This window comes from Curtobacterium caseinilyticum (assembly GCF_030363035.1).
In the GTDB taxonomy this organism is placed as follows: domain Bacteria; phylum Actinomycetota; class Actinomycetes; order Actinomycetales; family Microbacteriaceae; genus Curtobacterium; species Curtobacterium caseinilyticum.
Genome location: NZ_JAUCMN010000012.1, coordinates 1 through 55,350 on the forward strand (window position 1 = coordinate 1; position 55,350 = coordinate 55,350).

General features: G+C 72.9%; 58 protein-coding genes (1 of these 58 only partly in view). 31 read left to right on the forward strand and 27 right to left on the reverse strand.

The genetic code is table 11. The features are described from left to right. Positions 1 to 156: 156 nt before the first annotated feature. The 5 genes from QUG93_RS14470 to QUG93_RS14490 all read left to right on the forward strand — a co-directional run bounded on the left by QUG93_RS14470 (position 157) and on the right by QUG93_RS14490 (position 3,607). Positions 157 to 327, forward strand: a complete 171-nt coding sequence (locus tag QUG93_RS14470) for a CsbD family protein (RefSeq protein ID WP_289474981.1) — start codon at positions 157 to 159, stop codon at positions 325 to 327. Positions 328 to 391: 64 nt separating this feature from the next. Continuing rightward, positions 392 to 1,591, forward strand: coding sequence for an Asp23/Gls24 family envelope stress response protein (locus QUG93_RS14475; protein ID WP_289474984.1), 1,200 nt, complete (start codon positions 392 to 394; stop codon positions 1,589 to 1,591). Further along, complete coding sequence (locus QUG93_RS14480) at positions 1,588 to 2,004, forward strand: MFS transporter permease (protein ID WP_289474987.1); 417 nt, start codon at positions 1,588 to 1,590, stop codon at positions 2,002 to 2,004. Before QUG93_RS14475 ends, QUG93_RS14480 begins: the two co-directional genes overlap by 4 nt. Before the next feature lie 288 nt (positions 2,005 to 2,292). Beyond that, the gene (locus QUG93_RS14485; protein ID WP_289474990.1) at positions 2,293 to 2,778 is read left to right on the forward strand and encodes an RNA polymerase sigma factor; all 486 of its coding nucleotides are present in this window, start codon (positions 2,293 to 2,295) and stop codon (positions 2,776 to 2,778) included. Beyond that, positions 2,768 to 3,607 carry a hypothetical protein gene (locus QUG93_RS14490; protein ID WP_289474991.1) on the forward strand — a complete coding sequence of 280 codons (840 nt, stop codon included), beginning with the start codon at positions 2,768 to 2,770 and terminating at the stop codon, positions 3,605 to 3,607. The genes QUG93_RS14485 and QUG93_RS14490 overlap by 11 nt, the downstream gene beginning before the upstream one ends. A gap of 9 nt (positions 3,608 to 3,616) precedes the next feature. On the opposite strand, the gene QUG93_RS14495 is transcribed toward QUG93_RS14490, so the two are convergent. From QUG93_RS14495 to rimK, 4 genes are all read right to left on the reverse strand, one after another. Continuing rightward, positions 3,617 to 4,591 carry an NAD-dependent epimerase/dehydratase family protein gene (locus tag QUG93_RS14495; RefSeq protein ID WP_289474993.1) on the reverse strand — a complete coding sequence of 325 codons (975 nt, stop codon included), beginning with the start codon at positions 4,589 to 4,591 and terminating at the stop codon, positions 3,617 to 3,619. Beyond that, positions 4,588 to 7,419, reverse strand: coding sequence for an alpha/beta fold hydrolase (locus QUG93_RS14500; RefSeq protein ID WP_289474997.1), 2,832 nt, complete (start codon positions 7,417 to 7,419; stop codon positions 4,588 to 4,590). The genes QUG93_RS14495 and QUG93_RS14500 overlap by 4 nt, the downstream gene beginning before the upstream one ends. Beyond that, entirely contained in the window at positions 7,416 to 8,489 is a 1,074-nt protein-coding gene (locus tag QUG93_RS14505) for a 3-oxoacyl-ACP synthase III (RefSeq protein WP_289475215.1), read from the reverse strand. Before QUG93_RS14505 ends, QUG93_RS14500 begins: the two co-directional genes overlap by 4 nt. Before the next feature lie 67 nt (positions 8,490 to 8,556). Then, positions 8,557 to 9,735 (reverse strand): 30S ribosomal protein S6--L-glutamate ligase, encoded by a 1,179-nt coding sequence (gene rimK, locus QUG93_RS14510; protein ID WP_289475000.1) that lies wholly within the window; start codon positions 9,733 to 9,735, stop codon positions 8,557 to 8,559. A 70-nt stretch (positions 9,736 to 9,805) separates the two neighbouring features. Here rimK and QUG93_RS14515 point away from each other — a divergent pair, with 70 nt between their 5' ends. From QUG93_RS14515 to QUG93_RS14530, 4 genes are all read left to right on the forward strand, one after another. Further along, positions 9,806 to 10,267, forward strand: a complete 462-nt coding sequence (locus QUG93_RS14515) for an ATP-dependent zinc protease family protein (RefSeq protein WP_289475003.1) — start codon at positions 9,806 to 9,808, stop codon at positions 10,265 to 10,267. Between the two features lie 259 nt (positions 10,268 to 10,526). Further along, positions 10,527 to 12,350: an alpha/beta hydrolase gene (locus QUG93_RS14520; protein WP_289475006.1), complete on the forward strand. Its 1,824-nt coding sequence runs from the start codon at positions 10,527 to 10,529 to the stop codon at positions 12,348 to 12,350. Between the two features lie 5 nt (positions 12,351 to 12,355). Further along, on the forward strand, positions 12,356 to 13,021 hold the full coding sequence (locus QUG93_RS14525; RefSeq protein ID WP_289475009.1) for a hypothetical protein: 666 nt from the start codon (positions 12,356 to 12,358) through the stop codon (positions 13,019 to 13,021). Positions 13,022 to 13,145: 124 nt separating this feature from the next. After that, positions 13,146 to 13,826: a peroxiredoxin-like family protein gene (locus QUG93_RS14530; protein ID WP_289475011.1), complete on the forward strand. Its 681-nt coding sequence runs from the start codon at positions 13,146 to 13,148 to the stop codon at positions 13,824 to 13,826. A gap of 184 nt (positions 13,827 to 14,010) precedes the next feature. Here the strand turns inward: QUG93_RS14530 and QUG93_RS14535 are convergent, their stop codons facing one another. Next, positions 14,011 to 14,565, reverse strand: a complete 555-nt coding sequence (locus QUG93_RS14535; RefSeq protein ID WP_289475013.1) for a TetR/AcrR family transcriptional regulator — start codon at positions 14,563 to 14,565, stop codon at positions 14,011 to 14,013. A gap of 38 nt (positions 14,566 to 14,603) precedes the next feature. Between QUG93_RS14535 and QUG93_RS14540 the strand changes: the two genes are divergently transcribed. The 5 genes from QUG93_RS14540 (at position 14,604) to QUG93_RS14560 (ending at position 19,979) form a co-directional block, all read left to right on the forward strand. Next, entirely contained in the window at positions 14,604 to 15,746 is a 1,143-nt protein-coding gene (locus tag QUG93_RS14540; protein ID WP_289475016.1) for an MFS transporter, read from the forward strand. Between the two features lie 10 nt (positions 15,747 to 15,756). Then, positions 15,757 to 17,064, forward strand: coding sequence for a sensor histidine kinase (locus tag QUG93_RS14545; protein WP_289475019.1), 1,308 nt, complete (start codon positions 15,757 to 15,759; stop codon positions 17,062 to 17,064). Next, complete coding sequence (locus QUG93_RS14550) at positions 17,046 to 17,774, forward strand: response regulator (RefSeq protein ID WP_289475022.1); 729 nt, start codon at positions 17,046 to 17,048, stop codon at positions 17,772 to 17,774. The genes QUG93_RS14545 and QUG93_RS14550 overlap by 19 nt, the downstream gene beginning before the upstream one ends. A 250-nt stretch (positions 17,775 to 18,024) precedes the next feature. After that, a complete protein-coding gene (locus QUG93_RS14555; protein ID WP_289475023.1) occupies positions 18,025 to 18,906 on the forward strand; it encodes an ABC transporter ATP-binding protein in 882 nt (293 codons plus the stop codon). After that, a complete protein-coding gene (locus QUG93_RS14560) occupies positions 18,903 to 19,979 on the forward strand; it encodes an ABC transporter permease (RefSeq protein WP_289475026.1) in 1,077 nt (358 codons plus the stop codon). The genes QUG93_RS14555 and QUG93_RS14560 overlap by 4 nt, the downstream gene beginning before the upstream one ends. Positions 19,980 to 20,294: 315 nt before the next feature. Here QUG93_RS14560 and QUG93_RS14565 read toward each other — a convergent pair whose 3' ends face one another. Then, positions 20,295 to 21,359, reverse strand: a complete 1,065-nt coding sequence (locus tag QUG93_RS14565; protein ID WP_289475029.1) for a YeiH family protein — start codon at positions 21,357 to 21,359, stop codon at positions 20,295 to 20,297. A gap of 192 nt (positions 21,360 to 21,551) precedes the next feature. Here QUG93_RS14565 and QUG93_RS14570 point away from each other — a divergent pair, with 192 nt between their 5' ends. Continuing rightward, on the forward strand, positions 21,552 to 21,893 hold the full coding sequence (locus QUG93_RS14570; protein ID WP_289475031.1) for a hypothetical protein: 342 nt from the start codon (positions 21,552 to 21,554) through the stop codon (positions 21,891 to 21,893). A gap of 106 nt (positions 21,894 to 21,999) precedes the next feature. Here the strand turns inward: QUG93_RS14570 and QUG93_RS14575 are convergent, their stop codons facing one another. Both QUG93_RS14575 and QUG93_RS14580 read right to left on the reverse strand, forming a co-directional pair. Continuing rightward, the gene (locus QUG93_RS14575) at positions 22,000 to 22,857 is read right to left on the reverse strand and encodes an ABC transporter permease subunit (RefSeq protein ID WP_289475033.1); all 858 of its coding nucleotides are present in this window, start codon (positions 22,855 to 22,857) and stop codon (positions 22,000 to 22,002) included. Next, complete coding sequence (locus QUG93_RS14580) at positions 22,854 to 23,774, reverse strand: ABC transporter ATP-binding protein (RefSeq protein ID WP_289475035.1); 921 nt, start codon at positions 23,772 to 23,774, stop codon at positions 22,854 to 22,856. The genes QUG93_RS14575 and QUG93_RS14580 overlap by 4 nt, the downstream gene beginning before the upstream one ends. A 226-nt stretch (positions 23,775 to 24,000) precedes the next feature. Between QUG93_RS14580 and QUG93_RS14585 the strand changes: the two genes are divergently transcribed. Continuing rightward, positions 24,001 to 24,459 (forward strand): DUF4383 domain-containing protein, encoded by a 459-nt coding sequence (locus QUG93_RS14585; RefSeq protein ID WP_289475037.1) that lies wholly within the window; start codon positions 24,001 to 24,003, stop codon positions 24,457 to 24,459. 315 nt (positions 24,460 to 24,774) lie between these two features. After that, the gene (locus QUG93_RS14590; protein ID WP_289475039.1) at positions 24,775 to 25,080 is read left to right on the forward strand and encodes a putative quinol monooxygenase; all 306 of its coding nucleotides are present in this window, start codon (positions 24,775 to 24,777) and stop codon (positions 25,078 to 25,080) included. A gap of 128 nt (positions 25,081 to 25,208) precedes the next feature. Here the strand turns inward: QUG93_RS14590 and QUG93_RS14595 are convergent, their stop codons facing one another. The 11 genes from QUG93_RS14595 to QUG93_RS14645 form a co-directional block, all read right to left on the reverse strand. Beyond that, the gene (locus QUG93_RS14595; protein WP_289475042.1) at positions 25,209 to 26,453 is read right to left on the reverse strand and encodes an endo-1,4-beta-xylanase; all 1,245 of its coding nucleotides are present in this window, start codon (positions 26,451 to 26,453) and stop codon (positions 25,209 to 25,211) included. 326 nt (positions 26,454 to 26,779) lie between these two features. After that, positions 26,780 to 27,652, reverse strand: a complete 873-nt coding sequence (locus tag QUG93_RS14600) for a hypothetical protein (protein ID WP_289475044.1) — start codon at positions 27,650 to 27,652, stop codon at positions 26,780 to 26,782. Continuing rightward, positions 27,649 to 28,221 (reverse strand): RNA polymerase sigma factor, encoded by a 573-nt coding sequence (locus QUG93_RS14605; RefSeq protein WP_289475046.1) that lies wholly within the window; start codon positions 28,219 to 28,221, stop codon positions 27,649 to 27,651. Before QUG93_RS14605 ends, QUG93_RS14600 begins: the two co-directional genes overlap by 4 nt. 78 nt (positions 28,222 to 28,299) lie before the next feature. Continuing rightward, positions 28,300 to 28,797, reverse strand: a complete 498-nt coding sequence (locus QUG93_RS14610; protein WP_289475047.1) for a hypothetical protein — start codon at positions 28,795 to 28,797, stop codon at positions 28,300 to 28,302. A 29-nt stretch (positions 28,798 to 28,826) separates the two neighbouring features. Beyond that, positions 28,827 to 31,583, reverse strand: a complete 2,757-nt coding sequence (locus QUG93_RS14615) for an alpha/beta hydrolase (protein ID WP_289475049.1) — start codon at positions 31,581 to 31,583, stop codon at positions 28,827 to 28,829. A gap of 381 nt (positions 31,584 to 31,964) precedes the next feature. Then, positions 31,965 to 32,240, reverse strand: a complete 276-nt coding sequence (locus tag QUG93_RS14620; protein ID WP_289475052.1) for a hypothetical protein — start codon at positions 32,238 to 32,240, stop codon at positions 31,965 to 31,967. Positions 32,241 to 32,281: 41 nt separating this feature from the next. After that, entirely contained in the window at positions 32,282 to 34,063 is a 1,782-nt protein-coding gene (locus QUG93_RS14625; protein ID WP_289475054.1) for a choice-of-anchor G family protein, read from the reverse strand. 65 nt (positions 34,064 to 34,128) lie between these two features. Beyond that, positions 34,129 to 34,983: a hypothetical protein gene (locus QUG93_RS14630; protein WP_289475056.1), complete on the reverse strand. Its 855-nt coding sequence runs from the start codon at positions 34,981 to 34,983 to the stop codon at positions 34,129 to 34,131. Next, positions 34,980 to 35,525 (reverse strand): signal peptidase I, encoded by a 546-nt coding sequence (locus tag QUG93_RS14635; RefSeq protein ID WP_289475058.1) that lies wholly within the window; start codon positions 35,523 to 35,525, stop codon positions 34,980 to 34,982. Before QUG93_RS14635 ends, QUG93_RS14630 begins: the two co-directional genes overlap by 4 nt. A gap of 38 nt (positions 35,526 to 35,563) precedes the next feature. Beyond that, positions 35,564 to 36,241 (reverse strand): acyl-CoA dehydrogenase, encoded by a 678-nt coding sequence (locus tag QUG93_RS14640; RefSeq protein ID WP_289475061.1) that lies wholly within the window; start codon positions 36,239 to 36,241, stop codon positions 35,564 to 35,566. A 273-nt stretch (positions 36,242 to 36,514) separates the two neighbouring features. After that, positions 36,515 to 38,083, reverse strand: coding sequence for an MFS transporter (locus QUG93_RS14645; protein WP_289475064.1), 1,569 nt, complete (start codon positions 38,081 to 38,083; stop codon positions 36,515 to 36,517). 81 nt (positions 38,084 to 38,164) lie between these two features. Between QUG93_RS14645 and QUG93_RS14650 the strand changes: the two genes are divergently transcribed. From QUG93_RS14650 to QUG93_RS14660, 3 genes are all read left to right on the forward strand, one after another. Then, positions 38,165 to 38,581: an HIT family protein gene (locus QUG93_RS14650; protein ID WP_289475068.1), complete on the forward strand. Its 417-nt coding sequence runs from the start codon at positions 38,165 to 38,167 to the stop codon at positions 38,579 to 38,581. A gap of 108 nt (positions 38,582 to 38,689) precedes the next feature. Further along, positions 38,690 to 39,118 (forward strand): hypothetical protein, encoded by a 429-nt coding sequence (locus QUG93_RS14655; protein WP_289475070.1) that lies wholly within the window; start codon positions 38,690 to 38,692, stop codon positions 39,116 to 39,118. 2 nt (positions 39,119 to 39,120) lie between these two features. Continuing rightward, the gene (locus QUG93_RS14660) at positions 39,121 to 40,554 is read left to right on the forward strand and encodes an ABC transporter permease (RefSeq protein WP_289475071.1); all 1,434 of its coding nucleotides are present in this window, start codon (positions 39,121 to 39,123) and stop codon (positions 40,552 to 40,554) included. Between the two features lie 100 nt (positions 40,555 to 40,654). On the opposite strand, the gene QUG93_RS14665 is transcribed toward QUG93_RS14660, so the two are convergent. Both QUG93_RS14665 and QUG93_RS14670 read right to left on the reverse strand, forming a co-directional pair. Continuing rightward, complete coding sequence (locus tag QUG93_RS14665; RefSeq protein WP_289475073.1) at positions 40,655 to 41,053, reverse strand: hypothetical protein; 399 nt, start codon at positions 41,051 to 41,053, stop codon at positions 40,655 to 40,657. Continuing rightward, the gene (locus tag QUG93_RS14670; protein ID WP_289475217.1) at positions 41,050 to 41,499 is read right to left on the reverse strand and encodes a hypothetical protein; all 450 of its coding nucleotides are present in this window, start codon (positions 41,497 to 41,499) and stop codon (positions 41,050 to 41,052) included. Before QUG93_RS14670 ends, QUG93_RS14665 begins: the two co-directional genes overlap by 4 nt. A gap of 209 nt (positions 41,500 to 41,708) precedes the next feature. On the opposite strand from QUG93_RS14670, the gene QUG93_RS14675 reads away from it, so the two are divergent. Continuing rightward, positions 41,709 to 43,049, forward strand: a complete 1,341-nt coding sequence (locus QUG93_RS14675) for a lytic polysaccharide monooxygenase (protein ID WP_353067777.1) — start codon at positions 41,709 to 41,711, stop codon at positions 43,047 to 43,049. 71 nt (positions 43,050 to 43,120) lie between these two features. Here QUG93_RS14675 and QUG93_RS14680 read toward each other — a convergent pair whose 3' ends face one another. Together QUG93_RS14680 and QUG93_RS14685 are read right to left on the reverse strand one after the other, a co-directional pair. Further along, the gene (locus tag QUG93_RS14680) at positions 43,121 to 43,990 is read right to left on the reverse strand and encodes an SMP-30/gluconolactonase/LRE family protein (protein WP_289475082.1); all 870 of its coding nucleotides are present in this window, start codon (positions 43,988 to 43,990) and stop codon (positions 43,121 to 43,123) included. 145 nt (positions 43,991 to 44,135) lie between these two features. After that, positions 44,136 to 45,470, reverse strand: a complete 1,335-nt coding sequence (locus QUG93_RS14685) for an MFS transporter (RefSeq protein WP_289475087.1) — start codon at positions 45,468 to 45,470, stop codon at positions 44,136 to 44,138. 287 nt (positions 45,471 to 45,757) lie between these two features. Here QUG93_RS14685 and QUG93_RS14690 point away from each other — a divergent pair, with 287 nt between their 5' ends. Next, positions 45,758 to 46,498 (forward strand): SGNH/GDSL hydrolase family protein, encoded by a 741-nt coding sequence (locus QUG93_RS14690; protein ID WP_289475090.1) that lies wholly within the window; start codon positions 45,758 to 45,760, stop codon positions 46,496 to 46,498. A gap of 202 nt (positions 46,499 to 46,700) precedes the next feature. On the opposite strand, the gene QUG93_RS14695 is transcribed toward QUG93_RS14690, so the two are convergent. Then, positions 46,701 to 47,642, reverse strand: coding sequence for a LysR family transcriptional regulator (locus QUG93_RS14695; protein ID WP_289475093.1), 942 nt, complete (start codon positions 47,640 to 47,642; stop codon positions 46,701 to 46,703). Positions 47,643 to 47,761: 119 nt separating this feature from the next. Between QUG93_RS14695 and QUG93_RS14700 the strand changes: the two genes are divergently transcribed. Together QUG93_RS14700 and QUG93_RS14705 are read left to right on the forward strand one after the other, a co-directional pair. Further along, positions 47,762 to 48,775 carry a putative oxygenase MesX gene (locus tag QUG93_RS14700; RefSeq protein WP_289475095.1) on the forward strand — a complete coding sequence of 338 codons (1,014 nt, stop codon included), beginning with the start codon at positions 47,762 to 47,764 and terminating at the stop codon, positions 48,773 to 48,775. 20 nt (positions 48,776 to 48,795) lie between these two features. Next, the gene (locus QUG93_RS14705; RefSeq protein ID WP_289475098.1) at positions 48,796 to 49,845 is read left to right on the forward strand and encodes a methionine synthase; all 1,050 of its coding nucleotides are present in this window, start codon (positions 48,796 to 48,798) and stop codon (positions 49,843 to 49,845) included. A gap of 60 nt (positions 49,846 to 49,905) precedes the next feature. Here QUG93_RS14705 and QUG93_RS14710 read toward each other — a convergent pair whose 3' ends face one another. After that, a complete protein-coding gene (locus tag QUG93_RS14710; RefSeq protein WP_289475101.1) occupies positions 49,906 to 50,460 on the reverse strand; it encodes a hypothetical protein in 555 nt (184 codons plus the stop codon). Between the two features lie 63 nt (positions 50,461 to 50,523). Here QUG93_RS14710 and QUG93_RS14715 point away from each other — a divergent pair, with 63 nt between their 5' ends. From QUG93_RS14715 to QUG93_RS14740, 6 genes are all read left to right on the forward strand, one after another. Beyond that, on the forward strand, positions 50,524 to 50,949 hold the full coding sequence (locus QUG93_RS14715) for a hypothetical protein (protein ID WP_289475104.1): 426 nt from the start codon (positions 50,524 to 50,526) through the stop codon (positions 50,947 to 50,949). Between the two features lie 11 nt (positions 50,950 to 50,960). Further along, a complete protein-coding gene (locus QUG93_RS14720; protein WP_289475106.1) occupies positions 50,961 to 51,458 on the forward strand; it encodes an RES family NAD+ phosphorylase in 498 nt (165 codons plus the stop codon). A 79-nt stretch (positions 51,459 to 51,537) separates the two neighbouring features. Continuing rightward, positions 51,538 to 52,053, forward strand: coding sequence for an SdpI family protein (locus QUG93_RS14725; protein WP_289475109.1), 516 nt, complete (start codon positions 51,538 to 51,540; stop codon positions 52,051 to 52,053). A 21-nt stretch (positions 52,054 to 52,074) separates the two neighbouring features. After that, positions 52,075 to 52,632, forward strand: coding sequence for a histidine phosphatase family protein (locus QUG93_RS14730; RefSeq protein ID WP_289475112.1), 558 nt, complete (start codon positions 52,075 to 52,077; stop codon positions 52,630 to 52,632). Between the two features lie 157 nt (positions 52,633 to 52,789). Beyond that, positions 52,790 to 52,963: a hypothetical protein gene (locus QUG93_RS14735; RefSeq protein ID WP_289475114.1), complete on the forward strand. Its 174-nt coding sequence runs from the start codon at positions 52,790 to 52,792 to the stop codon at positions 52,961 to 52,963. A 96-nt stretch (positions 52,964 to 53,059) separates the two neighbouring features. After that, positions 53,060 to 53,230, forward strand: a complete 171-nt coding sequence (locus QUG93_RS14740; RefSeq protein WP_289475120.1) for a hypothetical protein — start codon at positions 53,060 to 53,062, stop codon at positions 53,228 to 53,230. A gap of 357 nt (positions 53,231 to 53,587) precedes the next feature. Here the strand turns inward: QUG93_RS14740 and QUG93_RS14745 are convergent, their stop codons facing one another. After that, positions 53,588 to 54,217, reverse strand: a complete 630-nt coding sequence (locus tag QUG93_RS14745) for a TetR/AcrR family transcriptional regulator (protein WP_289475123.1) — start codon at positions 54,215 to 54,217, stop codon at positions 53,588 to 53,590. A 92-nt stretch (positions 54,218 to 54,309) separates the two neighbouring features. Between QUG93_RS14745 and QUG93_RS14750 the strand changes: the two genes are divergently transcribed. Next, positions 54,310 to 55,056, forward strand: coding sequence for an SDR family NAD(P)-dependent oxidoreductase (locus tag QUG93_RS14750; RefSeq protein WP_289475126.1), 747 nt, complete (start codon positions 54,310 to 54,312; stop codon positions 55,054 to 55,056). A 37-nt stretch (positions 55,057 to 55,093) separates the two neighbouring features. Here QUG93_RS14750 and QUG93_RS14755 read toward each other — a convergent pair whose 3' ends face one another. Beyond that, a protein-coding gene (locus QUG93_RS14755) for a VOC family protein (protein ID WP_289475127.1) crosses the window boundary here: on the reverse strand, positions 55,094 to 55,350 show its 3' portion. 142 nt of this gene lie beyond the right edge of the window; only the last 257 of its 399 coding nucleotides appear in the window; the start codon falls outside the window, past its right edge — the gene reads right to left on this strand; it ends in the stop codon at positions 55,094 to 55,096.

Here is a 55,350-nt window from a genome sequence, read left to right on the forward strand (position 1 = left end):
GCCGGCAGGTCCCGGTCCTGGTCCACCTCACCGGCGGCACCCGCACCGCACTGGCACGCACCACCCGCGTCCAGTAGTGCCCGAGCCGGAGCACCGGCCACACCGCAGTCCACACCACCCGGGCGACCAGCCCGACCGACAAGGAAGGAACCCCTCATGGGACTCGACGACAAGATCAAGAACGCCGCACAGGACCTCTCCGGCAAGGCCAAGGAGGCCTTCGGCAAGGCGACCGACAACGACGAGAAGGTCGCTGACGGCAAGAAGGACCAGGCCGCTGCGAGCGCGAAGCAGACCGGCGAGGACGTCAAGGACGTCTTCAAGTAGTAGCGGACCACGGCCGTCGCTCCCGGACGGGAGCGACGGCCGTCCTGTTCTGGAGGAGGAAGCCATGCAGCACGATCCGAACGCACGGACCCAGGTCACCGAGGTGGACCTGCCGTCCGAACTGACCACCCCGCTCCCCGACGACGCCGGGCCCCTGGTGGTCGCCGCCCGCACCGCGGCGGAGACGGCGCTCGGCGTGCCGGGCGTCCACCACCTCGGCGGGCTCGTCGCCCGCGCCGCCGACCGCGTCCGAGCGCAGCTCGGCCGGACCGCCGGCGCCCCCGGTGTCCAGGTCGACGACAACGACGGCACGTTCGACGTGACCGTGTCGGTCGTCGTCGAGTACCCGGAGCCGGTCCCTGCGGTCGCCGAGGAGGTCCGCCGACAGGTGACGAACGCGGTCTCGCAACTCGCAACCGGCCGTCCGACGACCGTCGATGTCCGCGTGCTCGACGTGCACGGCCCCTTCGACGACGAACCGACCCCGATCGACAGGGCCGGGGACGCGATCGGCGACGCCGTCGACGGCACGGGGTCCGCCGTGGCCGGTGCCGCCGAGAACGTCCGCGCGGGCGCTGCCGAGGTCGCCGAGCGGGCCCGCGACGCGGCACAGGACGCCGCCGACGCCACGCGTGACGCCGCCGGCCGCGCACGTGACGCCGCCGGTGAAGCGGTCGATCAGGCTCGCGAGACCGCATCCGACCTGGGCGACCGGGCCTCGGACGCGATCGACACCGCGCGTGAGAAGACCGCCGACGCCGTCGACACCGCGCGTGAGCGCACCGCCGACGCCGTGGACGACGCCCGCGAGGCAGCATCCGACGCCGCCGAACGGGCCGCGCAGAAGTCCTCCGAGGCGGGCGATGCCGCGAAGGACGCGGTCAGCGCTGCGAAGGACGCCACCGCAGACGCCGCCGACGAGGTGCGTGAGCACGCCTCCGGTGCCGCCGCTGCCGCGACCGATGCCGCCGCCGACGCCGGTGCCGCCGCGTCCGACGCCGCGGATGCCGCCGCCTCGACCGCGCACGACGCCGCCGACAGTGTCGAGCACACCGAGCAGACCGAGGGTGCCGACCCGCACCACCGCGGCGCGCACGCGGCCGACACGGACGTCGACGACCGCGTCGCCGACGCCCTCGACGACGCCGCTGACCGCATCGAGCACGCCGCCGACGTCGTCCGCGACGAGGCAGCCGCGCACCACGACGAGGCCACCCACCACGAGGGCGAGCACGCCGAGGACCGGGGCGAGGCGCAGCGATGAGCACCGCGTGGACGGGACGCCGGGGCACCAGAGCCCGGCGACCCCGTCCGCGCGGCGTCTGGACCGCGTCCGGCATCGGCATGGTGCTGGTGCTCGCCGTGGCCCTCGGCGCGTACCTGCCCCTGGTCGGCTTCCTCGGCGGGGTCACCGCGACGACCGCGGGCCTGGTGCCGTTCCCGTTCGTCCGCATCACCCTCGTCACGCTGCTCGGCCTGGTGGTCGTCCTCGCGCTGCTCCTGCTCGCACTGACCCGCCGCCACACCGTGAGCTCGGTGTTCGCCGTCGTCATCGCGGTCCTGGTCAGCCTCGCCGTCACGGCTTACCCGGTCGTGACCATCGCGGTCGCCTCGGCTGACCGTGCCGGTGACGTCTGGCCCATCGTCACCGAGCTCTGGCAGCGCTTCACCGGTTGACCCGGTCGGCGCCGCACTCCGACTCGTCGGCGCTGCGACGACGCACCGCCGACGCCCGACCCGCGACGGACCCGTGACCCGGACACGGGTCCGTCGCGGCTCCCACGCACCACCCCACGGACGGGAGGCGCGGTGCCCGCCCGCACCATGCCTCCCGTCCGTCACGACGTCGCCCCTGCCCGGCGCGACACGCGCGGGCGCACGTTCCGCGCACCCGATCCGTCAGGATCGCTCCCCACACGACATCATCAGGGTGAGGGACCGACACGACCGGGGTGAGGGGGAACCGTGGACGAGGACGCCGTTGACGACGTCACGCTGCTCCGGCGCACGACCGCCGGCGACCGTGACGCCCTCGCGCACCTGTTCGACCGGTACGCTCCCGTGCTCACGCGAGTGGCCTGGGTGTTCGCGGCCACGCCCGACGAGGCCCGAGGCATCGTGCAGGACACCTTCGGTGCGCTGTGGGACCGGGCCGACTCCCTGCAGCTCGCGACCGCGTCCCTGCTGCCCTGGCTCCTCGCTACATGTCGCGACGTCGCCCAGCGCACGGTCGGCCGCGTCCCGGCGGGCGGCGACCCCCTGCGGTGGGTCAGGGGCACCGTCGACGCGATGTCGGCGGACGACCGGTCCCTGTGCGAGCGGTGCGTCGTCGACGGACGCCCGTACGCCGACGCGGCTCGCGACCTCGGGCTCACGGTCGCCGCGGTCGGCTCCCGCGGCGCCCGACCCGTGCAGCGTCCCCGGAAGGCGGTGATGCGTGATGGACACTGAGCCCCCGCAGGGAGACGATCTGCAGCGCATGCTCGTGCCGATGAAGCGGCACGTGCTCGAACACGCGACACCCCGTCGGTCCCGTCGCGGACGGACGACCGGCATCGCCCTCGGCATCGTGGGCGTCCTGCTGCTCGGTGCAACCGGGGGCGGTGTCGCACTCGGGCTCATCCCGACGTCGTTCACCGGGCAGGCCCAGGCGCCCGCACCGAGCGACACCCCCGAGCAGTTGCCGAGCGAGGCACCGTCCGGAGCACCCGTCTCCGACGAGCCGACACCGGTCCTGACGCCCACGTCCACGCCGACGCCCACACCCACGTCGACCCGGCCGCCCTACTCGCTCTCCGACCCGTCCACCTGGACGATCTCGGGTACCGAGGTCGGTCCGGTCGCCCTCGGCGGGCAACTCGACGCCGAGACCGACGACCTCCGGGGCGTGCTGTCGGACGAGTTCTCGTCCTGCTCGAACCCGCGGGCGTCCTTCTGGGCCGGCAAGGGCACGCTGCTCACGATCATCACCGGTGCCGACGGCCGCATCGAGTCGCTCTCGGTCCGCGGACTCGCCGAGACGACGGATCGCCCCCCGACCACCGCGGCCGGCATCGGACCCGGCAGCACGGTCGCCGAACTCCGTGCCGCGTACCCGGACCTCCGCCGGTCGTCCACGTCGGACCCGGACCCCGCGGTCACGGACGACCCGTACGGCGGTCTCACCACGACCGTGGACGGATCGTTCGTCACCTTCTCGACACGCGGACCGGACTTCCCGGTCGACGAGGTGTGGGTGAGCACCGTCGACGACGCGCCGCCGACGGAGTACTGCAACTGACGAACCCGGTCAGCGCCGAGCGGACTCGCGCAACCGGTCGAGCCCCTCGTCGATCGTGACGGTCGGCGCCCACCCCAGGTCGCGCCGGGTCCGACGCTGGTCGAACCAGTGCGCCGTCGACAGCTGCTCCGCCAGGAACCGGGTCATCGGGGGCTCGTCCGCACCCGGACGGACACGCCACACCGCCTCGACCACCGATCCCGCCGCACGGGCGAGGGCGGCCGGCACGTGCAGGCGCGGCGCCGGGACGCCCGATGCGACGCAGATGCCGGCGAGGAGCTCCCCCACCGGCCGGGGCTCGCCGTTCGTCACCACGTAGGCGGCGCCGTGCACCCCGTCGTCCGCAGCGTGGTCCAGCGCCGCGACCATCGCCGAAGCGGCGTTGTCGACGTAGAGCGTGTCGATGAGCGCCGCTCCCGAGTCGAGCAGCGGCAACCGCCCGGCGCGCGCGCGCTCGACGATCCGTCCGACGAGCTGCGTGTCCCCGGGGCCCCACACCAGGTGCGGGCGCACGGCGACCACCGCGAAGCCCGGTCCGTCAGCGGCCAGGGCCAGGAGTTCGGCGGCGGCCTTCGTCCGGGCGTAGTGCCCCCGGGCGGCCGTCGGCTCGGCGGGACCGGCGCCGCTGCCGGCCAGGGACGAGCCGGTGTGCGCCACCGAGGGCGACGACACGAAGACGAACCGCTGCACCCCCGCCGCGCGTGCCGCGTCGAGCAGAGTCCGCGTGCCGTCGACGTTGACGCGCACGAAGTCGGCCGGGTCGCCGGCGAGGGAGACCTTCGCCGCGAGGTGCACGACCGCGTCGGCGCCCTCGACAGCACGAGCCACCGCTGCGCCGTCGGTCATCGATCCGAGCACGTCCGTCACCCCGTCGACGCCGGAGGGGCGCCGCTGGAACGTCCGGACCTGGTGCCCGGCGGCACGCACGGCGGCCGCGGTCGCCCGACCGAGGAACCCGCTGGCCCCCGTGACGAGCACGATCACGGGCGGACCATCCGCCCACCGCCCAGCACGGCCGACGCCCACCGCGACAGCCGTGCACGATCGACCTTCGAGTTGTGCCGGATGTCGGTCGGCAGCACGGGCACGACGAGCACCGCGGCGAGCGGTACCCCCGCTGCCGCACGGACGGCGGTCGCCAGCTCGGTCGACGCCAGACCCGGACGACGAGCTGCGGGAACGGTCTCCACGACGGCCACGACCTGCTGTGTCCCCTCCGGTCCGACGCCGGCGATGCCAACGCGGCCGACACCGTCGACGCGCTCGATCCGTTGCTCGGGACCGACCGGGGTGACGACGCCCTCGGGGGTGGTCAGCACGTGCTGCAGCCGCCCCTCGATCCAGAGGCGACCGTCGGCGTCGAGGTGTCCGACGTCACCGGTGCGGTGGCCGCGCGGGTCGTCGACGCCGAGCCGCGAGACCCGGTCGGTCCGCCAGAGCCGGTCGTAGTGGTCGCGGACGTGGGGAGCGGACACGACGACCTCGCCGGTGACGCCCGGCTCCGTGGTGAGGGCACCGACCGGTCGTCCGGCACCGTCGAGCGGGGCGATCCGGACGCGGACACCAGCCGCGGGCGTCCCGACGCAGATGCCCTGTTCGGTGGCGTCACCCGAGACCGCGCGGACCCCGTCGAGGTCGATGTCCGTCATGAGCAGCCCCTCGGTCATGCCGTACGGGGTGTGCGCCGACGCGTTCGGCATGAGCTCGGTGGCCGCGGTCAGGAGCGACGCGGACACCGGTGCCCCGGCCGACAGGAACAGGCGGACCCGGCCGAGCGCGGCACGGTCGGCCGCGGTCAGCGCGGACGCCGTCCGCACGACGTTCGCCAGCGCCGCCGGAGACAGGAACACGACCGTCGCGTCGGCCGCGGTGACCGCATCCGCGACCGCACGGGCCGTCAGGGTCCGGGGCGCGGTGACGTCCATGTCCGGCGCCACCGAGCGGGCGCCGAGCGCGGGCCCGAGCAGGGCGAACGGGGCGAACCCGGCGACCAGACCGGTGCCGACGCCGACGCCGTACTGCGCCGCGAGGACGTCCCGCACCGCGGCGAGCTGCCCGTGCGTGTAGACGACGCCCTTGGCCGGGCCGGTCGACCCGGAGGTGAACAGCACGGCCGCCGGCTCGCCCGCGGCGGGGGCCGCCGGGAGCTCGGCGCCGGCTGCGAGTCGACGGGCTCCGAGTCGGGCGACCTCGGCGAGGCTGTGCTCGACACGGAGCGCCAGGCGCGCCGGTGCCGGGAGCGCGACGGTCGCGATGCGGCGTCCGGGCCACCCGAGCGCGCGTGCGGCAGCCAGACCGGGACGCGCTCCGACGATCCAGTCCGGTCGGGCTCCGCGGACCGCCCGGGTCAGACCGCGCAGACCGAGACCGGCATCGGCCACCACCACGACGGCGCCGATGCGGACGCACGCGTAGAGCGCGGCAGTGAGGTCGGCGCCGGGGGTGACGAGGAGCGAGACACGGTCGCCGGGACGGACACCGACGTCCTGCAGTCCGGCCGCGACCTCGTGGATCCGTCGGGCGAGCAGCCGCCAGGAGATCGTCCGGGGCCCGCCGGCGGCCGCCATCTCGACGAGCGCGGGGTCGTCGGAGTCGCGCAGCTCGTCGAGCGCGGCCCAGAGCGGCCGGTGGTCGGACCCGGGACTCGGGCTGGGCGACGCGTCTCGCACCGCAGGACCCGAGATCGGTCGCTCAGCGTGAGACGCGGCTCCGGCAGGCGCGGCAGCGGCAGGCCCGGCTCCGGCAGGCGCGCCACCTGCAGGCGCGGCGGCGGCAGCGGACGGGAGGCGCGGGGCGGCTCCCGGGTGCGGCCGGCCGTCCGGCAGGTGGTCGCCGAGCCAGTCGAGCACCGTCCCCGCCACGTCGGCGTCGTCCGGGAGCAGGTGACCGGCACCCTCGAAGCGGTGGACGTCGGCGTGCGGCATCCGCTCCACCAGGTCGTCGAGGTACCGCTCGAGGAACACCGGGTCACGCGGGCCCCACATCACGAGCGCCGGGACCTCGAGCGCCGCGACACCGGCGGCGATCCGGTCGAGCTCGGTCGCGCTGGGGTGTGCCGCGTCGACGGGGATGTCCGCGACGAAGCCACCGACGCCGCCCCGACGGGCCGCACCGCGGTACGGCGCCCGGTAGGCATCGGCGGTCGCTCGCTCGAGCCTCGGATGGGCGATGGCGAGCGTCGTCTCGAGGAACGCCGGGGTCAGGACCGTCCCACGCCCGAGCACGCCGGGGCGCAGCGCCAGCCGGAGCGGAGCGGGGATCGGGGCGTCGACGGGCTGGTGCACGGCGGTGTTGCACGTCGCCACGCCCACCACGAGCTCGGGGTGGTCGACCGCCCAGCCGAGCGAGACGACACCGCCCCAGTCGTGCCCGAGGGTGACGACGGGCCCGGTGAGCGCGAGCTCGTCGGTCAGGGCGCCGAGGTCGCGGACGCGGTCGGCCAGGCGGTGCTGGTCCGCGGTGCGCTCCGAGAAGCCCATGTCGAGCTGGTCGACCGCGACGACGCGCCAGGCCGGGCCGCCGGCCCGGGCGACGTCGAGCGTGCGGGTGGCGACCGACCGCCACAGGTAGGACCACGTCGGGTTCCCGTGCACGCAGAGCAGGGTGCCGACCGGTGTCACGCCGAGCGCCTCGAGGGAGCCGGCCGTGTCGAGGAGGTGCCAGGTGCGCGCGGGGCGGGACGTGCCTCCCGGCCGGTCCGCGCCACCGGCGACGGTGACCAGCCGTGACCAGGCCGGGTCGAGCCCGGGCAGGGGCGGCGGGAGCGTCGCCGGAGCCGTGCTGGCGGCGACGCGCGGGAGGCCGGACCTCACCAGCGCAGTTCCATCATCGCCGTGTTGATGCCCGAGCCCACGCCACCCAGGAACACGCGGTCGCCGCGGGTGATGCCGCCGCGGGCGACCTCGTCCGCGAGGGTGATCGGGATCGATGCCGGGCCGACGTTGCCGAAGCGCTGGTAGGTCGTCGGGACCTTGGTGCGCGGGACGCCGATGGCCTCGACGAAGGCGTTCGTGTGCACGTCGGAGACCTGGTGCAGCACGTAGCGGTCCATGTCCGCCCAGTCGAAGTGCGCGCGGGCCTCGTTCCAGGCGGCGACGACGAGCTCCATGCCGCCCTTCAGCAGCATCTTGGCGTCGGTGAACATGCCGTCGACGCTGCCGACGCACAGGTCGTACCACTGGGTCGCCGCGCGGGTGACACCGCCGACGATGCGGTGCCCCTCGGGGTGGACGTCGGACGGGCCGAGCACGGCGGCTGCGGCGCCGGACCCGAGGGTCAGGCTCGCGAACTCGCTCATGAAGTCCTTGCGGTTCCGGCCGCCCTGGTTCAGGCGGTCGATCGTGTTGAGCTGGACCTGGTCGGCGTCCTCGCCGTCCACGACGAGCGCGTACTTGATCTGCCCGGAGTCGATCATGCCCGCGGCCACGCTCATCGCGTTCACGAAGCCGAGGCACGCGTTCGCGATGTCGAAGTTGATCGCGGACGTCGGCAGCCCGAGCCCGTGGTGCAGGCGGACTGCCACCGACGGCTCGAGGTGCGGACGGGTCACCGAGGTGTTGATGAGGAGACCGATCTCGTCCGGACGGACCCCGGCCTCGGCCATCGCGCGGCGGCCGGCGTCGATCGCGGCGTCCTGGAAGGTCTGGCCCTCGCCCCAGTTGCGGCGCTCCGTGACACCGGCGACACGCTCGAGCAGACCCATCGGCAGCCGGAGTCGCCGGAGGGCCCCACGGAGGCGCTCCTCGATGTCCGCGGAGGTCGTGACGCGCTCCGCGGTGGTCGTCGCCACCGAGAGCAGCGACACGTTCTGGTGCTTCGCCGTGGCGTTGCCGGGGCGCTCCGGTTCACTGCTCGTCGCCTGGTCGACCGGCCGTTCCGTCATGATCGTCACCGACACATACTTCCGCATCTCGCCTGGACGTGGGGTCCGGGTGCGCCGTGCGGAGGCGTCACGCGTCCTTCGGGAGCTTGCGGACCTTGCTGCGCCGACGCCGACGGTCCGGGATCATCGAGCGCATCTCCTCGAGCTTGCCGAAGCACAGCAGTCGGTCGCTCGCCTGCAGTTCGACGCCGCTGCGGGGGTTCGGGATCACCGACGCACCGCGGTGCAGCGTCAGCACGGTGATGTCCCGGTCCCAGAGCCCGGACTCCTTGATCGTCTTGCCGACGAGGTCGGCGTTGGTGTGCACGAGCAGCTCGGCGACGCCGTAGCCCGTCGAGACGCTGAGGCGCTGGCGGACGTCGATCTCCGGGAACGCCACCTGGTTGCCGATGAAGTCGATGATCGCGCCGGCGACGTCGAGGCCCGTGGCGCGCTCGATGCCCTCGAGCCCGGGCGACGAGTTCACCTCCATCACCAGGGGTCCGTCGTTGCCCTCGAGCATGTCCACGCCGGCGACCCGCAGACCCATGATCTGCGCCGAGCGGACCGCGGCCTCCTCGTACTCCGGGGTCAACGTGACCTTCTCGACCGTGCCACCGCGGTGCACGTTCGAGCGGAACTCGTCGCCGCTGGCGCTCCGGCGCATCGCGGCCACCACACGGTCGCCGACGACGAGGGCGCGGATGTCCTTGCCGCGGCTCTCCGAGACGAACGACTGGATGAGCACGTTCTGCTTCGTGGAGTGCAGCGTCTCGACGATCGACTCGGCGACCTTCGCCTCGGGCGCCAGGATCACCCCGATGCCCTGCGTGCCCTCGAGCAGCTTGATGACGACGGGAGCGCCACCGACGCGGTCGATCGCTCCCCGGACGTCGGCGCGGCTGTTCACGAACGTGGTCGCCGGCATGCCGATGTGGTGCCGGGACAGGATCTGGTTCGCGCGGAGCTTGTCACGCGAGTTCGTGATGCCCGTTGCGGTGTTCGGCGTGTAGACGTCCATCTGCTCGAACTGCCGGACGACGGCGGTGCCGTAGTACGTGATCGAGTTGCCGATGCGCGGGAGCACCGCGTCGTAGTCGCTGAGCAGCTTCCCGCGGTAGAGCAGGTCCGGCTCGTCGGCGGTCAGGTCGATCGCGAACCGCAGGGTGTTCAGCACCTTGACGTCGTGCCCGCGATCGATCGCCGCCGCACGGAGGCGCTGCGTCGAGTACGCGCGCGGGGCGCGCGACAGGATGGCGAGTTTCATCGGGGTGCTCCACGGGGGTTCGAGGACGTCGACGGCGACGCTCCATCAAAGCATGGGACAGGATGGGCACATGGCCCGGAACCCGACGATCGCAGGATGGCGCGAGTGGGCTGCCCTGCCCGGGTTGGACCTGCCCTGGATCAAGGTGAAGCTCGACACCGGGGCGCGGAGTTCCGCGCTGCACGCGTTCGACCTCGAGGAGCTCCCCGGCGACCGGGTGCGCTTCTCGGTGCACCCGTGGCAGGACACCGACGCCGACGCCGTCACGCACGAGTGCGACGTGCACGACCGCCGGATCGTCCGGAGCTCGACGGGGCACACGCAGGAGCGCATCGTCGTGCTCACCCCCATCACGCTGGCGGGCCGCACGATCGACGCCGAGGTCACGCTGAGCAACCGCGACCAGATGGGGTTCCGGATGCTCGTCGGCCGCCAGGCGCTGCGGCAGGGGTTCCTCGTCGACCCGGCCAGGTCGTTCACGGCGGGGCGTGCGCCGAAGGAGATCCGGCGGCGCAACCGCGGTCGCGCCTGAGGCGCGCCGCGCTGGCGGCAGCGCTTGCGCGCGGCGCGCGATGCTCCCGCACAACGGAAGGCAGATCGCACCACCTGAACACGTGGTGCGTGCTGCTCCTGGTCGTGCGCGCCTCCCTGGCGCACCACTGCGGACGGGAGGCGCGGGGCGGGCCGGGCACGCGCCTCCTGTCCCCGAAGGGCGGTGCTCCGAACTCTGCCGCCCCCGTTCCTGAAATGCTACGTTCTACACATTGCCGATCTGGTGATGGGGGTGGAACGTGGGGTTCGAGTTCGACGACGCCGCAGCTGCGCAGCTCGCAGCGTGCGCTGCGCAGGCCGCGCTGGCACTGCGCGGGAGCGCGGGGCCGCGCCGGAGCGCTGCAGGAGCAGCGCTCCGGGACTTCGACGGCGGGTACGCGCGCTTGTTCGAGTCCGCGAGGACCGTCGAGTCGGAGGACCGGGTGCGTCTCGCACGCGCCCTCGACGACCTCGCCGACCAGGTGCGTGTCGCCCAGCACCAGGCCTTGCAGGAGCGGCACCGCCGCTCGGAGCTCGCGGCCTGGCGGAGGCGGGCGGCCGACCGCCAGCACGCACTGGTCGGCGTCGGCGCCGTGTGGGAGCCCGTGCTCGACGCGAGCGCGGCGGTCCTCGATCCGGAGCCGTCCGACGTCCCGGTCCGACCGACGCCCGTCACCGCGACGTTCCGTGCTCGACGCCGGCAGCGCACCGGCGGCCACGCCGGCGCACGCAGCAGTGCCGACCCGGACCGGTTGCGGCGGTTCGCTGCTGCTTCCTGGGCACAGGACGGCGCGACGGAACAGGACCTCGTCCGGGTCCGGAACGCGTGGGCCGGGTTCCGCGACCGCTGCCCGTGGGTCCCCGTCGAGGCGCCCCCGCTGCCGGGCGGGTTCGGTGCGTACCTCGACGAGAACGCCGAGGACGCCCGGTGGGCGGCCCGGATCGCCGACGCGTTCGAGGCTGCCGGCGGAGGGCCGCTCGCCGATGTCGCGCTCGACGTCACCGGGGCGTCGACCCTGCCGCCCTCGATGCAGCGACTGCTCGATCCGTCCCTGACCCCGGCACAGGTCGCAGCGGCATGGAGGGAGCTCGGGTTCACGGCGGAGGACATCGCGGCGCTTCCGCTGCGCACTCAGATGCAGGTGGCGAACCTCGACGGGGTGCCCGCCGTCGCTCGTGACGTGGCATCGCGGCGGGTGCTCGCCACAGCGGTCCGGGACCCGGGGCGGATGTACCGACTCTTCGGGCTGGCGTACACGTACGGCTCGGTGAGCCTCGAGGTGTTCACTGCACAGGTCCGCGCGCTCGCTCAGGGCCTCCAGCGGGCCGACCAACTCGCGGCCGATCTGCCCACACCCACCGCGAGGGTGGCACAGCTCGTCGGCTTCGGCGTCGCGAACGGCGCTCCCGTCGCAGCCGTCGTGCTGGGCAACCTCGACACCGCTGAGAACGTCGCGGTGAACGTCCCCGGGGCGACGACGACGCTCGACAGCACGCTGCAGAAGGTCCGCGCTGCGTCGGGGCTCCTCGACTCCGCGGCAAGGCTCCGGGGCTCGATGTCCTACGCGGTCGTGTCCTGGTTCGGCTACCGCGCGCCAGCCATCGCCGAAGTCCCGTCGCAGGGACGAGCAACCGCGGGCGGGGCAGAACTGGCATCCTTCCTCGACGGCATCCACGACAGTCGAGGCGGCGCACCGCGTCGCCTCACGGTGCTCGGCCACTCGTACGGGTCCACGACCGCAGCCGAAGCACTGGCCCAGACCCGGCACCGCGTCGACACCTTCGTCACGTACGGGTCGGTCGGCTTCACCGACGCCGCCAGGCCGGAACACCTGCACGTCGACCGGGTGTACGCGACGGAAGGACAGGCGGACCACACCGCCGTCTACGGCAGGATCCGCCGGACCGACCCGCGCGACCTGCCGGACGTCGAGGTCTTCAGCTCCGAAGCGGCGGACGGCCTCACAGCCGTGACGGGCCACGACATGTACCCCGAGGCCGCTGGCCAGGTCGGCTACCTGACCCCCGGCTCAACGGCGCAGGACACCATCTCCCAGATCATCGCAACGGAAGGGCGAGGATGAAGACCATGCGATCGATCCGTGCCCTCATCGCAACCGTCGTCTGTACCTGGCTCCTGTCCGGGTGCACGGCAGGAGGAGACCGCATGCCCGTCGACGCCGCAGGGCTGACGCAGGAAGATGTGGCGCGGATGTCGCTCCACGAGGAGTTCGATCGGTACCACGAGCACTACGAGCGGATGCAGCAGGTGCTCGCTGCCGCACAACGTCGAGTGCACGACGGCAAGTGGCGGTGGGTCGGCGGCGACCGCGTCCCGGGAATCGGCGGTGACGGCGTCACCCCGTTGGTCGGTTCGACCACCGAGAACAGCTACGATCTGCGCACATCACGCGTCTGGTCCTCCTCGGACGCTGGCAACGATCGTCGTGAATTGCGACCGATGATCGACTACTTCGAGGACCAGGGCTGGCCGTGGCGAGAGCGCACGCTCGGGAAGAACCACGACGTGTGGGCGATCACCGATGACGGGTGGCACATCCAGTACCTCGTCGTCGACAACGGCAACCATGCCCTCACGGCCTACAGCGAACTCTTCTGGACCAACGACGGACTCGAGTTGACCGAAGCGGTCGGCGGCCGCAACGACGAGGAGTACCCCGAAGAGTCCCTCCCCGGCGAGTACCCGCCGTTCCCGAAGTGGAGCGACCCCATCATCCGACCGCCCAAGATCTGAGCGCGGATCACGCTCGGCCGCCCGGATGACGCTCCGTGACGACGACCGTTCCCCCGCCGAGGAGACGTGCCTACGCTCCACGCACCGGCCCACCCGCCGGCGTCCCGGACCCGAGGAGACCGACGTGACCGACGTGACCGACCAGACCATCGCCCGCCAGGTGGACGACTTCAACCAGGGCTTCACCGCCCAGATCGGCCCGGAGCTGTCCGCGGTCTTCGACGGCGAGCAGGCCGACCTGCGCGCGGCCGGCGTGCCCGACGGCGTCGTCCGCGCGGGCGAGGCCGCCCCGGACGCCCGGCTGGTGACCCCGACCGGCGAGGAGACGTCGCTCAGCGCGGTCCGCGGCGACGCCCCGACCGTCGTCGTCTTCTACCGCGGCGCCTGGTGCCCCTACTGCAACATCACCCTGCGCACGTACCAGCAGGAGCTCCTTCCCGCGCTGCAGGAGCGCGGCGTGCAGCTCGTCGCCGTGTCGCCGCAGACGCCGGAGGGTGCCGAGCAGTCGATCGCGAACGGCGAGCTCGCCTTCCCCGTGCTGACCGACCCCGAGAACGTGCTCGCGGCCCGCTTCGGCATCGTCACGGAGCCGAGCGCTGCCGCTCGTGGAGCGCACACGCAGCTCGGCTTCGACGTCGCCGACAGCAACGCGGACGACACCGCGGCGATCCCGTTCCCGTCGGTGTTCGTGATCGACGAGGCGGGCACGGTCCGGTTCGCGGACGTGCACGTCGACTACACGACCCGGACCGAGGTCGACGAGGTGCTCGCAGCGGTCGACCAGCTGCTCGTCACCGCCGGCTGACCGACCGGGGACGACGCGACGCTCGGCACGGCTCGAAGCCGTCGCCCGTCCCGCAGTCGATCCGCACCGAGGAGTGCCCGGCGGGTGATCGCGGTCGCGCCGGGTCGGGTCGGCACGTGCTCATCGTGGCGTCCTCGACGGCCGTCGCGGCTGCGGACCTGCCGGGTCCGGGCAGCGGGAACGCTTAGGGAAGGAGCGCCTCGGCGATCCCCCGGGCGACGGCGGAGTCGGCAGCGGGATCGCGGAGTCGCATCGCGAGGGACCCGGACACGACGAGCAGCAGCTGCGCGGCGAGCGCCGGCGCACCGTCGCCGACGAGCGGGCGGGCGGTCTCGGTGAGCCGGTGCCGGAGCGTGGCCGTCTCACGGTCGAGCACCGAACGGAGGTCCTCGGGAGCGTCGACGTACTCGGCCGCCGTGCCGAGGAACGCGCACCAGCGGGAGCCCGTCGGGGTGGAGCGGTAGGCGTCGAGTGCGTCGAAGACGGCGAGCAACCGGCCGCGGTCGTCCGACGCCCGGGCGACTGCACGGTCCCACGTCGCGACCCAGTCGTCGTGGCGGCGGTCGAGGGCCGCGGCGACCAGGGCTTCCTTGCTCGGGTACCCGCGGTAGAGCGTCGCCGACGACACCCCGGCCCGCTCGAGCACCGCGTCGATCGGCGTGGCCGCGATGCCCCGGGTGAAGAAGAGCTCCTCGGCGGCGTCGAGCACGCGCTGCTCGGTTGCTGGACGCATGGCCATGCCGCCAGCCTAGGGTCGCAGAAGTGAAACGATCGTTTTTGTTTCCGGACCGCCTCCTGGTCGTGGCCGGCCTCGGCCTGATCGCTGCGACCTACGGCCTGGTCCGGCTGGCCTACGGCCTGTTCCTGCCCGACGTGCAGCACGACCTCGGCTTCGGCGCCGACGCCGGTGGGGCCGTGTCGGCGGGGGCGTCGGTCCTGTACTGCGTCGGCGCCGTCGTCGGGTTCCTGCTCGCGGCACGGGCGGCCAGGTGGCTGGTCCTCGCTGCCGCCGTCAGCGGCGGTGTCGGCGCGCTCGTGATGGCCGCGGCGCCCACGACCGCGGTCTTCGGCGCCGCCGCCGTCGCCGCCTCGGCAGGAGCCGGCCTGGCGTCACCGGCGATGGTGCAGCTCGTGGCCGTGCGCGTCGCCCCGGACCGACGGGAGCGCGCACAGGCGGTCGTGAACTCGGGAACCGGACCGGGCCTGGTCGCCGCCGGGGTCCTCGCCCTCCTGCTGCTGCCGGACTGGCGCACGGCGTGGACGGTGGCAGGAGCGGTCACGCTGGCGATCGACGTCCTGCTGGTCGTCGCCGCGGGCCGTCCCGAGCGCACGTCGGCCCCGGCCCTGCCCGGACGGTCGTGGTTCACCGCGCAGACCACACCGGTCGTGGTCGCCCTGCTCTTCGGTGCGGGGTCGGCCGTCGTCTGGACGTACGGCCGCTCGGTCCTCGTCGACGCCGGGGTACCGACGACCCTGACGATCGTGGCCTGGACGGCGCTCGGCGCCGGGGGCGCGGCGGTCGCCGTGACCGCGCGGTGGACGAGCACGATGTCGCCCGCCCGCCAGTGGGTGCTGACGACCGCCGTGGCCGCGGTGGCGGTGCTCGTGCTCGGGCTGCTACCGGGCCTGGTCGCGGTGTCGCTCGCGGCGTGCGCCCTGTTCGGCTGGGGGTACACCGCGGCGACCGGCGCGCTGATCGCGTGGACCGGAGCGGTCGACCCCGGACACGCGGCCGCGGGCACCTCGGTGCTGTTCGTCGTCCTCGTCGCCGGGCAGGCCCTGGGTGCGGCGGTCGCCGGCGTGCTCGTCGGCTCGCTCGGGTCGGCCGGGACGTTCGTCGCCGCGGCCGTGCTCGTCGCGGTGGCGTCGGGCGTGCCGCTCCGGGCGAAGGACCTGCGGACGGCGTCGACCACCCGCTAGCGTGGACCGCATGGGGCGGACGACGGAGGAGTGGTCGAGGCTGCCCGTCGGGCCGCGCGAGCACCGGCAGGACCTGCTGCTCGCACTCGTCCTCGGGCTCGGTCTCGCGGTCACCACGACGCTCTACGGCGCTGCCGGTGTGTACGGCGACGACCAGGCCGCGTGGTGGGTCTCCGCGCTCATGGTGGTGGCGAACGCGGGACCGCTCGCCTTCCGCCGACGCTGGCCGATGACCGTCGCCGTCGTGGCGGCGCTCGCGTTCGCCGCGACGCAGCTGCTCCACGTGCCCGAGATCATCCTGGTCAACTTCACGCTGTTCATCGCGCTCTACACGGTCGGCGCCTGGTGCTCCGACCGGGTGCGCGCCGAGGCCGTGCGGTGGGTGGTGATCGGCGGGATGTTCGCGTGGCTCTTCCTCGCGATCTCGTTCGGGTGGTCGGTGCCGAGCGCCCTGCCGAACGACGACGACGCGATCATCCCGCCGTACATCGCGTACTCGCTCGTCAACATCCTCATCAACGTCCTGTACTTCGGCGGCGCCTGGTACGCCGGCAACCGCGCGTGGGCGGCCGCGCTGGCCAAGCACGAGCTGGCCGAGCGCACCGCGGAGCTCGCCGCCGAGCGGGAGCGCACCGCGGCGCAGGCCGTCACGCTGGAGCGCGTCCGCATCGCCCGCGAACTGCACGACGTCGTCGCGCACCACGTCTCGCTGATGGGGGTGCAGGCCGGCGCCGCCCGCCGCGTCGTCGACCGCGATCCGGCACAGGCCACCGCGTCGCTCGGGGTCGTCGAGGACAGTGCCCGCACGGCGGTCGAGGAACTCCGGCGGATGCTCGGCACCCTGCGCGAGGACGACCACGGGACGGACGGCACCGGCACGAGCCAGCGGGTCGGCGCGAGCGCCGGCAGGGCGGGCACCGCGCCGAGCACCGCCGGACTCGGCCGGATGCCCGAGCTCGTCGACGCCGTCCGCACCGCCGGTCACGACGCCGACTACACCGTGGTCGGTGACGAGCGGGCCGTCCCACCGACCGTGGGCGCCGTGGCGTTCCGGATCGCGCAGGAGGCCGTCACGAACGTCGTCAAGCACGCCGGGCCCACCGCGCGGGCGGACCTGCGGCTGCGGTACCTCGACGACGGCATCGAGGTCGAGGTCGCCGACGACGGGCACGGCGCGCGGGCGGCCCGCGACACCAGCGGCAGCGGCCTCGGCCACGTCGGCATGCGGGAGCGGGTCGACGCCGTGGGCGGCCGCATCGAGATCGGGCCGCGGGCCCGAGGAGGGTACCTGGTGCGGGCATGGCTGCCGACGACCTGACGATCGTGCTCGCGGACGACCAGGACCTGGTCCGCGCGGGCTTCCGCGTCATCCTCGAGTCCGAGCCCGGCTTCCGCGTGGTCGGCGAGGCCCCTGACGGCGCAGCAGCGGTCGACGCGGTGGTCGCGACGAGACCGGACGTCGTCTGCCTCGACGTCCAGATGCCCGGTGTCGACGGACTCGAAGCAGCACGGCGGATCGCGGCACTGCCGGACCCGCCGGCCGTCCTGGTCCTCACCACCTTCGACGACGACGACGCGCTGTTCCAGGCACTCGAGGCCGGTGCGAGCGGGTTCCTGCTCAAGAACGCCTCCCCCGAACGGCTGATCGACGCGGTCCGGACCGTCGCCGCCGGGGACGCCCTGCTCGCCCCGGACGTGACCCGTCGGGTGATCAGCCGCGCGACCGCCCCGCACGGCCCCACCTGCCCGGGCCACGGCGCCGACGAGGTCGGCTCGGACGGAACGAGCCCCGACGACGCCGGCGCCGGCGCCGCAGCGATCGCCGACGTCGGCCTGACCGAGCGCGAGACCGAGGTGCTCCGCCTGCTCGCGCGGGGCCGCAGCAACGCCGAGATCGCCCGCGACCTCTTCGTCGGCGAGGCGACGGTGAAGACGCACGTGTCGAACGTCCTGCAGAAGACCGGCGTGCGCGACCGGATCCAGGCGGTCGTCTGGGCCTTCGAGCACGGCGTCGCCGCCGGGGGCTGACCAGCCCGGGCACCGCCGAGACCCCTGTGCCGCGGCACGAGCACGCGCGCCGCCGGGACACGCGCGCCGCCGAGCAGGTGCGCCGCGGCGCACGCACGCCGCCGCCCCACGCACGCCGGTGCACGCGGGCTCCCCCGCGCGGTGGAGACGACCACCTGCCAGGTCCCGCCTTCCGCCGGAGGTGGGCCGTGCCTCCCGGCCCGTAGCGTCGAGACGTCGGCGAGGACCGCCGACGGAAGGGGAACGGACGATGCTCACCATCGAAGGCGTGACGAAGCACTTCGGCGACCGCCGGGTGCTCGACGACGTGGGGTTCACGGTCGGCAGCGGGCGACTCACGGGGTTCGTCGGCGGCAACGGCGCCGGCAAGACGACCACCATGCGGATCCTCCCCGGCGTGCTGCAGGCCGATGCCGGGCGCGTGTCGATCGACGACACCGAGGTCGGGCCGGCCGACCGGCGCCGCTTCGGGTACATGCCCGAGGAGCGCGGACTCTACCCGAAGATGCCCGTCGCCGAGCAGGTCACCTACCTCGCCCGCCTGCACGGCGTCGACAAGCGGACCGCAGGGCAGCGCACCGCCGCCCTGCTCGAACGACTCGACCTGGCGCAGCACGCCGACGACGCCGTCGAGAAGCTGTCGCTCGGCAACCAGCAGCGCGTGCAGGTCGCCGCAGCGCTCGTCCACGACCCCGAGGTCCTGGTGCTCGACGAGCCGTTCTCGGGCCTCGACCCGATGGCCGTCGACGTCGTGCTCGGGGTCCTCCGCGAACACGCCGCGAAGGGTGTCCCGGTCCTGTTCTCGAGCCACCAGCTCGACGTCGTCGAACGCCTCTGCGACGACGTGGTCGTGATCGCCGACGGCACCATCCGGGCCGCCGGGCCGCAGGAGGAACTGCGACGGAGCGCCGGTCGGGCCGCGTGGGAGCTGCTGGTCGACGGTGACGTGGCCTGGCTCCGTGACGAGCCCGGCGTGGCCGTCCGCGAGTTCGACGGGGGCTACGCCGTGTTCGAGGCCGACGACGTCACCGCGCAGCGCGTCCTGCAGCGCGCCGTCCAGCACGGCACCGTGGGGTCCTTCGCGCCCCGCGTGCCCCGGCTCAGCGAGGTCTTCCGGGAGGTCGTCCGATGACCAGCCACTTCGTCGACGCCGTCCGGCTCGTCACCGTCCGCGAGATCCAGGCACGCGTCCGCAGCAAGGCCTTCATCATCTCGGCCGCGATCCTGGTGCTGGCCGTCGTGGCCTCCGTCGTCATCGCGGGCATCGTCGGCAAGGCCACCGCGGACGACACCACGCCCGTCGCGGTCGTCGACGGCGTCTCGTTGCAGTCCGCCCAGGGGTTGGACGTGACACCGACGGAGACCGTCGCGCAGGCCGAGCGCCTGGTGCGCAACGGCGACGTCGACGCCGCGATCGTGCCGTCCGACGACACCCTCGGCTTCGCGGTCGTCGGGCTCGAGGACGCCCCGACCGACGTCGTCGACGCCCTCAGCGTCTCCCCGGAGGTGGAGCTCCTGCGGCCCGGCACCCTGTCGGCCGGCCTGGTGTCCGCGATCGGCATCCTGTTCGGTGTCGTGTTCTTCACCTCGGCGGTCACGTTCGGCTCGTCGATCGCGCAGAGCGTGGTCGAGGAGAAGTCCACCCGCGTGGTCGAGATCCTGATGGCGGCGATCCCGGCCCGGGCGCTGCTCGCGGGCAAGGTGCTCGGCAGCAGCATCATGGCGTTCGCACAGATCATCGCGATCGCGATCGCCGGCGCCGTGGCACTGGCCGTGACCGGGCAGACGAACTTCTTCTCGATGCTCGGGCCGAGCGTGCTCTGGTTCGTCGGTTTCTTCGCCGTGGGGTTCGTGCTCATCGCCGCGCTGTTCGCCGCGTCGGCCGTGCTCGTCTCCCGCCAGGAGGACGTCGGCAGCGTCACGATGCCCGTGATGCTCCTCGTGATGATCCCGTACGTCCTGATCGTCTCGGCGGCGGACAACGAGACGATCGTGGGGATCATGTCCTACGTGCCGTTCAGCGCACCGATCGGCATGCCGATGCGGATCTTCCTCGGGACCGCCGAGTGGTGGGAGCCGATCCTGTCGCTGCTGATCGTCGCCGCATCGGTGGTCGTCGTGGTCGCGGTGGGCGCGCGGATCTACGAGAACGCGCTGCTCCGGACCGGCGGTCGCGTGAAGCTGACGGAGGCGCTGCGCGGCTGACGCCGCAGCCGGCAGACCGCCGGACGGCAGACCGCCGGACGGCAGACCGCCGGACGGCAGACCGCCGGACGGGCGCGCACCGCTCAGCGGCGACGCGGAGCGTTGCGCGGGGCGCGCCGACCGAGCCTGCGAGGGAGGACGGTGCCGACTGGCACCGTGCCTCCCGTCCGTCGTGGGGTCGCCTCGGGCGTGGGGCGCACGTCGGTGGAGCAGGAATCGTCGGGTCGCCTCGTCCCACCCGACGATTCCTGCTCCACCGACGGCGGTGCGGAACGGGCGGCGGCGCGGACCGAGCGGCGGCGCGGGCGCGGACCGTCAGAGCTGGCCGAAGGCCGCCTGCACCCCGAGGCTCGTCGCCGCGACGAGCACCCACAGCGCGATGCCGAGCAGCATCGGGCGGAACCCCGCACGGCGCAACGCCGCGAAGTCGGTGGAGACTCCGACCGCGGCCAGCGCCACGGTGATGAGGAACGTCGCCGCCGCGGAGAACCCCGGCGCTGCGGCGGCAGGCAGGACCCCGGTGGTCCGGAGCAGCACCACGACGAGGAAGCCGACCAGGAACCACGGGACCAACCGGAGCACGCGGACGCCCCCGGCGCGGCGCGGCCCGTCGGCGGGGTCCGGCTGCGCGCGGGCGGTGCGCCGTGCCTCCAGACCGGCCAGCCCGACGACGATCGGGATGATCATCAGCGTCCGCACGAGCTTCACGACGACCGCGGTGTCGGTCGCCTGGCGGCCGTAGATCGTCGCGGTCGCGACCACCGACGAGGTGTCGTTCACGGCGGTGCCGGCGAAGACGCCGAACGCGTGCTGCGACAGGCCGAGCGCATGGCCGACGAGCGGGAAGACGAAGACGGCCGCGATGTTGCAGAGGAAGATCGTCGACAGGGCGTACGCGACCTCGGCGCTGGCAGCACCGACCACGGGGGTGACGGCGGCGATCGCCGAGGCGCCGCAGATGCCGGTCCCGACGCCGATCAGCGTGCGGAGCGTGCTCGACACCCGCAGCAGTCGGCCGATCCCCCACGCCGCGACCAGGCAGACGACGAGGGTGGTGACCATCACGGGGAGGGTCTCGCCGCCGATGCGCAGGACCTCGGCGATCGACAGCTGTGCTCCGAGCAGCACGACGGCCGCCTGCAGGACCCGGCTCGAGGCGAACTTCACGCCCGGCTGGAGCCCACCGAGGTCGGCCGTCCCGTGGTCCTGCTGCCGACGACGCCGCACGAGCCACCCGACGAGCGCGCCGAGCACCACAGCCGGCACCGGGCCGCCGAGCACCGGGACCGCCCGTCCGATCAGGGTCGCGGCGACGCCGATCACGACGGCGAGGGCGACGCCGGGCAGGGCAGCGGTGATCGCCGGGCGGGACAGGGGCATGCGGACCAGCATCCCACCGGCGCGGGTGGTCAGGAGCCCGCGCTGCCCGGACGTTCGTCCCCCGACCGCGTCCTCGCCTGGAAGCGCCCCTCGCTTCGGCGTACCATCCAGGCGGAAGCAAGGGCGGTTCCGAACACCTCCCGAGCGCCGACCTCACGGGCCGGTCGAGTCAGACACAGATCAGAGCACGCCGTGACCGAACACCTCATCGAGTACGTCGCCCGCGACCGGACGGGCATCACCGCCGTCGTCACCACGACCGGCGTCGTCGACGTCGACACCGTCATCGACCACATCCACGCGGGGCACGCCGGCTACTACGTCGCCGCCGACTCGTGGAAGCGCACGCCGGTCAGGAGCATGTCGTTCATCGGCGGCTCGTACCTCTTCGCCAACTGGGACGGCACGAAGCGGAACATGCTGCACGACCTGGCGTTCCGGATGCCGTCGCGCGCCGTGCAGGTGGTCGACCGGCAGCCCCGCCAGGGGCGACTGGGCCGCGCCCTGCGCGCCCTGTTCACGCGGCCGATCTGAACCCGCCGGCTCGGGACGGGTGCATCCGTGACGCACCACGCGACGGACGGGAGGCCCGGTGCCAGCTGGCACCGGGCCTCCCGTCCGTCGTCGGTCGGTGGTGTCCTCAGACGTCGCGCTTCTTGACCATCGCCAGGGCGATCACGCCCACGGCGACGACCCACGCAGCCAGGACGCCGAAGCCGGCCCACCCGTCCAGGACGACGCCCTCGGTCTGCGCGGTGCCGGAGGACTCGTACGTGTAGAGCTGGCCGCCGGCCTGGTCGGGCAGGAAGCGCGACACGTCGAGCAGCCACTGCTGGTCCACCAGGCTGGCGACGAGCTGCAGGACGATCGGCAGCACGAGCAGCACGCCGAGCGCGATCGCGATGCCGCCGGCGCTGGAGCGCACGAGCAGCCCGATGCCGAAGGCGAGCAGCGCGATGAGCGTCACGAAGAGCGACGACCCGAGGATCGGCATGAAGACCGAGGGGTCGGCGAGGTCGGCGTGCACGCCCTTGTCCGCCTGGAACACCGACACGAGCACGACGCCGATCCACGTGGCGACCGCGCTGACGAGGAACGTGGCGACAGCGAGCACGACGGCCTTGGCCAGGACCGCCCCGGTGCGGCGCGGGTCGGCGGTGAAGGTGGACCGGATCTGACCGGTGCCGTACTCGCCGGTGATGATGAGCACGCCGAGCACGGCGGCCACCAGCACGGTGAAGCCGACCGACGAGGTGCTGAGCAGGACGATCTGCCGGTTCGCGACCTCCTGCGTCACCTCCGCGCCCTCGGGCAACCCCATCACCGGCGCGTTGAGGCCGATCAGGGCGGCGAGACCGACCGTCAGCGCGACGATGATGGCGTAGCACCACCACGTCGAGCGGATGCTGCGGAACTTGATCCACTCGCTGCGGACGAGCCGGCCGGCGCCGAGTCCGACGCGACCGGGCACGGCGGCGGTGGTCGTCGCGTGGCTCATCGGGTGACCTCCGCCTGGTACTCGACCTCGTCCTTCGTGAGGGCCATGTACGCCTCCTCGAGGCTCGCACCCATCGGGGTGAGTTCGTGGAGCACGGCGCCGGTCTGCGCCGCGATCGTGCCGATGTGCTGCGCGTCGGGGCCGACGACCACGAAGGCGCCGTCCTCGCGCGGGGTGACCGAGGACGCGGCCGAGCCGACCGCGCCGAACAGCTGGTCCGGGTGCGGGGTGCGGACGAGGGTGCGTGCTCCGCCGCCCTGACCACTGCCCGCGACGAACTCGGCGATCGGGGCGTCGGCGAGCACCTTGCCACGGCCGAGCACGACGACGCGGTCAGCGGTCTGCGCCATCTCGCTCATCAGGTGGCTGGACAGGAACACCGTGCGCCCCTCGGACGCCAGGTGCCGGGCGAGCTGACGCACCCACACGACGCCGTCCGGGTCGAGGCCGTTCACCGGCTCGTCGAGGATCAGCGTCCTCGGGTCGCCGAGCAGCGCTGCTGCGATGCCGAGTCGCTGTCCCATGCCGAGCGAGAACCCGCCGACGCGCTTCTTCGCGACCGACTCGAGCCCGGTGAGCTCGATGACGGTGTGCACCCGCGACTTCGGGATGCCGTGCGTCGCGGCGAGCGACAGCAGGTGGTTGTACGCGCTGCGCCCCGAGTGGACGGCCTTCGCCTCGAGCAGGGCTCCGACCTGGTGGAGCGGGTCACGGAACGAGCGGTACTCCTGCCCGTTCACCCGGACGCTCCCGGACGAGGGCCTGTCGAGGCCCATGATCATCCGCATCGTCGTGGACTTCCCGGCACCGTTCGGCCCGAGGAAGCCGGTCACGACGCCCGGCCGGACGACGAAGGAGACGTCGTCCACGGCGGTCTTGGCGCCGTAGCGCTTGGACAGATGCTCGATCTCGATCACGGCGTCCACGCTACGGCGGTGGTCCCGCCCGGCGCGTCCCCCCTGCGGTGGAGACCGGGAGTCATCCCTGGGGAGGACGCCGCATTGCGCAACAAGCTGGACAACTTCCTCCACATCGGAGCAAACCGGCTGAGCGGCTGCTACGAAGGACCTGAGAGACGGCGCCACCACCACCGCGCGGTGGCACGGGAACGTCGTCACGCAACACATTCGGAAGGACTGCACCATGACCAGCAACGCAGCTACACGCACCACCGGTTACGGCTCGACGCTGACGCAGAAGGGCGCCCTCCTGTTCGGGGTCGTCTTCCTGATCGTCGGCATCGCGGGCTTCATCCCGGGCCTCACGATGGACATGGGGACCATGTCGTTCGCCGGCAACAGCTCGATGGCGATGCTCCTCGGCCTCTTCCAGGTCTCGGCGCTCCACAACATCGTGCACCTGCTCTTCGGCATCGTCGGCCTGCTCGCCGCACGCACCGCCGGTGGGTCCCGCTCCTACCTGCTCATCGGCGGCATCATCTACGCCGTCCTGTTCGTCTTCGGCCTGTTCGTCGCGAACATGGCGAACGCTGCGAACTTCGTCCCGCTGAACAGCGCCGACAACGTGCTGCACGCGTTCCTCGCCGTCGCGATGATCGTGCTCGGACTGCTCCTCCCCCGCGCCGGCCGCGCCACGCGCTGACCGTCGCCGACGGGTCGTCCGGTGCTGGACGGCTCGTCACACGAGCGGTGACCGATCCGGATCAGGGGTCACCGGACGCCCCCGTCGCAGCAGCGGCGGGGGCGTCGTCGTGTCCGGGCGCGACGCTTCGAGCGACGCGGCCGGCCGCGGCCGCGCAGGGGTCCGCGGCCGCGCAGGGTCCGCGGCCGCGCGGGGTCGACGCGCATCGGCGTCGGGTTGCGGGAGGACTCCGCCCGACCAGGAACACCACCGGTCCCCGCGCGGTTGGCTCGACGGGTGGCCGACGGCCGGTCACCGCAGACGAAAGGTGCCCCCGTGACCCAGACGGTCTTCCTCGAGGTCCAGTTCCGCGACGACGTCGACCAGGACGCCATCGACGCGGCGGTCCGCGAGACCCTCGCCCAGACGGCGGGCTTCCCCGGCAACGAGTCGCTCGAGGTGCTCGTCGACGACACCGACCAGCGCCGCGCCGTGGTGCTCGAGCGGTGGACGACCGCCGCGGACCACGACGCCTACGTCGCGTGGCGCGCGACCCCCGAGGGTGCCGCGAACGCCCTCGGCGCGGTGCTCGCCGGACCGCCAGTGACCCGCACCTTCGGTCGGACGCTCGACATCGGCTGACCGGACGGGCACACCGCTCCGGCACCACCACCGCGACAGACCCACCGGGGCGAGGTCGCCGCGCGGTGCGACCCGACGGACGGGAGGCGCGTGCGGGACCCGCACCGCGCCTCCCGTCCGCCACCCGGTCACGAGACCGAGGCGACCACCTGCTGCTCCCCGTGCGCACGCCCCACGGCGAACGCCGTCGCCGCCCCGCGCACCTCGGCCCGGTACTCCCCGCGGAAGCCGCGCACCCGCACCTGCCCCCGGTCGTCCGTGCGCAGCACGGTCGGCGGGGTCCACCACTCCTCCTTGACGAGGCGACGGAGGGCGTCGTAGGACGGCTTCGGCGAGCCGTCCTCGCGCACCAGGCCGATCGGTGCCCCCAGCCACGCGCCCTCGTCGGTGATCCCCCAGTAGGTGACCGACTCGACCGCCGGGTGCCCGACCAGGCTCCGGTAGTGCCGCTCGACCTCGTCTGCTTGACGGTCCTCACCCTCGGGCGTCGACGGCCACGAGGGGACCTGGAAGTCGTTGAGGTCGACGATGTGGGCGGGCATCAAGTCCCCCGACACGAGCGAGGTCTCGGTGAGGTGCAGCGGCAGGCCGTAGCGGGCGAAGCGGTCGACCATCGCGAGCATCGTCTCCTCGCCCCAGTAGCCCTGGTGCATGTGGGTCTGCAGCCCGATCGCATCGATCTGCACCCCGGCTTCGAGCACGCCCTCGATCAGGCACTCGTAGGCGCTCGACAGGTCGAAGTCGTTGAGCAGCAGTGTCGCGTGCGGGTTCGCCGCGCGGGCCTCCTCGAACGCCATCCGGATGGTGGGGATGCGCCCCTTCGCGCGGGCGAGCGGGGTGATCGCGTTGTCGCCGTTGTCGAACACCGGCATGATCACGACCTCGTTGATGGCGTCCCAGGTGTCGACCAGGCCGGCGAAGCCGCCGACCTCGCGGCGGATGCGCTCCCGCTGCAGCTGCTCGACCTCGTCGAGCGGCAGGCCGAGCAGCCAGTCCGGCTGCACGGTGTGCCAGACGAGCGGGTGGCCCTTCAGTGCGATCCCGCGGTCGCGGAACCACTCGGCGGTCCGGCGCAGACGGGCGGTGTCCGGGCGGCCTCGCTCCGGTTCGAACCGGCCCCAGTAGAACGGCAGTGTCGCCGTGGTGAAGACGTCGGTGTACAGATCGGCGAGGTGCTCCGCGGCCGCGGCCTCGGCTCCGGACAGCTCGCCGTTCGCGAGCTCGACGAAGTCGAAGCCGATGTTGCCGAACCCGAAGGCGTGCCGGGTCTGCTCGACGGTGACGTCGACGCCGGGGAGCGGTGCTCCGTGGGGGTCGACGACCGTCAGGACGGTCTCGCCGGTGCGGTGCTCGACGGCTTGCTGTGTGCGCATGGACACTCCTCTTCGACGTCGTCGTCGACGGATCAGGATTTGTTGTGCTGCCGAACATAGCTTGTGACCAGCGCGACGGACAGCCCCGGTGGTCACTTCGTCCGCGCGCCGCGGGCCCTGGTCGGGCGCCTGGACGACCCCGCGGTCCGCGGTACTCGTTCCCACGGCTGCCGGCGAGACCGCTGTCTCACGACGACGACGTTGTCGTACGAGGCCGTCCCTCGGTCGCTCCGGACGTGTTGCGACAAGGCCGCTGTCGTACGACAGCGGCCTTGTCGCAGCCGGCACCCTCGTCTGTCCACGGACACCACCGTCCTGACGTCGGTTCAGGGTTCCGGGTGCTCGCCCTGCCAGATCGTGTCGACCGCCTCGAACTCGCGCGGGTAGCACTGGGTGTCGAAGGCCTCGACGCCCTCCGACGGGATGCCGTAGTGGTACCAGGGGCCGTCCCCACCCGGCGTGGAGCTCCAGAGTCCGTCGGCGAAGTACGTGAGCGGGACCACGCCCATCGGGTGCCCCGCCTGCGCCATGCACGCCTGCAGCCGGTTGAACGCCGTCGTGTACTCCTGCAGCGTCACGACCCCGTCGGCGGTCTCCGCGTCCTGCTGCGGGGACGGCTCGGCGATCGTCGCGCGCCGCACCCACGACGCCCACACCGCCGAACGTGCCGGACCGTCACTCGTCACCGTGACCGTGGCGTCCCCTCCCGCGGTCGGCTGGAGGTGCCACGGGATCCGCTGGACGTCCTCGGTCGACGGCAGGCACCGGTCGCCGACGTCTGCGCGCGTCCCGTCGATCGTCACGCGCACGTCCGCCGGGTCGAGGCACGTCCACATCACCGCGACGGCGTCCGCCCCCGCCGGCCGGTCCCGCAGGGTGAGCGTCCGGTCGCCGTGTGCGACGCCGAACACGGGGGTGCCGAGGAGCGTCGCGTGGTTGGCCTCCTCGACCAGCCCCCGGGCGGACGTCGCCAGCTCGGCCTCGACGGCCGCGTCCGGGTCGGCTCCCGGCAGCGCTGCCGCGGTCAGTCCGCCGGTCAGACCACCACCGACGACGAAAGCCGCGAGCACGGCCAGCACGGTCGCCCGGGTCGGGCGTCGGCGACGGACGGGGGCGGCCCCGGAAGGGCCGGACCGGTCGACCTCGGCGACGAGGGCGTCGCGCATCGTGGTCAGGCGGGGGGAGATGTCGTCGTTCACAGTGCGCCTCCGAGGGGTTCCGCTGTGGCTGTGTACCGCTGGTGGAGCCGGGCCTTCGCCCGGTGGAGTCGGGACTTGACCGTCCCGGGCCGCACACCGAGGACGGCTGCGGCCTCACGCTCGCCGAGTCCCTCGAGCACGCAGAGGGTCAGGACGCGCTGGTCGTCGAGTGAGAGTCGGCCCATCGCCGCGACCGCACCGCCGTCGGAGAAGTGCTCCGCCGGGTCCGGAGCGGCCTCGGGCAGGGGGAACCGCCCGAGGAACGCGCGGTGCCTGCGGGCCGAGCGGGTGACGTTGTGCGCCGTGTTCGTCGCCGTGACGAGGAGCCACGGCAGCAGCGAGTCGTCGACGAAGCGGACGTCCTCGCGGCGTCGCCACGCTTCGAGGAAGGTCATCGCGACGACGTCGTCAGCGTCGGCTGCCGCGGCGGACGCCCCCGGTCCGGCGACGAGGCCGACCGCGTGTCTGCGGAGCCGTGCGGCGTGCCGGTCGAACACCCGCCCGAAGGCCTGCCCGTCCCCCGCCAGGCTCAGGGCCCAGTCGGCCCGGTCCCCCGTGATCTGGTTCATGTCACGTGGTGTCCGCACACGCCGGATCGGTTCCCGTGCCGGCGTGTCGGACCACCCGTCCGTACCGTGGCGGCCCGGTCAGCCCCGGCCGTCGACTCCGTGCTGCTCGGTGATCCGCTCGCCGGTCTGCGGGTCCCATCCGATCGTGCGCGGCTCCGCCTGGCGCGGCCGACGCTCGAACCGCGGGAACCAGGCGCGGGCCGACGGCAGGTAGCTCAGGACGGCGGCCACGCCGAGCGCCGCGGGGTCGAGGACGCCCCACGTCAGCGTCCCGGTGGCGACGGAGACCACGCCCGAGACGACCGCGAGGGCGGCGAGCACCGCCAACCAGATCCGAGCGGTGTCGGATCCCCGGCCCATCCGGAGCGCGACCCACGCCAGGAACACGCTGAGCGCGACCCCGAGGACGCCGCCCACCAGGGCCGCCGGCAGCATTCCCGGGTCCTCCGCATCCTGTTGGACGACACGGACCACGACGGACAGGATCCGCACGGCGAGCACCACCCACCAGATCGCCACCGCGACGGTGACGACGATCGGCCGCTGGCCGGTGCGCTGTGCTGTCTGCTCGTCCACGATGCCCCCTCCGGAGACGTCCGTCCCCGTCACTTCCGTACCGAGAACGTACCCGACCCGGTCCGCCGCGACCCCGCGCCGAGGACCGAGACGGTGTGCTTCGCCACGCTGAGCGAGGCGGTCCCGTCGAAGGCCAGCGAGACACGGCCCTTGGCGTCCGCCTTCACCCAGGCCACGGTGGTCTGCTCGACCCGGAAGCGCACGCCCTCGCCGGCTCGGAACCCGCTCGCCGAGAAGGTCACGCGCTTCCCCCGCTGCACCGTCGCGGCGCTCGGCGTCACCGTCGTGGGCTTCGCCAGCGCCTCGGTGCACGGGTCCCCCGCGACGCCGACCGGCTGGGCGGACGCCACGACGCGGCCTCGGTCGTCGCGGACCCCGTCGTCCTCGCGCACGGTCAGCGTGCCGGTCGCATCGCCGAGCACCGCGCCGCCCTGGGTGTTGCTCACGGTCATCGGGTAGCCGGTCGTCTGGGACGTCGACGCGCGCCGGTCTCCGAGGACGGGCACGGAGACGGCCTTGCACACCTCGCCGGGCCGGAACACGACGGGCTGCATGGTCGGGGTGACGTGGTCGTCGTACACCTCGGCCAGGTCGAAGTACGCCGTGGCCGTCTGCTGCGCCGGCCGCGACAGGACGACGGCCGCGCGGACCGTGGCCCGGCCGGAACCCTCGTCGACGACGCGGTCGGCGATCCGGACGGTCGGGCGGTCGACGACGTGCGGGGTCCCGAGCGACGACGTCGGCAGGACCGACAGGTCGCTGAGCAGCACGCCGCCGTTGCCCGCCGGCACGTCGAGCACGACCTCGCGCACGGCGGTCAGGTCGACCCCCGCGAACGCCGACAGCGGCACCTGCGCCTGCTGGAGCAGGGTCTTCCGCGGGGCGTTCCGCGATCCGGGCAGGCGCTGCCCGGCGCGGCTGACGTCGGCGAGTCGCTGCTTCGCGACGTGCCCGGCAGCGTCGCGCAGGCTGAGCGTGACGTCGGCGTTCGTCCGCGAGGTGTCATCAGGGGCCAGCCGGAGGGACAGGCTGGCGAACCGGGACAGGTCGCCCCGCGCGGCCGGCACCGCGACGTGCACCTGACCACCGGTCAGTGCGCGGGTCGGGGCGACGTGCAGCGACGGCGTCGCGGGGACCGCCGGGGCGAGCCATGCCGGCGTGAAGTCCGGCGCGTTCGACGCCGACGAGACGCACGCGGGCAGCGCGGGCTCCGCCTGCACGTCGCTCACGCTCGCGCACGTCGTGGCCGTGACCTGGCCGGTCGTCGTGACCGCACGGTCGGCGGCGGTGAACAGCGCGAGGTCACGTCGACCCGCCCCGGGCAGCGACGCCGTCACCCGGACGTCCGCCGTGCCGAGCGAGGCGGGCTTCCGACCGCTGCCGTCGAAGTACGGCAGGAACTGCTGCTCGCCGCCCAGCGTCAGGCGGAAGAACCCGCTCACCAGGCTCGTCCCGACGGCGTACTGCTTCGCTGCGGACAGCCGGGTGGAGGTCTTCGCCTTCGGACCGCAGACCGCGTCGGTGTCGTCCCACCAGTCGTCGGAGGACGCCAGCGGGTACTTCCCCGGGGTCCACGTCGTGTTGAAGAAGTTGTGGTTCGCGCCCATCACGAGGATCGAGGAACGCAGCACGTCGTCGCCGTAGGCGGTCCGGGAGTCGTCGAAGAAGTGCTGTCCCTGCAGGTCGGACACGTCGCCGTCACAGTACGGCAGGACGACCGCGGTGTTCGTGTCGGGCAGGGTCATCCGCCCGAAGTCGGTCGGTGCGAGGGGCAGCACGGCCTTGATGCCGAACGGCTTCGACCGCTGCTGGTTCAGCACGGCGGCGCGGACGACGCCGTCCCCGCCGCGGGAGTGCCCCATGAGCCCGACGTCGGACAGGTCGAGCTTGCCGACGAGCAGCGGCGACAGGCGCTGCTCCTGGCCGGCGTCGGCCTTGCGGAGCAGGTCGAGGTGGTCGAGCACGAGCTGCCCGCGGGCGACCGCTCCCCCGTCGTCGGCGTAGGTGCCGTCGAGGGCGTTGATCGCGTTCGCCGAGATCGACACGACGACGTACCCGTTGCTCGCGAGCGCGGTGCCGGCGGCGGCGTACCCCCGGTAGCTCGGGATGTCGGTCTGCCCGCGACCGCACGGCCACCCGGCGTCGGTCGGCGTCCCACCGGCACACGCCTCGTGCCGCCCGTGCAGGAACACGACGACCGGCCGCTTGCCCGGCGCGCCCTTCGGCAGGAAGACCGCGGCGCGCATCTCCCCCTTGCGACCGCCGAATCCGCGGATCGTCTCCGACTGCGTGCCGAGGTCGTAGTCGGCCCGTGCGACCGCGTACGTCCCGGTGGCCGCCGGGTCGGCGTCGATGGGAGCCGGGGCGTCCGCGGGAGCGGCCTGCGGGGCCACGACCTGCGGCGCCGCGGCGGGAGCGGACTGGTCGACGTCGCTCGTCCAGCCGAGCGAGACGTCCGACGCCCGGGCGACGGCGGGGTCGGCGGTGGTGACGGTCACCTGCCGCTGGTCGAGGCTCGTCCGGGCGACACCGACGTCCTGCCCGTCGACGACCAGCACCGGGGCGGCGGCGCGGATCGGCAGTGGGGCGTCGAGGTCGAGCGTGACGTCGTAGCCCCCGGCGGTGGGGGTCACGGTCCAGTCGTCGCCCTGCGCGACCGGTGCGACGGCGGAGGCGTCAGCAGGGTCGGCGTGGGCGGGTAGCGCCAGCACACCGGTGACGACGGCGGCGATCGCCAGGACGGCGGCGGATCGGACCGCGAACGGTCGCTTCGGGTGTCGGGTCACGGTGTCTTCCCTGGCTCGCGGTGTCTTCCCTGGCTCGGCTGCGGGGAGGCGCCCCCGCTGTCGAAACCTAGGGCCGCGGCGCGCGCTGCGGATCATCCTGCGGGATGACGCGCCGCCGCCGACCGGCCACCGGTCGCGGCGAGACGGCTAGGCGGCGAGATGGCGAGGCGGCGAGATGGCGAGGCGGCGAGGCGACGAGGCAACGAGGCGACGAGGCGACGAGGCGACGAGGCGATGCAAGCAGCGACGAGGCGGACGGGAGGCGCGGGGCGGGACGGCAGCGCGCCTCCCGTCCGCCACCCGGTCACCCCGGGACGGACGGGAGGCACGCGGCGGGTCGGCAGCGCGCCTCCCGTCCGGTGGCCGGTGACGGGCGACCGGTCAGGTGCGACGGCGACGTGCCGCCGCCGCGACCACGGAGGCCAGGACGAGCACCGCGGCGAGCGCGGTCGAGGCCCACGCCACGGTGCGGGCCGCGGTCGCCGTCTCGAACTGGCTCTTCGTCGCGACGGACGACGCGTCGGTCGCGTGCGCCCAGGGGAACGCAGGGGCGAGCGGCCAGGCGGCCTGCTCGGCTGCGACCGCGACGACGACGGCACAGACGGCGAGGGCGGCCAGCACGAGGGCGGGCGCCTGGCGGCGGAGACGGGAGCGCACGGGGGAAGGGTAACGCCCACTCGCACCCTCGCCCGTGCCGGTCAGCGCCCCGGGCGCCCGAGGTCCACGAGGTTCGGACCGACCGTCGACGACGCCAGGTCGACGGCGGCGAGGGGCGTCCCGCCCGACGGACCTGCGAGCGCGATGCTGATCGCGGTCACCGAGTACGCACCGGTGCGCGCCAGGCGACCGTCGCGCGAGCCCGGCACGTCCCGTTGCACGTTGACCCGCACCGAGAGCACGGCGGGCAGACGCGACAGGACGGCTCCTGCCGCGTTCACGACGGGCGCGCTGGCTCGGGCCAGCGTCGTGCCGAGGGAACCGGCGACCGGGACGAGCTCGTCCCGGAGGGTCGCGAGCACCACGGCGGGCAACCCGGCGACGAGCCGTGTGACCAGTGCGCTGACGACCCCCGTGAGCAGCCCGAGGCTCGCGCCCAGCAACGTCGTCCCGACCGTCAGCGAGCTCCTCCCGTCGAGCACCGCCCGCACCCCGCTGTCGAGCCGGACGTTGAGCTGCACCAGGGGGATGCCGAGCAGGTCCAGGTCCACGTCGAGTGCCACGCGGAGGCGAAGGTCGTCGAGGGCGGTGGTGACGAGGCCCGTCACCCGTTGCGTCCAGGCGTCGAGGAGCGCGCCGAGCCGGGCGGTCACCGCGTTCACCAGTGCGGCGTCGAGGACGATCTCGGTGTTCGGTGGCAGGTCGTTGAGCCCTGACACGTCGTCGCCGAGCAGGTGCGCGAGGTCCACCCGCACGCTGCCGGACGTCAGGTCCACGGTCACCGTGCCGTCGGTCAGCGGCTGCGCGAGCACGGGGGCGAGCGCGGTGGTCACGCTCGTGCCCTCGAGGGTGACGGTCCCGCCGACGCGTCCGAGGCCGAGTCCGCTGGTGAGGCTGCCGGCGATGTTCCGCTGGATCGCCCGGGACAGCAACCCGTCGCGTCCGGCGAGGGCCGCGACGGAGCGGTCGAGCGTCGCGAGGGTGCCGTTCACCGACGTGGTGAGCGACGACACCAGGGGGCTGTCGATGCGCAGGTCGAGGCCGGCGACCCCGTAGCCCCGCGTGACGCTGGGGCCCTCGGCAGCGGCCGCGGCCGTGGTCCCGGTGGTGGCCAGCAGCGCCGGGCGGGCCGTCCGCGCTCCGGATCCGGTCGCGGCAGCGGTCCCCCACACCTCGTCCTCGAGCAGGTCGCAGCCCTCGAGCTGTGCGGAGGACCCGACCGCGCCGACCTCGAGCCCGACGTCCGAGACCCCCGTGAGCACCGGCAGCGCCTGTCCGAGGTCGAGGGTCGCCGGCTCCGGCAGCGCCTCGGTCGGGGTCGTGTCCGTGACGAGCACGCCGCCGGAGTCACTGACGAGCCCGGACGCGGCGACGGACCGCCCCGTGGCGACCGAGGTCGCGACCTGGTTCACGGCGCCCGCCGACCCCGCGGGCAGTCCGACGCCGAGGCCGGTCAGGTCGAGCCCGAGCACGTCGCCGAGCGCACCGACGTCGAGCGGGTTGCCGTAGGCGGCCGTCGTCTCCGTGCGGGTGATCTCCGGCGCCGTCGCCGGGCTGACCGTGGAGCCCTGGGTGCCGGTCTTCGTCACGTCGAGCCCGCGCACGGACGCGACACCGTCGAGGTCCTGGCCGGCCAGCGTCCCGCCGAGGAACCGGCTGGTCGATCGAGCGGTGTAGTCGACGTCCTCGCCGCACGCGAACGACGAGGTGCCCACCGCACCGTCGCCGTGAACCCACTCGTGGTCCTGCCAGGACGCGGTCGACGGGGTGACGACCGGCACGGTGACGGCCACCACGGCGGCGACCACCGTGGTGACGGCCACCACGACCGTGCTCCGGCCGCCGGGCGGTCGTCGCACCGCGGCGCTCCCCCGCCACGTCGCCGGGGTCACCGGGGGTCTCCCGGCAGCTCCGGGGAGGGCCGCTGGGGCCGTCCCGTGGCGGACCGCCGCAGCCGCACTGCGACGCCGGTGAGCACGAGCGCTGCCGCCAGGAGCACCGGTGCGGCGAACCCGGCGCCGGTGCTCGCGAGCAACCCCGCGCCGGACGTCGGCGCCCGCCCCACCGGGTCCGAGTGCGGGCCCGGGTCCGGCTCCGCCGCCTCCGGGTGGCCGTCGATCGGCTCGTCGGCGCTCGCGGTCACCCCGAGCCCGACGGTCGCGGTGAGCCCCATGAGGTCGTCGTCGGCAGCGGCACGCGCCGAGTCGGCGATCGCGAGCTCGACGAGCAGCCACGTCTCGCCGTCGGCGTCGGGGTCGACCACCGGCACGGGCACGGCGTCGACGCTGCGCGGGGTGCTCGGATCGGCGGAGACGACCGCGTCGCCGGGGATGCTGCCGCCCTCGCAGATCGGCGTCGCGTCGAGGCCCTGCCAGGGTTCCTCGCACGCCGACACGGTGAGCCGGAGCCCGTCCGGGTGCTCGACGAGCGCGCCGTCCCGGTGCAGCTGCACGGTGGTCCGGATCGGCTCGTCGCGATCGACGACCGTGTGCACCTGCCAGTACGCGGGGTGTCCGGGCTGCAGGTCGGGCACCGACAGGGACCGGGTCGACGTCTCGAGCACCAGGCCGCCCGGGGCCCCGTTCTCGGGCACGGGGTACCAGGTGGTGGCCGCCGCGACCCCGCTGCCCACGACCCCGAGTGACCCGCAGACGGCTGCCCCGACGGCTGCGGCGATCGTCCCGCGCCGGAGAGCGCGCGCATGCCGGGGTCGTCGGCGTTGCCGGGTGCCGATCGCGGTCACGCGCGCCCTCGTTCCACGTCCGGGTCCTCGACGGAGCGCCTCGGCGGCCAGCAGGACCAGACGACGAGCAACCCGACGACCGCCACCACCAGCCCGCGAGCTGCCGGGGCGGAGGACCACTGCAGGACCCTGCCGAGCCCGGGTGCGGACGCGACCGTCCGCCCGACCTCGCGGACGACCGAGGGGTCACGGTCGACCGTGTCGTTCGCATCGCCCTGCAGCGTGAGCGACCGTGCGGCCGGGTCGCCGTCGACCCGCTCCACCGTGACGACCCGGTGCGTCACGGGCAGCGTCGCACCCGGCCGCGGCACGGTGACCACGTCGCCCGGCCGGACGTCGGCGGCGGCCGCCCGCTCGGACACCACCACGGAACCCGCCGGGATCGTCGGGCTCATCGACCCGGTGGTGACGACGACCAGGGACAGCCCGGCGGCCGCTGCGATCACGAACCAGCCGACGCAGAGCACACCGACGACACCGGCCAGCCCGACGACGACCGCTCGCACCCGGTGCAGCACGGTCCGTCGCCCCGTCGCGGGCACCACAGCGAGCGGCCGGACGACAGCGTGCGCCCCGCCGGTCACCTCGACTCGGCCGCGAACTCCCAGGCCGGCGCGGCGGTCCGGCCCTGGAGGGCGTCGAGCGCGACACCGGCCGGCAGCGCGGGTGTGGCGGGCAGCGAGACCTCGAAGCAGTAGGCCTGCTCGGAAGCGCCGTCCGCGGCGAGCGCCTGCGCAATCGTCGCGTCCGAGGTCGCGAGCGGACCGCTCACGATCGTGGATCCCGCGGTGAACGAGCCGGCACCGCAGGTCGCACCGACCGCGGTGGTCGCGACCCGGACCTGCAACGCGTCCCAGAGCAGGTCGCCCGCGTCCACGACCGGGATGCCGGCGGCGCGGACGGCACGCTGCACCTCGACGTCGCCCGCGATCGATCCGGTGACGGTCCGGAGGGACACCCCGGCGTACGTCGCATCACCCGGCGAGAGCGCGATCGCGTCCGCGGTGAAGGTCATCGCCTGGCCGGGGTCCTGCTCGGACTGGGTCCAGTCGCCCGGCAGGCCGGTGACGTTCTGTTCGACCTCGAACGTCGATGTCCCGACCGCGGGGTCCCCGTCGGCGGTCCCGCCGAACACCCACTCGGTGTCCGTCCACGAGGCGAGGGTGTACCCGAGCCCGCCGACCACGAGGGCCCCGCCGGCCGCGAAGGCCGCGATCCTGGTGCGCCGTGAAGTGGGCGCGTTCGACTGTCCTGACATCGTTGCTCCTGATCCGTGCACGCGGACGCCGGTGGTTGCTCGGTCCGACGGCGCGGGAGCTGGTGAGGAGCCCGGCGGCGGATGTCCGCTGTTCTGCCGACATCCTGACGGAGCGGGCGCATCCGAGCAACCCTTCCCGAGGATCCCTCGCGCCTTCCGTACGAAGCGCGACGAGCACGGACGAGACCGGGACGCGACGGACGGGAGGCGCGGTGCCAGCTCGCACCGCGCCTCCCGTCCGTCAGGTGGTCACCACCCGCCCGGGGTGACGCCTCAGACGGAGGCCTCCGTGTGCCGCACCTTCCCGACCACGACGTCGACGATGCCCGCGACGAGCGCCGCCGCGACGAACACCAGGGACACCCCGAGCCCGAGCGGCAGGCCCTGGGCGTAGTCGCCCTTCGAGCTCGCGAGTGTCGAGTAGAAGACGCTGCCGACGGCGGCGATCCCGATCGCGGAGCCGACGCGCGCGCCGACCTGGATGAGCCCGCCGGCCGAACCGCCCTGCTCCACCGGGACCTCCGAGAGCGTGAGCGTCTGGTTCGGCGAGATGGTCAGTCCCGAACCGATGCCGCCGACCAGGAGCGGCAGCACCAGCCACCAGCCGAGGTCCGGTCCGTAGTGGTTCGCGACGACCCAGATGACACCACCGAGTCCGATCAGGACCAGCACCGTGCCGACGACGATGAGCTGCCGACCGAAGCGGTGCACGACACGTCCACCGATCGTCGAGGCGATGCCGGAGCCGATCGCGAACGGCACGGACGCCAGCCCGGCGAGCAGTGCGGAGTACTGCAGACCGGACTGCAGCGCGAGCGTCAGGACGAAGAACAGCGGGGTGAAGCCGGCGAAGTAGACCGTCGCCAGGCCCACACCGAGCGAGAACGACCGACGGCGGAACAGCCGCAGGTCGACGACCGGCTCCTTGCTGCGGCCGTAGTGGCGCTCCCACAGCACGAACAGGACGGCGAACACGACCGCGGCGACGACCAGCCACCACTTCGCGTTGCTCTTCCACTCCTCCGACTGCACGAACGGCAGCAGCAGCGCGACCACCGCCGCACCGAGCAGGACGATGCCGACGGGATCGAAGTCGTGCTTCCGGCCGCGCTCGGCCTTCGCGGCCGCCGGTAGGTAGCGGAAGGCCAGGAGGATCGTGACGAGTCCGACGGGCAGGTTCACGAAGAAGACGAAGCGCCAGCCGTTCTCGGTGCCGAAGGCGGTGATGAGCAGGCCGCCGACGAGCGGGCCGATGGCGGTGGCGATGCCGACCGTCGCGCCGAAGAGCCCGAAGGCCGTGCCGCGCTCCTTGCCGCGGAAGAGCTGCTGGATGAGGGCGGTGACCTGCGGGGTGAGCAGACCGCCCGCGAAGCCCTGGACGAGACGGGCGATCACCAGGACCAGGCCGTTCGGCGCGAAGCCGCAGAGGGCGCTCGCGACGGTGAACAGTCCGACACCGATGACGAACATGCGCCGGCGACCGGAGGCGTCACCGAGGCGTCCGCCCGGCACGAGGAGCAGGCCGAACGCCAGGGCGTACCCCGAGAGGATCCACTGCACGGCCTCGGGGGTCGCACCGGGCAGGCCGCTCGAGATGGACTGGAGCGCGACGTTGACGATCGACACGTCGAGCAGGACGATGCCGCCGCCGAGCAGGCAGATGACGAGGGCCTTCCAGCGGTTCGGGTCCGGCTCGTCGCCGCCCTGCTGCTCGGGGTGCCGTTGCTCCCGCTCTGCCTGCTCCGTCTCGGGATGCTCGGCGGTGGCGGCGTGGTGCGCAGCGTGGTGCGCGACGGTGGGAGCCGCATCGGGCTCGACGGGTTTGCGGTGTTCAGCTGCCATGACGATCCCACGCTAGGCCGGGCCCGCCACGGCATCCGCAGGATGCGCGGTCCTTGTCCCCCGCTGCTCCAGACTGGGGCGATGGACACGTGCCCGTTCTGCAGCATCATCGACGGCAGCGCACCGGCGACCTGGGTCGAGCGCGAGGAGCACGCGGTCGCCTTCGCACCCCTGGCCGACTCCGCACTGGCTCCCGGGCACACCCTCGTCGTGCCCGTCGAGCACACCGCCGACCTGCTCAGCGCCGACCCGACCTCGCTCGCCGCGTGCACCGCCCTCGCGCGCCGGGTCGCCCGCGCCATGCGGGGTGCGCTCGACGCGACCGGCACCGTCCTGCTGCAGGCCTCGGGCACGGACGCCGGGCAGAGCGTGCCGCACCTGCACTTCCACGTCGTGCCGTGCTGGTCGGACGACGGCACGACGCACTGGCCGGAGCCACCGTCCGCGCACGTGTTCGACGGGGACCCCCACGCGGCCCTCGCCGAGATGTTCGAGTAGCCCGTCACCGGATGTCATCCCGGAGGAGCACGACGGTCCTCCTCTGAGCCGATCCCGCCGGTGGCCCCGGTCCGCTGTGATCGAGAGCACCACCACGAAAGGCCCGACATGCCCCGCACCACCACGACCGTCCTGACCGCAGGCGCGCTCGCGCTCGCCACGGTCACCCTGACCGGCTGCTCCGCCCTCGGCGACGCAGCGCACGACCGGGTCACCTCCGAGGCATCGACCCGCGCCGACCTGCGGTCCGCACCGGCCTGGCTCCCCGACGACGCGACGGCGATCACGTCCGTTTCCGGCACGGGCGGCAAGGAGTCCGACACGACGCCGACGACGCTGGTCTTCACGAGCCGCGACGGCGTCACCGCCGACGGCTGCACGACGACGCCGCGGAAGTCCGCGCCCACCATGGACGTCGACGGCGCCCCCGACGTGTACGCGGCGACCTCCGTCCTGCAGTGCGGCGGCTGGTCGATGACCTCGGCGGGATCCCGCTGGGTGGCGTGGACGCCGAACCCGGGCGACGGCGGGTCCTGAGCGTGTCCCGTCACCGCGGGCGGCGTCGACGAGGTGACCACCGCCTCCCCTTCCGGGTGCTCGTCGAGGACCGCGCCACCGTCTCCGTCGCCGCACTGTCCGCCGGACTCGGCGCCCTGGTGGTGACCGGTGCCGACGCGGCACGGCGGATCGTCGAACTCGGTGCCCGCACCGGTTCGAGCGCCACGGTCGCCCTGATCCTGCCGGTCGTCGCGTGGGTGTTCATCGGGGTGGCGCTCTACGTCAGCGCCGTCGTCGCGTCGAACACCTGCGCGACGGTCATCGCCGGTCAGACCCGGTCGTTGGCCCTGCAGCGCGTGCTCGGTGCCACCGGCACCCACCTGCGGTGGCAGGTCACCCGCACCGGCATGGTCAGCGGGCTCGTCGGCGCGGTCGTCGGCACCGTCGCCGGCGCCCTGGTCGCCGACGCCGGGCTCGCCGTCGCCGCTGCGCTCGGGTCGCTCCCGCCCCTCGGTCTCCTCGCCCCGCCTGCGCTGGTGCCGATCGGGTTGCTCGTCGCCGCGATCACCACGGCCGCGTTCCGCATCGGTTCACGCGCCGTCCTCGGCATCCCGCCCCTGCGCGCCCTGGACGCCGGCATCGAAGCGCCGCCCGGAGCGTCCCGCTCCGTGGGACGCGCCGTCACGGCCGGCGCCCTCTTCGTGGTCGGCGGCGCGGGCCTCGGCGTCGCCGTCGTCCTCGGGGCGTCGACCGTCGACGCGCTGCTCCTCGCCGTGGCGTGCGGTGCGCTGTCGTTCACGGGCGTCGTCGTCGCGTCACCGGTGCTCCTGCCCGCCGTCCTCCGCCTGGTCGCGGCCGCGTCGGCGCGCTCCGTCGTGCCCGCGATGGCCGCCCGCAACTCGCTCCGCGCGCCGAAGCGGACCGCCCGTACGACCGTCGGGCTGCTCATCGCCGTCACGCTCATGGCCACGTTCTCGGTCGGGTTCGCGACCTACGCGGCGATGCTCCAGCAGCAGGCCGCCGACGACCCGGAGTACTACCGGGGCATCCAGGAGCAGTTCGACCAGTTGGCCGTGATGTTCACCGGGCTCGTCGGCGCGGCCGGGGTCATCGCCGCCGCCGGTGTCGTCGCCGTGACCGCGCTGACGATCGCGCAGCGGAGCCGTGAACTCGGACTGCTGCGGGTCGTCGGCGCGACCCGAGGGCAGGTCCGGGCGCTCGTGCTGGTCGAGACCGCGATCACGATCGCCGTGGCCGTCGTGCTCGGGGTCCTGCTCGGCACCGCCTACGGCTGGGCGGGGGCGTACACGCTGCTCGGCGCGACGAAGGGCGCGACGCTCACCGCGCCCGTGGTGCCCGGTCGGCTCCTGGTCGTCGTCCTGGTCGGGGCATCGGCCACCGGGCTCGCCGCGGCGCTCGGGCCTGCGGCCCGGGCCGTGCGCGCGGCACCGGTGGCGGCGCTGCGGTACGAGTAGCCGGCCGGCTCAGCCGGACGCGGACGGGAGGCACGGGGCGGGCTCGCAGCGCGCCTCCCGTCCGCACACGGTCGGCTGATCGACGCCCACCGACGGTGCGCTAGAACCAGCGCAGCAGGAGCTGCTCGACGACGTTCCGCGCGACGCCGAGCGGACCGGGGGCCGGCTCACCTGAGTCCCGCCCGACCGCCCGGAGGAGCGCGTCCTGCGCGGCCCGGTGGTCGCGGCGCTCGTCGCCGGCGTAGGACTCCGGTGGGTCGGTGCGCGCCGCACTGACGGCCTCGAGACGTGCGACGCCGTACCGGAAGCCGACCGGACGTGGTGCGGACTCGATCAGGGCGACGACGCGTTCGTGGGAGTACGTGTCGGCGCACCCGGCGGCCCGACGGACGAGATCCGTCAGACCCCGCAGTCCCGCCTCGGACGACACCGACCGCACCTGCACGATGCGCGCCCGACTGCAGAGGTCGTACAGCAGGCCCTCGTCGACCACGGTCATCCGGCGGTCGCCCCACCGGTGCCCGCAGCCCGGCGGACGAGGTCGCGGAGCCGTCCCTCGACGTCGTCGGTCCACTCGACGACCGCGAACGAGGTGGCCCACATCGCGCCGTCGTCCAGCGCTGCGTCCTCCTGGAACCCGATCGTGGCGTACCGCGACCCGAACTTCGACGCCGGCTGCACGAACGTCACGACCTTGCCGTCCCGGGCGTACGAGGGGAATCCGTACCAGGTCTTCGGATCGAGGTCGGGCGCGACCTCCGTCACCAGGACGTGGAACCGCGAGGCGAGGGTCTGGTCGAAGCCGGTGAGCTGCTCGATGGCGGTGGTGCAGGCCTCGCGTTCGGCCTCGCGCTTCGCCGCTCCCTTCAGCCCTCGCGTCGCCCGACGCTCGTCGGCCGCCTGCTGCATCGCTGCGCGCTCCGCCTCGCTGAACACGGTCGCCATCTCGACTCCTTCGTCACGGGTGGTGCTCACGCCCGCCCTCCGTCGGTCCGCGCGGCGCACGAACCCGTCCCGAGCATCATCGCGCACCAGCACCGAGGGCGTCGAGCGCACCGATGTCCACCTTCGTCGACCCCCGTCACCGGTCCTGTGGCTGCGATCGTGCTGCGCAGGCGGGCCAGCCCCGCACGACCACGACAGATCGGATCCCCATGCGTCCCCACAAGCCCGTCGCACTGCTGTGTGCCTCGGCCGCCGTCGCGATCGGCGCCACCGTCCTCATCCCGTCCGCCGCGTTCGCACACGGGTTCGTCGGCGACGACTCGGGCAACCCGACCCACACGCTGACCGCTCGCGCCGCACTGAAGGCCAACGGCGACATGGGCGGCGCGCAGTGGGAGCCGCAGAGCCTCGAGGCCCCGAAGGGCTTCCCCGCCTCCGGCCCCGCCGACGGGCACCTCGCCTCCGCCGGCCACGAGCAGTGGTCGGCGCTCGACGAACAGCGCGAGGACCGCTGGCAGAAGAACGTCGTCGAACAGGGCGACGTCACCGTCGACTGGACGTTCACCGCGCCGCACATGACGTCGCAGTGGCGCTACTTCATGACCAAGGAGGGCTGGGACCCGAACGACGCGCTCGACCGCGACGACCTCGAGCTCATCGAGACCGTCTCGCACGACGGCTCCGCCGCGTCGAACAACCCGTCCCACGAGATCACGATCCCGTCCGACCGCGAGGGCTACCACGTCATCTACGCGGTCTGGGACGTCGCGGACACCGCGAACGCGTTCTACAACGTCATCGACGTCGACGTGCAGCCCGCCGACGGCGAGACCCCGGAGCCCGGCGAGGACACCGAGGCCCCCGGCCTGGTGCCGGACGCCGCCGTCCGCGCGGTCAGCTCCACCGAGGCCGAGATCACCTGGGGTGCCGGGTCCGACGACCGCGGTGTCGCCCGCTACCAGGTCGTCCAGCTCGGGTCCACGCAGGACGAGTTCCGCGTCCTCGAGGAACACGCCGCGACCGCACGATCGACGCGGCTGACGGGGCTGCAGCCGGGTGCGCTCTACAGCTTCGGCGTCCGCGCGGTCGACGCAGCGGGCAACATCGGCGTCGCGCACTCGATCCTGACCGTCCGGATGCCGGAGCACCTCCACGACATGGGCACGACGGAGTCCACCGTCGCGCTCATGTGGACCGCCGGGGACGACACCGCGGGCGTCCGCTACGAGGTGTTCCGCGACGGCGAGCGGGTCGGCGAGACGGGCGCGACGAACTTCGTCGACGTCGGCCTCCGGGCCGGCTCGCGGCACGAGTACACCGTCCGGGCCGTCAACCTCGACGGGATCGCCTCGGCGGCGTCGAACACGCACGTCGCGACCACGAAGGGCGACGCGGGCTCGGAGTACCCGAGTTGGGACGCGCACGGCGCGTACACGAAGGGCGACCGCGTGACGCACCAGGGCAGGACCTACGAGGCCGTGCAGTCCCACCAGGGCCACGGCGACCCGAACTGGATCACCGCGCTGTCGCTCTGGCGGCCGCTCGGCTGACACCCGTCGACGGCCACGACGAACGGACGGAGGGGAGGCACGGTGTCAGCTGGCACCGTGCCTCCCCTCCGTCACGCGGTCGCGCCCGGGACCGCGACCCGGACCGCGCTGATGCGTCCGGCGCGCGTCCGACCCGTCACCGCCGGGTCGTAGCTGTCCGCGGTCGCCAGGTACAGCGTCCGGCCGTCCTCGCCGCCGAGGGCGCAGTCGATCGCGCACAGTCCCGGGGCGTCGATGCGGTCCGTGACCGTGCCGCCCTCGACGACCCGGAGGAACTCGCCGGTGTCCACCGAGCACACCCAGATGCCGCCCTCCGTGTCGACCGTGCTGCCGTCCGGCGTGACGCCGTCCGGCAGGGCCGCCCACTCGCGCCGGCCGTCGAGCGACCCGTCGGCCGCGATGTCGAACGCGGTCAGTCGCCCGCCCCAGGTCTCGCTCACGACCAGGGTGCGGGTGCCCGGCAGCACGTTCATGCTGTTCGGGAAGACGAGCCCGTCCGCGACCCGGCGCACGGAGCCGTCCACGTCGACGAGCCACAGCGGTCCGGGGCGCAGGTCCTCGCCGCCGTACAGGTCGTACCCGAAGGCGCCGAGGTACGTGCGGCCGGTCACTTCGTCGACGACCAGGTCGTTGACGAGCGAGGACTCGACCGACGACAGGTCGGCGAACACCGAGCTCGCGCCGTCCCCGTCGACGGCGACGAGCGTCCGCGCGTTCATCGCACTGACGACCAGCCGACCGTCGGACAGCCAGCCGAGCCCGGACGACTGCCCCTCGATCGTCGTCTCGAGTCGTGGCCCGCCGCCCGCGACCGGGTCGAGGGAGAACACCTCGCCCGTGTGCATGTCGGAGTACCAGAGCCGGCCGTCGTGCCAGCGGTTGCCCTCGGGGAAGCGGATGCCGGAGACGACCTCGGTCGCGGTGTCGATGGTGGTGTGCACCGGCCCAGCCTGCCAGCCGCTGTCGGAGGACGACCCCGACGGGGTACGGAGCGGCACCGGAGCGGCACCCACGACGGACGGGAGGCGCGGTGCCAGCTGGCACCGCGCCTCCCGTCCGTCGGTCAGGACCGCTCCGGACCGAGCGTCAGCGGACCTTCTTGATCGGGAAGATCGCGAGCGCTCCGATGACGGCGGCGACCGCACAGACCGAGAACCACAACGCGTAGTTGTTGCCGCCCGGGTCGCTGACGTAGACGAGCACGCCGCCGATGAGCGGGGCGATCGTCTGCGGCAGGGCGTTCGCGATGTTGAAGACGCCGAGGTCCTTGCCGGAGTCGTCCGGGTTCGGCAGGACGTCGACGACGAGGGCGAGGTCCACGCCCACGTAGAAGCCGTACGCGATGCCGAGCAGCGCCTCGAGGATGAAGAACGTCGGGACGTCCTGCACGAAGATCAGCGCGAAGGTACCGACCGCGAACAGGGCGGTGGAGCTCCACACGAAGACCTTGCGGCGGCCCAGACGGTCGGACAGCCAGCCGGCCAGGTAGCTCGCCGCGATGAGCCCGATCGTGTAGATGAGCACGCTGGTCGAGATGACGGCGGGGATGTCCCGCTCCTCGACGCCGACGTGGTTCAGCAGGTAGAAGAACCGGAACGTGGTGAAGCCGAAGCTCGCGAAGGTGATGAGGAAGCGCGACCACCAGGCGAGCGCGTAGTCGGGGTGCTTGCGTGGGCTGACCCAGAACGTCTCGACCCAGTCGCGGAACGACGCACGCGGCGGGGCCTCGGGCAGCTGACGGTCGGGCAGGACGACCGCGAAGACGACCATGACGATGATCGCGAGCACCGCGGGGCCGACGAACATGATGACGAGCTGGTCGGTGAACGCCTGCGCGACGTAGGTGCCGCCGAGGATGCCGACGTTCTGCATGATGCCGATCGCAGCGGTGATCTTGCCGCGCTGGAAGCTCGGCACCTGGTCGGCGATCGTCGTGATGAAGGGCGCGAGCGCCATGTTCGCGCCGAGCTGGGCGAGCGACCAGCCGATCGTGGCCACCAGGAGCGACGGGGCGAGCGCCATGATGAGGAACGCGCCCGTCATGATGACCGTGCCGGCGACGATCCAGATGCGGCGCCGGCCGAAGCGGCTGGTCGTGCGGTCGGAGAGCCGGCCGAAGACGACGTTCGCGACGGTGGCGAACAGCGCGCCGAACCCGCCGAGCACCGCAGCAGCACCGGTGGCGCCGTCCTCCGAGATGACGCCCGCGGCCACGAGCGACTGGATCTTGATGCCGATGCCGACGATCGCCGGACCGAGCAGCGCGATGAAGAAGACCAGCTGCGCCGTGAGGAGCCAGAAGACGTAGCTCTTCTTCGCTGGCTGCGTGGGCTCGGGGAAGCCGAACCGGCCCCTCGAGGTCGCTGTCGACGTGGTCATGCCCGAGGGCATCCCCGCCGCGGATCCGCTCGTCGTCGTCATTGCCGGTTCCTCTCACCGTTGAGCATCGGAGCACGACGCGGTCCTCCGGAACGAAAACCTAACGTCGTACGGTATCGAGTATGTACGGAGCGCGATGGTGGTGCAACGCCTCGTCCGCAATGTGTCGTCGGGGACGCACGACGCGGAGCGGGGCCGACGGCGGACGGGAGGCGACCGCGGTTGATGAACGCGTCGTGGTGCACGCTGGCGGCGACGTCGAGGAAGGCGGGCCCGCGCCCGAGCCGGGCCCGGGACCCCGCTCTGGCGACGGTGGCAGGATGTCGACGATGCACACCAAGTTCGCGGTGATCGGCGACAGCTTCGCCGAGGGGCTCGGCGACGAGTGGCCCGACGGCTCGCCCCGGGGGTGGGCCGACCTCGTCGCCGGCGGCCTCGCCGCGACCTCCGACCACCAGGTCGACTACGCCAACCTCGCGGTCCGCGGCAAGCTGCTCGCACCGATCCTCGACGACCAGCTCCCCGCCGCCCTGGCCCTCGGGCCGGACCTGCTGAGCGTCAGTGGCGGCAACAACGACATCCTCCGCCCGCGGGTGTCGATCGCCGCCAACGCCGGACGCATCGCGGCCGGGCTCGACGCTGCCGTCCGCACCGGCACCGACGTGCTCTTCGTCACCGTCGCGGACATGACCCGGCACCTGCCGCTCGGCCGGCTCGTCCGGCGACGCGGGGACGAGTACGCGGACCACATCCGGTCCTGGGCGAACCGACCGAACGTCACCGTGGTCGACAACTGGACGGATCCGGCCTTCCACGACAGCGCACTGTGGGCACCGGACCGGCTCCACCTCAACACCCTCGGGCACCGGCGGGTCGCCGCGAACGTCCTGACCGCCCTGGGCGCCACGGTGCCGACGTGGGACGAGGTCGTCCGGCCCACGGCGCGCGCGTCCACGCTCGAGCACCTCCGCGTCCACGTCCTGCCCTGGGTCGGGAGACGCCTCACCGGGCGGTCGTCCGGCGACGGGCGCGAACCGAAGAGCGCGACGCTCGGTCCGGTGCGCCGGTAGCGGGCGACGGCCCGGAGGCGCGACCCACTCGACGGAGGCGGGTCGTCACTCCGGGCCGGTCCCCGCGCACGCGGGACACGACCGAACGCAGACGGGTCGCGCCTCCGAGCCGGTCAGCGTCACACGACCCGCCTGGCGGACGCGCGTCGCGCCTCCCGACCGGGTGCCGCCCGGGCGACCGGCGCAGGTCGGCCCGCAGGGCCTAGCCCAGCAGCTCGACCCCGTAGCTGACGACGACCGCGCGCAGCTCCTCCAGGTACGTCTGCGCCTGTTCCGTCAGGGGCACCGAGGAGTGCGCGATCCACCCGATCTCGATCCGCTCGTCGACGTCGAGCGGGATCGCGACGATCTCCGGGTCGAGGTCGTCGCTGATGAGCCCGGTCGAGATCGTGTACCCACCGAGGCCGATCATGAGGTTGAAGATCGTCGCCCGGTCCGACACCCGGATCTCCCGCTTGCTCGACATCGTCGACAGGATCTCCTCGGCCAGGTAGAAGGAGTTGTTCGCACCCTGGTCGAACGTCAGCCGTGGCAGCTCGGCGAGGTCGTCGAGCGTCGCCCGCTCCTGCGACGCCAACGGGTTCCGCCGGGCGACGAAGACGTGCGGCTGCGCGACGAACAGCGGCGTGAACACGACACCGGCGTCCCGCATCAGCTTGCCGAGGACCTGCCGGTTGAAGTCGTTGCGGTAGAGGATGCCGACCTCGCTCCGCAGTGTCCGGACGTCCTCGATGATGTCCCACGTCCGGGTCTCCCGCAGGGAGAACTCGTACTGGTCCGCGTCAGCACCCTCGACCATCCGGACGAACGCCTCGACGGCGAACGAGTAGTGCTGTGCCGACACCCCGAGCAGCCGACGCGACGCCTGGCGCCCGACGTACCGCTGCTCGAGCAACGAGACCTGCTCGACGACCTGGCGGGCGTACCCGAGGAACTCGACGCCGTCGACGGTGAGCACGACCCCACGCGCGGACCGCGTGAAGAGCGGTCGGCCGATCCGCGCCTCCAGGTCCTTCATCGCGGCCGACATGGTCGGCTGCGAGACGTAGAGCAGGTCGGCAGCCGCGCTGATCGACCCCTCGGAGGCGACCTCGATGAAGTAGCGCAGCTGCTGCAGGGTGATGTCGTTCGCAACGCGAGCCATAGGAACAGGCTATGCGACTGCATAGCGTCTCGGTATTACCTGATGACCCGCGCCTCCCGTCATGATCGGAGGACCCTTCCCACAGTGCCCGCGGGCGCTCGACGACCGGACTGCGGACCATGGCGAACGACATCACCTTCAGCATCAGCAGGACACGCTTCGACGAGGACTACTCCCCCGCCGAGAGCTCGCGTCTGACGACGAACTTCGCGAACCTGGCCCGCGGAGAGCACCGCCAGCAGAACCTCCGCAACGCGCTCGCGCTCATCAACGGGCGCTGCAACGACCTGGCCGGTGACCCGGACGCGGATCGCTACCGCGTCGAGCTGGACATCGTGTCGGTGACGATGCAGTTCGAGGACGGCGGTCTGGTCGAGCGCTTCCCCCTGATCGAGGTGCTCGACGTCACGATCGTCGACCAGCACTCCGGCGAGCGCCACCAGGGCATCGTCGGCAACAACTTCTCGTCGTACCTCCGCGACCACGACTTCGCCGTCCGCCTGCCGTCGGCGCCCTCGCTCCCCGCGGACTTCGGGCTGCTGCACGGGCAGCTCTTCCAGCACTTCCTGCGGTCCGACGCCTTCCGGTCGCAGTTCGACGCGGAGCCGGTCGTCTGCATCAGCGTCTCGACGAGCCAGACCTACCGGCAGACGGGCGTCGTCCACCCGGTCCTCGGCGCGGAGTACGAGCACGAGCACTCATCGCTCACCGACGACTACTTCGGCCGCATGGGCATGCAGGTCCGGTACTTCATGCCGCCGGGTGCGAAGGCGCCGCTGGCGTTCTACACGCGCGGTGACCTGACCGGCGACCACGACGACCTGCAGCTGATCGGCACGATCGCCACCATGGAGACGTTCCAGAAGATCTACCGCCCGGAGATCTACAACGCGAACGAGACCGCTCCGAGCACCTTCCGCCCGACGCTCGACCACGACGACTGGGCGTCGACCGGCATCGCCTACGACCGCGAGGAGCGCAGCCGCCTCGGCGTCACGCAGGGCCGGTGGACCGAGGAGCACCTCGTGGCACCGCACCGCGACTTCCTCGATGGCTGGCTCGCCGAGCAGACCGCCCTCGCCGGGCAGACGACCATCGCCGACCAGCCCGCGCCCGCCGCCCTCGCCCACTGACCGACTGGACCTCCACGCGCATGAGCACCCTCCTCCCCACCTCGATCGTCGGCAGTCTGCCGAAGCCCTCCTGGCTGGCCGAGCCCGAGCGCCTCTGGTCCCCATGGCTGCTCGAGGGAGACACGCTGGTCGAGGGCAAGCAGGACGCCCTCCGCGCCGCCGTCCACGAGCAGGAGCGCAACGGCATCGACATCGTCAGCGACGGCGAGCAGACCCGCCAGCACTTCGTCACGACGTTCATCGAGCACCTCGACGGCATCGACCAGGAGCGCAAGGAGACCGTCCGGATCCGCGACCGCTACGACGCCGCGGTCCCGACCGTCGTCGGCGCCGTCAGCCGCCCGAAGCCGGTGTTCGTCGAGGACGCGAAGTTCCTCCGCGCCCAGACCGACCGCCCGATCAAGTGGGCGCTCCCTGGCCCGATGACCATGATCGACACCCTCTCCGACCAGCACTACAAGAGCCGCGAGAAGCTGGCGTGGGAGTTCGCCACGATCCTCAACCAGGAGGCCCGCGAGCTGCAGGAGGCCGGTGTCGACGTCATCCAGTTCGACGAGCCCGCCTTCACCGTCTTCCACGACGAGGTGCAGGACTGGGGTGTCGCTGCGCTCGAGCGTGCCGCCGAGGGCTTGCGCGCCGAGACCGCCGTGCACATCTGCTACGGCTACGGCATCGAGGCGAACAACAGGTGGAAGGAGACCCTCGGCGCCGAGTGGCGGCAGTACGAGCAGTCGTTCCCGCTCCTGCAGCAGTCGTCGATCGACATCGTCTCGCTCGAGTGCATCCACTCCCACGTCCCGCTCGAACTCGTCGAGCTCATCCGTGGCAAGAAGGTCATGCTCGGCGCGATCGACGTCGCCACCGAGCGGGTCGAGACGCCGGACGAGGTCGCCGCGGTCCTCCGCCGCGCGCTCGACCACGTCGACGCCGACAAGCTCATCCCGAGCACCAACTGCGGCATGGCGCCGCTGGCGCGCGGGGCGGCCCTGCAGAAGCTCGCTGCGCTGTCCGCGGGTGCGGACATCGTGCGTGCCGAGTTGGCGAACGTCGCGGTGCCGGCAGCGCGGTAGCGGCGCGACTCCAGGCCGGCCTGGAGGCACGGCTCGGCTCCGGCAGGCGGGTCACGTCCGTCAGTCCTGACTGCCGAGGCTCATCCGGTCGAAGTCCCCCACGATGCACTGCGAACTGCCGTCGATCGTGTACCCGCGAGGATCAGCGCGGAAGTCGGACGACTCCACCGGGCCGCCCCTGCCCCGGACGCCGAGGATCGGGTCCTCGCCGCCGGTCTGGTACCGCTCCGTCGTGACCCCGAGCTCCTTCCAGTGCCGCTCCACCGCCTCGACGTCGGCCTTCGGGTCAGCGCTCGCTGCGCGGACCTTCGCGTAGACGTACTGCACGCCACCCTGCCCCAGGCCGAGACCACACTTCCCGAGCCCGGGGCCCTCACCGGTCCCCCAGCCGTCCCCCACCACATCAGTCGATCCCTCGACGAACGTGACGATGGACTGCTTCGCCTGCTCCGGGCTCGTCCCGATGCCGGCGCTGCAGCCGGTGAGGACGACGACAGTGAGCAGCGCCGCCGCGGTCGCTCGGAGACCGGCGACGGTCCCGTGCCGAGTCGAGTCCATGCGCATCTCCCCCAAATCGATGTACCGCAACGACCCTCCCACGATGATCTCGCGCATCGCCCGGACCCGCCGCGCGACCACTGACACAAGTAGGTCAGGCCGAGGGCGTTGACTACGCCCATGATCACCAAGAGCAAGATCCACGAGGTCGAGAACGCGACCGTCAAGGACCGCGACGGCGCATCGGTCGGCAAGGTCGCGCAGGTGTTCCCCTCCGCCGAGGACGGCAGCGCCGCCTACGTCAGTGTCGCGACCGGAGTGCTCGGGAATCACCACACGCTCGTCCCGGTCGAGGACGCCACGTTCGACGGCACCGACCTCCACGTCGGCTACTCGAAGAGCGCGATCAAGGACGCACCCTCTCCGGGAGCCGGGAACACCTTGACCGACACCGAGGCGAACGCCGTCCGCAAGCACTTCGGGTTGTCCCCGGCAGGCAAGGCGACCGGCGACATGGGCGACCCGCACGAGAACCTCGACCAGGCCGGTACCGGCCCTGCGGGCGCAGACGACACCGAGGGCGCGGGAGCGAGGCCGCCGGCCTGAGCCGCACCAGGATGAGCGACGACCGAGACATGTTCGCGCCGGAGGTGCGTGGCACCTTCTTCCGCGCGGTGGACCCGAGCTTCCGGGAATCCGCCATCGCAGGGTCACGGGCCGCAGGCCGGTACTCACGTGCTGACGAGCCCACGCTGTACCTCAGTTCGTCCGTCGAGGGCGTGGAGGCAGCACTTGTGGCGCATCCGGACACCCGCGCCACGGAGCCGGTGATCGTCGAGGTCGACGTGACGGCGCCCCGGATCGTCGACCTCCGCGACCCGGCGGCGGGCTTTGCAGCCGGGATCGACCTCGAAGATGCGACCGCCCCGTGGCAGCAGATCGTCGCCGACGGGGGTGTCCCGACCTCGTGGCTTGTCCGAGACCGCCTTGCCGCACTCGGCGCCGACGGACTGATCGACCCGTCGAGGAAACGTCCGGGGCTCTGGCACCTCGTGCTGTTCCGCTGGAACACCGACGACGCGCCGCAGGTCCACATCCGGACAGGGGCCGGCTGAGACCGTTGCCGGGTTCGACGACACGCAGGTGACACTGATACTTCGCCGTTCTCAACCGGGGGGCGCTAGCGTCGTCGGCATGGACGGTGCGGTGGTGTTCCCGATGGCCCTCGAAGTCGGGGCGGCTGCTCTTGTCACTTGGCTGACGTGGCGGGCCGCCAACGGCTCCCTGCCTAGGAACAGCCTCGCCGGCGTCCGGACGTCGATCACGATGTCCAGCGAGGCGGCCTGGCAGATCGGCCACCGTGCAGCGCTGCGCCCGACGATCATCTCAGGCCTCCTCGTGACGGCGTGGTGCGCGATCAGCATCGGAGTTCCAGCACTCCGCACACCTGCCGCCGTCCTCGTCGCCGCTGGTCTCCTCGTCGGCGGAGCACTCCTGTCCGTCCCGGCCGCCCACCGCGCCGTACGCCGAGCGTTGCCCGAGGCTGGAGGCGACGGCGCTCACGTTGATGGCTCCCCCACTACGCCGTCGGCATCGGGCATCACCGACGTCAACCCACGAGCAGTCCGCCGGTATCGCGAAGACCACCCGGGAACCACCATCCTGCAGGCCGCGGAGGCCGTCGCCCGTCTCGAGCGGGAGGGACACTGACGACGCCGGTACTGTCGAACGATGCTGTGCACGTGGGTGTCCCACCCCGAGGTGATCGTCGACCCAGCCGTCCGGATCCAGGACTGGGGCCTGTCGCCGGTCGGACGTGCCCGTGCAGCACGCGTCGCGGCGCTGTTCCCCCAGCCCCTCCGCATCGTCAGCAGCAGCGAGCGGAAGGCCCTGGACACCGCTGAGATCATCGCCGGGCAGTGGGCCTCGGAGTTCGAGGTCGCTGAGGACCTCGGCGAGATGGACCGCAGTGCGACCGGCTACCTCGACCCGAGGGAGTTCGAACCGACCGTCGACGCGTTCTTCGCCGAACCGCAGCGGTCCGTCCGCGGCTGGGAACGCGCGGTCGACGCCCAGAGCCGTGTCGAGCGCGCGGTCCGACGCATCGCGGCACAGACTCCCGAGCGGGGCATCGCGTTCGTCGCCCACGGCGGGGTCGGCGCGCTCCTGCTGGCGAGCCTCCGACGCGAGCGCGTCAGCCGAACACTCGATCAGCCCGCGATGGGCAGTTCGTTCACCTTCGACCCGCAGGACTGGACGGCGCTGTCGTCGTGGGAGCACGTCCGCTGAAGCGGCGCGTGGGTCGGCCAGCCCGGACCAGACACGGTTCATCCGCTCGACGGCAGTACCCTGACCTGCAGGGGAACACGGGGGACAGATCAGCGACGACGTGCCGGAACGATCGACGGCATGGCAGCTGGGGTGGCTCGCGGTGTCCGGACCAGCCGTGATCGTCGTCAGCGTGGTCCTGTACATCCTGCTGCACGCTGCTCTCATGGGCTACGCCGCGGTGTTGCTGCAGCTCTGGGTCCTGCCGCCGTCGTCTTCGGCATCTGTGCCGTCGTCACCGGTACACACGACCGGAAGCGGCAGCGGCGGGACGCCACCGGCGGCGCCGTGATCGGCATCGTCGGAGCCGTCCTGAGCGCCGCCGAACTCGTCGGCTTCGGCTCCCTGGTCGCCCTCCTCAGCCAAGTGTCCTGACCGAGGGCACCCCGTGGACGACCAGCGCACCATCACCGAGATGAACAGCCCCCGGAAGGGGTTCCGGGTCACGGCCCGGACCGGGTTCATCGTCGCGGCGGGGATGTTCTTCCTTCCGCTCGTCCTCCCGCTGGTCGGCGCCGGCGTCCATGCCGTGGCGATCGTCTCCACGACGGCCGCGTGAGCCGTGCTGGTGTCCGCGTCGTCGTTCGCGGCGATGACGGCCACTCCACGACGGCCGCGTGAGCCGTGCTGGTGTCCGCGTCGTCGTTCGCGGCGATGACGGCCACGAAGCCGGGCGGCCACCCGTAGGTGCACCAACTCTGGGCCGTCCCCGTCGCGATCATCGCGATGGCCCCCGGCGCCGCGATCGCACTCATGCTGTCCGGGTGGCTCGCATCGACGGTCCAGCACGCAACCAGGCGACGGGCGCATGCCGTCGCGGTTGCGGGATGCGCGCCTCCAGATCCGGATTGGAGGCGCGGCGGCGGTCCGTCCCGCCGCACGCGTTGCCGCGCGTCGCCCTGGTACAGGGCGACGATCAGTCCCAGGGACCGTCCGCGGTTCCGAGGTGCTCCGCACCCAGCGGCGTGATCGGCAGGGCCGCGAGGCTCGCGATCCCCACCTGCAGGAGCGCTGCGCGCGACGTCCCGACGCGCCCGACCGCACCCATCCCCTCGATGACCGCGCAGAAGTAGGTGCCGAGCGCCTCGGCGTCGGCATCGGCCTCGACCTCGCCGGCCGCCTGCGCTTCCACGATGCAGGCCGTGTAGCCCGCACGGATGGTGTCGAACGCCTCGGTCACGGTGGCGGCCACCTCGAGATCACGAGCCGACAGCTCCACCGCCGCGCGGAGCAGCAGCGACGGCGGGCCCTGCGCTGCCCCGTGCTCGACCGCCGCCGACACCAGCTGCGTCCGGATCCGCGCGATCGGGTGCTCCGAGCTCCGCAGGACGGCCTGCACGACCTCGACGGCCTCGGCGGTGTCGCTGAGGAACGCGCGCATGAAGAGTTCCTTCTTGCCGCCGAACGTGTTGTAGAGGCTCTGTCGGCCGAGCCCGGTCGCCGCGAGGAGGTCGTCAAGGGACGTGCCGTCGAACCCGGACTCCGCGAACGTCCGTCGGGCGCGCTCGACCACGTCGGCCTCGTCGAACTTGCGCGGTCGGGGCATGCGAACTCCTCGGAAGTCGTTGTTGACTGATCAGTCAAGCGCGAAGTACCGTTCTGGACCAAGTAGTCAACAACAATCACCAGGAGGGCATCGTGGCTGGAACACTGCAGGACAAGACCGCACTCGTCACCGGCGGGACGTCGGGCATCGGACTCGCGGTCGTGCGCCGCTTCGTCGCCGAGGGGGCACACGTCTTCGTCACCGGTCGGCGGCAGGAGGCGCTCGACGCCCTGCGCGACGAGCTCGGCGACGCGGTCACACCGATCCGCGCCGACGCCGCACGATCGGAGGACATCGCGACCGTCTTCGCCGCGGTCGCCGAGCGAGGGCGCGGACTGGACGCCGTGCACGCCAACGCCGGCGGCGGGGAGTTCAGGGCCCTCGACGCCGTCACGGCCGAGGACTTCGAGGCGACGTTCGGCACCAACGTCCGCGGGACCACCCTCACCGTGCAGGGCGCACTGCCGTTCCTGCACGAGGGATCCGCCGTCGTCGTCACCGGGTCCACGGCGGCGTCCGGCACCGAGCCGTCGTTCGGTCTGTACGGGGCGTCGAAGGCCGCGATCGCTGCCCTCACTCGCACGTGGGCGGCCGAACTCGCGCCGCGCGGCGTCCGGATCAACACGGTCGTCCCCGGACCGACGGAGACGCCCGGCCTCGCGGGCCTCGCCCCGGGCAGCCCGGAGGCGATGCTCCAGCAGATGGCGAGCGGGATGCCGTTCGGTCGGCTCCTCCGTCCCGAGGAGGTCGCCGCCACGGTGCTGTTCCTCGTGTCCGACCAGAGCTCGGGGATGACCGGCAGCGAGCTCCTCGTCGACGGCGGGAGCAGCATCGCCTGAGCTGGCCCGGTCGCCCGCCCCTGCCCCCGCCGCCTGCTCACTCGGCTCTCGGGCTGACCAGCTCGTCGGCGGTCGGCGTGCTGAACAGGTTGACGACGTTGCCGTCCGGATCGCGGACCAGCGCGGAGCGGTTGCCCCACGCCATCGTCGTCGGTTCGAGGACGACGGCATCGCTCGTCAGACCGAGCGCGGCGAACGCACCGTCGACGTCAGCGACCTCGAACTCGATGAACACCGAGCGGTTCGTCGCCGGGACGAGCGCGCCGCCGAGCATCGCCACGGTCGCCGTGCTGG

Bases quoted from the DNA above. Each gene is read 5' to 3' on its own strand.
- QUG93_RS14585 (WP_289475037.1), top strand. From the start codon at position 24,001: ATGACCAGCAACGCAGCTACACGCACCACCGGTTACGGCTCGACGCTG.
- QUG93_RS14705 (WP_289475098.1), top strand. From the start codon at position 48,796: ATGAGCACCCTCCTCCCCACCTCGATCGTCGGCAGTCTGCCGAAGCCC.
- QUG93_RS14535 (WP_289475013.1), bottom strand. From the start codon at position 14,565: ATGGCCATGCGTCCAGCAACCGAGCAGCGCGTGCTCGACGCCGCCGAG.
- QUG93_RS14685 (WP_289475087.1), bottom strand. From the start codon at position 45,470: ATGACGACGACGAGCGGATCCGCGGCGGGGATGCCCTCGGGCATGACC.
- QUG93_RS14550 (WP_289475022.1), top strand. From the start codon at position 17,046: ATGGCTGCCGACGACCTGACGATCGTGCTCGCGGACGACCAGGACCTG.
- QUG93_RS14720 (WP_289475106.1), top strand. From the start codon at position 50,961: ATGAGCGACGACCGAGACATGTTCGCGCCGGAGGTGCGTGGCACCTTC.
- QUG93_RS14730 (WP_289475112.1), top strand. From the start codon at position 52,075: ATGCTGTGCACGTGGGTGTCCCACCCCGAGGTGATCGTCGACCCAGCC.
- QUG93_RS14650 (WP_289475068.1), top strand. From the start codon at position 38,165: ATGGACACGTGCCCGTTCTGCAGCATCATCGACGGCAGCGCACCGGCG.
- QUG93_RS14700 (WP_289475095.1), top strand. From the start codon at position 47,762: ATGGCGAACGACATCACCTTCAGCATCAGCAGGACACGCTTCGACGAG.
- QUG93_RS14725 (WP_289475109.1), top strand. From the start codon at position 51,538: ATGGACGGTGCGGTGGTGTTCCCGATGGCCCTCGAAGTCGGGGCGGCT.
- QUG93_RS14665 (WP_289475073.1), bottom strand. From the start codon at position 41,053: ATGACCGTGGTCGACGAGGGCCTGCTGTACGACCTCTGCAGTCGGGCG.
- QUG93_RS14645 (WP_289475064.1), bottom strand. From the start codon at position 38,083: ATGGCAGCTGAACACCGCAAACCCGTCGAGCCCGATGCGGCTCCCACC.
- QUG93_RS14745 (WP_289475123.1), bottom strand. From the start codon at position 54,217: ATGCCCCGACCGCGCAAGTTCGACGAGGCCGACGTGGTCGAGCGCGCC.
- QUG93_RS14640 (WP_289475061.1), bottom strand. From the start codon at position 36,241: ATGTCAGGACAGTCGAACGCGCCCACTTCACGGCGCACCAGGATCGCG.
- QUG93_RS14690 (WP_289475090.1), top strand. From the start codon at position 45,758: ATGCACACCAAGTTCGCGGTGATCGGCGACAGCTTCGCCGAGGGGCTC.
- QUG93_RS14675 (WP_353067777.1), top strand. From the start codon at position 41,709: ATGCGTCCCCACAAGCCCGTCGCACTGCTGTGTGCCTCGGCCGCCGTC.
- QUG93_RS14595 (WP_289475042.1), bottom strand. From the start codon at position 26,453: ATGCGCACACAGCAAGCCGTCGAGCACCGCACCGGCGAGACCGTCCTG.
- QUG93_RS14515 (WP_289475003.1), top strand. From the start codon at position 9,806: ATGGCCCGGAACCCGACGATCGCAGGATGGCGCGAGTGGGCTGCCCTG.
- QUG93_RS14475 (WP_289474984.1), top strand. From the start codon at position 392: ATGCAGCACGATCCGAACGCACGGACCCAGGTCACCGAGGTGGACCTG.
- rimK (WP_289475000.1), bottom strand. From the start codon at position 9,735: ATGAAACTCGCCATCCTGTCGCGCGCCCCGCGCGCGTACTCGACGCAG.
- QUG93_RS14525 (WP_289475009.1), top strand. From the start codon at position 12,356: ATGCGATCGATCCGTGCCCTCATCGCAACCGTCGTCTGTACCTGGCTC.
- QUG93_RS14555 (WP_289475023.1), top strand. From the start codon at position 18,025: ATGCTCACCATCGAAGGCGTGACGAAGCACTTCGGCGACCGCCGGGTG.
- QUG93_RS14565 (WP_289475029.1), bottom strand. From the start codon at position 21,359: ATGCCCCTGTCCCGCCCGGCGATCACCGCTGCCCTGCCCGGCGTCGCC.
- QUG93_RS14710 (WP_289475101.1), bottom strand. From the start codon at position 50,460: ATGCGCGAGATCATCGTGGGAGGGTCGTTGCGGTACATCGATTTGGGG.
- QUG93_RS14655 (WP_289475070.1), top strand. From the start codon at position 38,690: ATGCCCCGCACCACCACGACCGTCCTGACCGCAGGCGCGCTCGCGCTC.
- QUG93_RS14575 (WP_289475033.1), bottom strand. From the start codon at position 22,857: ATGAGCCACGCGACGACCACCGCCGCCGTGCCCGGTCGCGTCGGACTC.
- QUG93_RS14470 (WP_289474981.1), top strand. From the start codon at position 157: ATGGGACTCGACGACAAGATCAAGAACGCCGCACAGGACCTCTCCGGC.
- QUG93_RS14480 (WP_289474987.1), top strand. From the start codon at position 1,588: ATGAGCACCGCGTGGACGGGACGCCGGGGCACCAGAGCCCGGCGACCC.
- QUG93_RS14490 (WP_289474991.1), top strand. From the start codon at position 2,768: ATGGACACTGAGCCCCCGCAGGGAGACGATCTGCAGCGCATGCTCGTG.
- QUG93_RS14695 (WP_289475093.1), bottom strand. From the start codon at position 47,642: ATGGCTCGCGTTGCGAACGACATCACCCTGCAGCAGCTGCGCTACTTC.
- QUG93_RS14560 (WP_289475026.1), top strand. From the start codon at position 18,903: ATGACCAGCCACTTCGTCGACGCCGTCCGGCTCGTCACCGTCCGCGAG.
- QUG93_RS14505 (WP_289475215.1), bottom strand. From the start codon at position 8,489: ATGACGGAACGGCCGGTCGACCAGGCGACGAGCAGTGAACCGGAGCGC.
- QUG93_RS14605 (WP_289475046.1), bottom strand. From the start codon at position 28,221: ATGAACCAGATCACGGGGGACCGGGCCGACTGGGCCCTGAGCCTGGCG.
- QUG93_RS14715 (WP_289475104.1), top strand. From the start codon at position 50,524: ATGATCACCAAGAGCAAGATCCACGAGGTCGAGAACGCGACCGTCAAG.
- QUG93_RS14545 (WP_289475019.1), top strand. From the start codon at position 15,757: ATGGGGCGGACGACGGAGGAGTGGTCGAGGCTGCCCGTCGGGCCGCGC.
- QUG93_RS14670 (WP_289475217.1), bottom strand. From the start codon at position 41,499: ATGGCGACCGTGTTCAGCGAGGCGGAGCGCGCAGCGATGCAGCAGGCG.